This window comes from Streptomyces sp. NPDC096205 (assembly GCF_044763135.1).
Taxonomy (GTDB): domain Bacteria; phylum Actinomycetota; class Actinomycetes; order Streptomycetales; family Streptomycetaceae; genus Streptomyces.
In genome coordinates this window covers 336925-393786 of the sequence record NZ_JBIWFS010000008.1, presented here as the reverse complement: position 1 = coordinate 393786, position 56862 = coordinate 336925, and the positions used below count along the sequence as shown (strand labels likewise).

At 71.4% G+C, this 56862-nt stretch carries 52 protein-coding genes (2 of these 52 cut by a window edge); 10 read left to right on the top strand and 42 right to left on the bottom strand.

Annotation, left to right across the window (positions count from 1 at the left end; all coding sequences use genetic code 11):
• Window positions 1-816, top strand: the 3' portion of a protein-coding gene (locus ACIQ6Y_RS29150; protein ID WP_404043205.1) for an MFS transporter. The gene continues 399 nt to the left of window position 1, outside the view; only the last 816 of its 1215 coding nucleotides appear in the window; its start codon lies off the left edge, out of view; it ends in the stop codon at window positions 814-816.
• Here the strand turns inward: ACIQ6Y_RS29150 and ACIQ6Y_RS29145 are convergent.
• On the bottom strand, window positions 773-1234 hold the full coding sequence (locus ACIQ6Y_RS29145; RefSeq protein WP_404043203.1) for an acyl-CoA thioesterase: 462 nt from the start codon (window positions 1232-1234) through the stop codon (window positions 773-775). The two genes, ACIQ6Y_RS29150 and ACIQ6Y_RS29145, sit on opposite strands and share 44 nt — an antisense overlap.
• A gap of 116 nt (window positions 1235-1350) precedes the next feature.
• On the opposite strand from ACIQ6Y_RS29145, the gene ACIQ6Y_RS29140 reads away from it, so the two are divergent.
• From ACIQ6Y_RS29140 to ACIQ6Y_RS29130, 3 genes are all read left to right on the top strand, one after another.
• A complete protein-coding gene (locus tag ACIQ6Y_RS29140; RefSeq protein WP_404043201.1) occupies window positions 1351-2742 on the top strand; it encodes a uracil-xanthine permease family protein in 1392 nt (463 codons plus the stop codon).
• A 107-nt stretch (window positions 2743-2849) separates the two neighbouring features.
• Window positions 2850-3536, top strand: coding sequence for a DUF5995 family protein (locus ACIQ6Y_RS29135; protein ID WP_404043199.1), 687 nt, complete (start codon window positions 2850-2852; stop codon window positions 3534-3536).
• A gap of 90 nt (window positions 3537-3626) precedes the next feature.
• The gene (locus ACIQ6Y_RS29130) at window positions 3627-4556 is read left to right on the top strand and encodes an LLM class F420-dependent oxidoreductase (RefSeq protein ID WP_404043197.1); all 930 of its coding nucleotides are present in this window, start codon (window positions 3627-3629) and stop codon (window positions 4554-4556) included.
• A gap of 35 nt (window positions 4557-4591) precedes the next feature.
• On the opposite strand, the gene ACIQ6Y_RS29125 is transcribed toward ACIQ6Y_RS29130, so the two are convergent.
• Both ACIQ6Y_RS29125 and ACIQ6Y_RS29120 read right to left on the bottom strand, forming a co-directional pair.
• Window positions 4592-6289, bottom strand: coding sequence for a flavin monoamine oxidase family protein (locus tag ACIQ6Y_RS29125; RefSeq protein ID WP_404043195.1), 1698 nt, complete (start codon window positions 6287-6289; stop codon window positions 4592-4594).
• Between the two features lie 52 nt (window positions 6290-6341).
• Window positions 6342-7130 (bottom strand): carbon-nitrogen hydrolase family protein, encoded by a 789-nt coding sequence (locus ACIQ6Y_RS29120; protein ID WP_404043193.1) that lies wholly within the window; start codon window positions 7128-7130, stop codon window positions 6342-6344.
• A gap of 287 nt (window positions 7131-7417) precedes the next feature.
• Between ACIQ6Y_RS29120 and ACIQ6Y_RS29115 the strand changes: the two genes are divergently transcribed.
• Together ACIQ6Y_RS29115 and ACIQ6Y_RS29110 are read left to right on the top strand one after the other, a co-directional pair.
• Window positions 7418-7951 (top strand): Repetin, encoded by a 534-nt coding sequence (locus tag ACIQ6Y_RS29115; protein ID WP_404043191.1) that lies wholly within the window; start codon window positions 7418-7420, stop codon window positions 7949-7951.
• A gap of 103 nt (window positions 7952-8054) precedes the next feature.
• Window positions 8055-8516, top strand: coding sequence for a hypothetical protein (locus tag ACIQ6Y_RS29110; RefSeq protein WP_404043189.1), 462 nt, complete (start codon window positions 8055-8057; stop codon window positions 8514-8516).
• 45 nt (window positions 8517-8561) lie between these two features.
• Here ACIQ6Y_RS29110 and ACIQ6Y_RS29105 read toward each other — a convergent pair whose 3' ends face one another.
• The 7 genes from ACIQ6Y_RS29105 to rpe form a co-directional block, all read right to left on the bottom strand.
• Window positions 8562-9014, bottom strand: a complete 453-nt coding sequence (locus ACIQ6Y_RS29105; protein WP_093551890.1) for an Lrp/AsnC family transcriptional regulator — start codon at window positions 9012-9014, stop codon at window positions 8562-8564.
• Between the two features lie 10 nt (window positions 9015-9024).
• Window positions 9025-10509, bottom strand: coding sequence for an amino acid permease (locus tag ACIQ6Y_RS29100; RefSeq protein ID WP_404043187.1), 1485 nt, complete (start codon window positions 10507-10509; stop codon window positions 9025-9027).
• Between the two features lie 213 nt (window positions 10510-10722).
• Window positions 10723-11241, bottom strand: coding sequence for a GNAT family N-acetyltransferase (locus ACIQ6Y_RS29095; RefSeq protein ID WP_404043185.1), 519 nt, complete (start codon window positions 11239-11241; stop codon window positions 10723-10725).
• Window positions 11242-11321: 80 nt separating this feature from the next.
• Entirely contained in the window at window positions 11322-12764 is a 1443-nt protein-coding gene (locus ACIQ6Y_RS29090; protein ID WP_404043183.1) for a GuaB1 family IMP dehydrogenase-related protein, read from the bottom strand.
• A gap of 133 nt (window positions 12765-12897) precedes the next feature.
• Complete coding sequence (locus tag ACIQ6Y_RS29085) at window positions 12898-13191, bottom strand: barstar family protein (protein WP_404043181.1); 294 nt, start codon at window positions 13189-13191, stop codon at window positions 12898-12900.
• Window positions 13192-13350: 159 nt separating this feature from the next.
• Window positions 13351-14394 (bottom strand): sugar-binding transcriptional regulator, encoded by a 1044-nt coding sequence (locus ACIQ6Y_RS29080; protein WP_404043179.1) that lies wholly within the window; start codon window positions 14392-14394, stop codon window positions 13351-13353.
• A 78-nt stretch (window positions 14395-14472) separates the two neighbouring features.
• Window positions 14473-15156 (bottom strand): ribulose-phosphate 3-epimerase, encoded by a 684-nt coding sequence (gene rpe, locus ACIQ6Y_RS29075; RefSeq protein ID WP_404043177.1) that lies wholly within the window; start codon window positions 15154-15156, stop codon window positions 14473-14475.
• A 59-nt stretch (window positions 15157-15215) separates the two neighbouring features.
• On the opposite strand from rpe, the gene ACIQ6Y_RS29070 reads away from it, so the two are divergent.
• On the top strand, window positions 15216-17384 hold the full coding sequence (locus tag ACIQ6Y_RS29070; RefSeq protein ID WP_404043175.1) for an MMPL family transporter: 2169 nt from the start codon (window positions 15216-15218) through the stop codon (window positions 17382-17384).
• On the opposite strand, the gene ACIQ6Y_RS29065 is transcribed toward ACIQ6Y_RS29070, so the two are convergent.
• On the bottom strand, window positions 17362-18783 hold the full coding sequence (locus ACIQ6Y_RS29065) for an RsmB/NOP family class I SAM-dependent RNA methyltransferase (RefSeq protein ID WP_404043173.1): 1422 nt from the start codon (window positions 18781-18783) through the stop codon (window positions 17362-17364). The genes ACIQ6Y_RS29070 and ACIQ6Y_RS29065 overlap by 23 nt on opposite strands.
• Window positions 18784-18857: 74 nt before the next feature.
• Window positions 18858-19790 carry a methionyl-tRNA formyltransferase gene (gene fmt, locus ACIQ6Y_RS29060; RefSeq protein ID WP_404043171.1) on the bottom strand — a complete coding sequence of 311 codons (933 nt, stop codon included), beginning with the start codon at window positions 19788-19790 and terminating at the stop codon, window positions 18858-18860.
• Window positions 19791-20058: 268 nt separating this feature from the next.
• Here fmt and ACIQ6Y_RS29055 point away from each other — a divergent pair, with 268 nt between their 5' ends.
• A complete protein-coding gene (locus ACIQ6Y_RS29055; protein WP_404043169.1) occupies window positions 20059-20604 on the top strand; it encodes a hypothetical protein in 546 nt (181 codons plus the stop codon).
• Between the two features lie 245 nt (window positions 20605-20849).
• Here ACIQ6Y_RS29055 and ACIQ6Y_RS29050 read toward each other — a convergent pair whose 3' ends face one another.
• The 14 genes from ACIQ6Y_RS29050 to pyrR form a co-directional block, all read right to left on the bottom strand.
• Window positions 20850-23003 (bottom strand): primosomal protein N', encoded by a 2154-nt coding sequence (locus tag ACIQ6Y_RS29050; protein ID WP_404043167.1) that lies wholly within the window; start codon window positions 23001-23003, stop codon window positions 20850-20852.
• Window positions 23004-23264: 261 nt separating this feature from the next.
• Entirely contained in the window at window positions 23265-24473 is a 1209-nt protein-coding gene (gene metK / locus ACIQ6Y_RS29045) for a methionine adenosyltransferase (protein WP_404043165.1), read from the bottom strand.
• Between the two features lie 240 nt (window positions 24474-24713).
• Complete coding sequence (gene coaBC / locus ACIQ6Y_RS29040; RefSeq protein ID WP_404043163.1) at window positions 24714-25916, bottom strand: bifunctional phosphopantothenoylcysteine decarboxylase/phosphopantothenate--cysteine ligase CoaBC; 1203 nt, start codon at window positions 25914-25916, stop codon at window positions 24714-24716.
• Window positions 25917-26027: 111 nt separating this feature from the next.
• Window positions 26028-26300, bottom strand: a complete 273-nt coding sequence (gene rpoZ / locus ACIQ6Y_RS29035) for a DNA-directed RNA polymerase subunit omega (RefSeq protein ID WP_003988945.1) — start codon at window positions 26298-26300, stop codon at window positions 26028-26030.
• A 57-nt stretch (window positions 26301-26357) separates the two neighbouring features.
• Window positions 26358-26915, bottom strand: coding sequence for a guanylate kinase (gene gmk / locus ACIQ6Y_RS29030; RefSeq protein ID WP_404043161.1), 558 nt, complete (start codon window positions 26913-26915; stop codon window positions 26358-26360).
• A 60-nt stretch (window positions 26916-26975) separates the two neighbouring features.
• The gene (locus ACIQ6Y_RS29025) at window positions 26976-27299 is read right to left on the bottom strand and encodes an integration host factor (RefSeq protein ID WP_003977346.1); all 324 of its coding nucleotides are present in this window, start codon (window positions 27297-27299) and stop codon (window positions 26976-26978) included.
• 276 nt (window positions 27300-27575) lie between these two features.
• On the bottom strand, window positions 27576-28421 hold the full coding sequence (pyrF, locus tag ACIQ6Y_RS29020; RefSeq protein ID WP_404043384.1) for an orotidine-5'-phosphate decarboxylase: 846 nt from the start codon (window positions 28419-28421) through the stop codon (window positions 27576-27578).
• Window positions 28422-28426: 5 nt separating this feature from the next.
• On the bottom strand, window positions 28427-29533 hold the full coding sequence (locus tag ACIQ6Y_RS29015) for a quinone-dependent dihydroorotate dehydrogenase (protein WP_404043159.1): 1107 nt from the start codon (window positions 29531-29533) through the stop codon (window positions 28427-28429).
• Window positions 29534-29589: 56 nt separating this feature from the next.
• A complete protein-coding gene (gene carB, locus ACIQ6Y_RS29010; RefSeq protein ID WP_404043157.1) occupies window positions 29590-32898 on the bottom strand; it encodes a carbamoyl-phosphate synthase large subunit in 3309 nt (1102 codons plus the stop codon).
• The gene (gene carA, locus ACIQ6Y_RS29005) at window positions 32891-34030 is read right to left on the bottom strand and encodes a glutamine-hydrolyzing carbamoyl-phosphate synthase small subunit (protein WP_404043155.1); all 1140 of its coding nucleotides are present in this window, start codon (window positions 34028-34030) and stop codon (window positions 32891-32893) included. Before carA ends, carB begins: the two co-directional genes overlap by 8 nt.
• Entirely contained in the window at window positions 34027-34596 is a 570-nt protein-coding gene (locus tag ACIQ6Y_RS29000; RefSeq protein ID WP_404043153.1) for a hypothetical protein, read from the bottom strand. Before ACIQ6Y_RS29000 ends, carA begins: the two co-directional genes overlap by 4 nt.
• A complete protein-coding gene (locus ACIQ6Y_RS28995; RefSeq protein ID WP_404043151.1) occupies window positions 34593-35879 on the bottom strand; it encodes a dihydroorotase in 1287 nt (428 codons plus the stop codon). The genes ACIQ6Y_RS29000 and ACIQ6Y_RS28995 overlap by 4 nt, the downstream gene beginning before the upstream one ends.
• A gap of 3 nt (window positions 35880-35882) precedes the next feature.
• Window positions 35883-36863: an aspartate carbamoyltransferase catalytic subunit gene (locus ACIQ6Y_RS28990; protein ID WP_404043149.1), complete on the bottom strand. Its 981-nt coding sequence runs from the start codon at window positions 36861-36863 to the stop codon at window positions 35883-35885.
• 121 nt (window positions 36864-36984) lie between these two features.
• On the bottom strand, window positions 36985-37566 hold the full coding sequence (gene pyrR / locus ACIQ6Y_RS28985) for a bifunctional pyr operon transcriptional regulator/uracil phosphoribosyltransferase PyrR (RefSeq protein WP_404043147.1): 582 nt from the start codon (window positions 37564-37566) through the stop codon (window positions 36985-36987).
• Window positions 37567-37819: 253 nt separating this feature from the next.
• Between pyrR and bldD the strand changes: the two genes are divergently transcribed.
• Window positions 37820-38320, top strand: a complete 501-nt coding sequence (gene bldD / locus ACIQ6Y_RS28980; protein ID WP_071364425.1) for a transcriptional regulator BldD — start codon at window positions 37820-37822, stop codon at window positions 38318-38320.
• A gap of 219 nt (window positions 38321-38539) precedes the next feature.
• Here the strand turns inward: bldD and nusB are convergent, their stop codons facing one another.
• The 14 genes from nusB to ACIQ6Y_RS28910 form a co-directional block, all read right to left on the bottom strand.
• A complete protein-coding gene (gene nusB / locus ACIQ6Y_RS28975; protein WP_404043145.1) occupies window positions 38540-38968 on the bottom strand; it encodes a transcription antitermination factor NusB in 429 nt (142 codons plus the stop codon).
• A 2-nt stretch (window positions 38969-38970) separates the two neighbouring features.
• On the bottom strand, window positions 38971-39537 hold the full coding sequence (gene efp, locus ACIQ6Y_RS28970) for an elongation factor P (protein ID WP_404043143.1): 567 nt from the start codon (window positions 39535-39537) through the stop codon (window positions 38971-38973).
• Window positions 39538-39584: 47 nt separating this feature from the next.
• Window positions 39585-40691, bottom strand: coding sequence for an aminopeptidase P family protein (locus ACIQ6Y_RS28965; protein ID WP_404043141.1), 1107 nt, complete (start codon window positions 40689-40691; stop codon window positions 39585-39587).
• Window positions 40692-41348: 657 nt separating this feature from the next.
• Entirely contained in the window at window positions 41349-42170 is an 822-nt protein-coding gene (locus ACIQ6Y_RS28960) for a Pro-rich N-terminal domain-containing protein (protein WP_404043139.1), read from the bottom strand.
• Between the two features lie 152 nt (window positions 42171-42322).
• Window positions 42323-43405 carry a 3-dehydroquinate synthase gene (aroB, locus tag ACIQ6Y_RS28955; protein WP_404043137.1) on the bottom strand — a complete coding sequence of 361 codons (1083 nt, stop codon included), beginning with the start codon at window positions 43403-43405 and terminating at the stop codon, window positions 42323-42325.
• Window positions 43402-43917, bottom strand: coding sequence for a shikimate kinase (locus ACIQ6Y_RS28950; protein ID WP_404043135.1), 516 nt, complete (start codon window positions 43915-43917; stop codon window positions 43402-43404). The genes aroB and ACIQ6Y_RS28950 overlap by 4 nt, the downstream gene beginning before the upstream one ends.
• Window positions 43914-45098, bottom strand: coding sequence for a chorismate synthase (gene aroC / locus ACIQ6Y_RS28945; RefSeq protein ID WP_404043133.1), 1185 nt, complete (start codon window positions 45096-45098; stop codon window positions 43914-43916). The genes ACIQ6Y_RS28950 and aroC overlap by 4 nt, the downstream gene beginning before the upstream one ends.
• Window positions 45099-45273: 175 nt before the next feature.
• Complete coding sequence (locus ACIQ6Y_RS28940; RefSeq protein ID WP_404043131.1) at window positions 45274-45606, bottom strand: hypothetical protein; 333 nt, start codon at window positions 45604-45606, stop codon at window positions 45274-45276.
• Between the two features lie 141 nt (window positions 45607-45747).
• Window positions 45748-46587, bottom strand: coding sequence for a shikimate dehydrogenase (locus tag ACIQ6Y_RS28935; RefSeq protein ID WP_404043129.1), 840 nt, complete (start codon window positions 46585-46587; stop codon window positions 45748-45750).
• On the bottom strand, window positions 46568-48301 hold the full coding sequence (gene mltG / locus ACIQ6Y_RS28930; protein WP_404043127.1) for an endolytic transglycosylase MltG: 1734 nt from the start codon (window positions 48299-48301) through the stop codon (window positions 46568-46570). Before mltG ends, ACIQ6Y_RS28935 begins: the two co-directional genes overlap by 20 nt.
• A gap of 125 nt (window positions 48302-48426) precedes the next feature.
• Window positions 48427-48891 carry a Holliday junction resolvase RuvX gene (gene ruvX, locus ACIQ6Y_RS28925; protein WP_404043125.1) on the bottom strand — a complete coding sequence of 155 codons (465 nt, stop codon included), beginning with the start codon at window positions 48889-48891 and terminating at the stop codon, window positions 48427-48429.
• Window positions 48891-51563: an alanine--tRNA ligase gene (gene alaS / locus ACIQ6Y_RS28920; RefSeq protein WP_404043123.1), complete on the bottom strand. Its 2673-nt coding sequence runs from the start codon at window positions 51561-51563 to the stop codon at window positions 48891-48893. Before alaS ends, ruvX begins: the two co-directional genes overlap by 1 nt.
• Window positions 51563-51934, bottom strand: coding sequence for a hypothetical protein (locus ACIQ6Y_RS28915; RefSeq protein ID WP_404043121.1), 372 nt, complete (start codon window positions 51932-51934; stop codon window positions 51563-51565). Before ACIQ6Y_RS28915 ends, alaS begins: the two co-directional genes overlap by 1 nt.
• A gap of 9 nt (window positions 51935-51943) precedes the next feature.
• Window positions 51944-52399: a DUF948 domain-containing protein gene (locus ACIQ6Y_RS28910; protein WP_404043119.1), complete on the bottom strand. Its 456-nt coding sequence runs from the start codon at window positions 52397-52399 to the stop codon at window positions 51944-51946.
• 154 nt (window positions 52400-52553) lie between these two features.
• On the opposite strand from ACIQ6Y_RS28910, the gene ACIQ6Y_RS28905 reads away from it, so the two are divergent.
• Window positions 52554-54734, top strand: coding sequence for an ATP-binding protein (locus ACIQ6Y_RS28905; RefSeq protein ID WP_404043117.1), 2181 nt, complete (start codon window positions 52554-52556; stop codon window positions 54732-54734).
• Window positions 54735-54765: 31 nt separating this feature from the next.
• Here the strand turns inward: ACIQ6Y_RS28905 and rpsD are convergent, their stop codons facing one another.
• Together rpsD and ACIQ6Y_RS28895 are read right to left on the bottom strand one after the other, a co-directional pair.
• Window positions 54766-55380, bottom strand: a complete 615-nt coding sequence (gene rpsD / locus ACIQ6Y_RS28900; RefSeq protein WP_031161776.1) for a 30S ribosomal protein S4 — start codon at window positions 55378-55380, stop codon at window positions 54766-54768.
• Between the two features lie 294 nt (window positions 55381-55674).
• Window positions 55675-56862, bottom strand: partial view of a replication-associated recombination protein A gene (locus ACIQ6Y_RS28895; protein ID WP_404043115.1) — the 3' portion only. 168 nt of this gene lie beyond the right edge of the window; only the last 1188 of its 1356 coding nucleotides appear in the window; its start codon lies off the right edge, out of view; its stop codon occupies window positions 55675-55677.

Here is a 56862-nt window from a genome sequence, read left to right as displayed (position 1 = left end):
GGCCGCTCGATCATGTCCGGGCTGCACGGCATGTGGAGCGCGGGCGCACTGATCGGCTCGGCCGCGGGCACACTCGCCGCGCACCTGGGTGCCGACGCCCGTCTGCACCACGTACTGGCGGCCGCGGTCCTGACCGTGCTCGGCGTGGGCGCGTGCGGCTGGGTGCTGGACCTGCAGCCGGCCGAGGACGAGGAGCCGCCGCCGCGGTTCGCGCTGCCGCCGAAGTCGGCGCTGCTGATCGGCGCGGTCGGTTTCTGCGCGGTGTTCGCCGAGGGGGCAAGCCTCGACTGGTCGGCGGTCTATCTGCGCGACGAGCTGGAGACCTCGGCGGGTCTGGCGGCGGCGTGCACCACGGGCTTCACGCTCACCATGGCCGTGGCCCGGATCGCGGGCGACAAGGTGGTGGACCGTTTCGGCTCGGTGCGCACGGTCCGCGCAGGCGGTGTTCTCGCCGTGCTCGGCGGACTGCTCATCGTCGCCGCACAGCACCCGGCGATGGCGATGGCCGGGTTCGCGCTGATGGGCCTCGGCATCGCGGTGGTCGTGCCGCTGTGCTTCGCCGCCGCGGGCCGCAGCGGCCCGAACCCCAGCCAGGCCATCGCGGGTGTCGCCACCATCACCTACACCTCGGGCCTGGTCGCCCCCAGCGCGATCGGCGGGCTGGCCCAGGCGACCAGCCTGGTGGTGTCGTTCGGCCTGGTCACCCTGCTGGCCTGCGGACTCGCCGCGTTCGCGGGGGTCCTGCGGGCGGGCGACCGGGACCGGCCGAAGGTCAGCCGTCCGACGGACGCAGCAGTGCCCGACCCGCGGTCCTGAACCCCTCGCTCCACGGCGCCGGGCGCAGCGTGTCGGCGTCCAGCCGGACCAGCACCCGGCTGCCGTGGGCGTACGTCGTGACGCCGTCGGCCGAGCAGAAGCGGAAGCCGTAGGTCAGGCCGGTGTTGCCAAGTCGCTCCAGCCACAGGTGGACGGCGTACTCGCCGGGCCGCGTCACCGGAGCCTCGTAGCTGATCCGCAGCTCCTTGACGGCGTTGCAGGCGTCACCGGCGGCGGCCCAGTCGCCCTCGAAGCGGAAGCCGTGGTCCTGCCACAGCGCGGCCCAGGCCCGCTCGACCATCAGCGGATAGCGGGCGTTGTGCAGCAGGCCGAGCGCGTCCAGGTCGTCGAAGTGGACGGCGACGGGGACGAGCCGACCGTACGACAGGGCGGGGGCGGGCAGTGCTTCGGCGGTCACGGTGGGGCTCCTGTGGTCAATAGTTCAACGACCCCATCCTAAGCGGGCGCTCAGCACGCCCTTCCGGCAGGGACAATGGTCCGCGGCACCCACCCGTACGACGAAAGCGAAACCCCATGGATCTCGGCGTCCGCTGGAAACTGCACGGCGACGGACGCACCCCGGCCCCCGGCGCGGTGGTCCGGCCCGACGAGCGGCTGTCCTGGCCGCGCACGGCCGGCCTCGGCGCCCAGCACGTGGTCGCGATGTTCGGGGCCTCTTTCGTCGCGCCCATCCTGATGGGACTGGACCCCAACCTCGCGATCATGATGTCCGGCGTCGCGACGGTCGTGTTCCTGCTCGCGACCCGCGGCCGGGTGCCCAGCTACCTCGGCTGCTCGCTGTCGTTCGTGGGCGTCGCCGCGGTGATCCGCGCCCAGGGCGGCTCCAGCGCGACCGTGACCGGCGCGGTGTTCGTGGTCGGCGTGGCGCTGTTCCTGGTGGGTCTCGCGGTGCAGCGGTTCGGGGCGCGGATCATCCACGCGGCCATGCCGCCGATCGTCACCGGCGCGGTCGTGATGCTGATCGGCTTCAACCTCGCCCCGGTCACCGCCTCCACCTACTGGCCGCAGGACCAGTGGACGGCCCTGCTGGTGATGCTGTTCACCGGCCTGGCGGTCGTCTGTCTGCGCGGCTTCTGGTCCCGGATCGCGATCTTCCTCGGCCTGGTCTTCGGCTACGGCATCTCCTGGGCCTTCGACCGGGTCTTCGGCCGGATCCACTCCGCGGACGGCAGCGGCAAGGTCACCGACCACTGGCGCCTGGACTTCTCCGCCGTCTCCCAGGCCGACTGGATCGGCCTGCCCGACCTGCACGGCCCGAGCTTCCAGTGGTCGGCGATCCTGGTCGCGCTGCCTGTCGTGATCGCGCTGGTCGCCGAGAACGCCGGACACGTCAAGGCGGTCGGCGAGATGACCGGTGACAAGCTCGACGACAAGCTGGGCACGGCGATCTCCGCCGACGGCGTCGCCTCGATGCTCTCCACCGCGGTGGGCGGCCCGCCCAACACCACCTACTCCGAGAACATCGGCGTGATGGCCGCGACCCGCGTCTACTCCACCGCCGCCTACTGGGCCGCCGCCGGCTTCGCCCTCCTCTTCGGCCTCTGCCCCAAGTTCGGCGCGGTCGTCGCCGCCATCCCGGGCGGTGTGCTCGGCGGCATCACGGTCATCCTCTACGGCATGATCGGCCTGCTCGGCGCCCAGATCTGGCTCAACGCCAAGGTCGACCTGCGCAACCCGCTGAACCTCGTCCCGGCCGCCGCGGGCATCATCATCGGCGTCGGCAACGTCACCATGGAGTTCACCGACACCTTCTCGCTCAGCGGCATCGCCCTCGGCACGATCGTCGTCATCACCGGCTACCACGCCCTGCGCGCCTTCGCCCCGGCGCACCTGAAGGCGCAGGAGCCGCTTCTGGACGAGGGCACGTCGTCGTACGACGAGGACGCGCGGCCCGCCAAGCCGTAGGCGGCGCCTTCCTCCTGTGGCGCCATGGGGCAGGGGCGTTCCCCCGTTCTGGGGAAGCGTCGGGCCCGCCGCCCCTGCGGTCGGCCCGGGACTGGGACCCTGCCCCCATGGCGCAGTTGGAACAGTTCACCACCCCCGTCGACGCGGTCGTCTCCCGGATGCGCGCGCTGGACGCGGCCCTTCCCGCACGGGACGGGGTCGCGGTCTTCAACCGTGTCTACCTGGCCGTCACCGAGGCGGTGGACCGGCAGGTGGACGCGGGCCGGTTTCCCGACCCGAGAGCCGCGATCACACTGGACGTGCGGTTCGCCGAGCGGTACCTGTCCGCGGTGGACGCGGCCGCGTCCGACGGCCGCCCGCCCGCGTGCTGGCGGCCGCTGTTCCAGTTCCGCCGCCATCCCGGCGTACGTCCGCTGCAGTTCGCGCTCGCCGGCATCAACGCCCACATCGGTCACGACCTCGCCCTCGCCGTCGTGGACGCCTGTCACAGCCTCGGGTGCGAACCGGGCGAACTGGAGGACGAGTTCGACCGGGTCGGCGACCTGCTCGTGTCGCTGGAGGAGCACATCCGCGAGGATCTGATGCCGGGCCCCGACCTCCTCCAGATCGCCGACCCGCTCACCCACCTCCTCGGCTCCTGGAGCCTGGAACGCGCCCGGGACGCCACCTGGGCCGCGGCCCGCGCCCTGTGGGCCCTGCGCCGACTCCCGGACCTGGCCGGGGAGTTCACCGAGCGACTGGACGCGGCCGTGGGCTTCGCGGGGCGGATGCTGCTGACGCCTCTGCCGGACTGACCCGGCCTCGGCGAGCCGCCTCCGGGACGCTGGAACTCCCTGTGACCATGCGACGTTGATCCCATGTCAGCGATCACGAGGAGCTCACGCATGGCGACACCGCTCGGCCTCGGACTGCCCCAGATGCGCCACTTCGACCTCGGCAGGGACGTGCCCGACGTGGCCCGCACCGCGGAGCGCATCGGCTACACCAGCCTGTGGGTCTTCGAGCGCGCACTGTTCCCCGAGCCCGCCACCCAGGGGCTGTACGGCATACCGGGCCTGCCCTGGCCCGACTTCTACCGCGGCGTGGCCGAGCCGCTGACGACGCTCACCCTGGCCGCGGCCGCCACCGAGCGGGCCCGGCTGGGCACCAGCGTGCTGGTGGCGCCGCTGCACATACCCTTCCAGCTCGCCAAGGCCCTGGCCACGCTGGACGCGGCGAGCGGTGGCCGGGTGGTGGCGGGCCTGGGCACCGGCTGGTCGCTCGAGGAGTACGCGGCGGCTTCGGTGCGGCCCTTCGAGGAGCGGGGCCGGGTGCTGGACGAGCTGATCGACGTGTGCCGCGCGGTGTGGGGCCCGGACCCGGTGTCGTACGAAGGCGACATCACGAAGATCGCGTCGGCCGTGGTCGGACCCAAGCCCGCCCGGCCGATACCGATCCTGCTGCCGGGCCTCAGCCCGAAGGCGCGCCGCCGGCTGGTGGACCGCGCCGACGGCTGGCTGCCGGTGGCCATGGGCGCCGAGGTGCTGGCCGCGCAGTGGCGCGAACTGCAGGACCTCGCCGCCGAGCGGGGCCGCACCGAGCCGCTGCGCAGCGTGCTGCGGGTCAACGCCCGCTACGCCCCGAAGCCTTACGACGCCGCCGACCGGCAGCCCTTCCAGGGCAGCGCCGATCAGATCGTCGAGGATCTGGCCGCGCATGCCGAGGTCGGCCTGGAGGAGATCCTGGTCGATCTCCAGGGCTCGGTGCGCGACGCGCAGGAGCTGAAGGCCGTGGCCGCCGAGGTGTTTGAAAAGGCGCGGGCGGCCGGAGTCTGAGTCCGCCCACCCGCGCCTTGGTCTCTCCGGCCCGGTCAGTCCTCGGGCAGTTCCACCGGGGCGATCTCGTCGTAGACGTCACCGGGGCCGGGGTTGGCCGCGTCGGTGGTGCCGCCGAAGTGGTGCATGACGCCCCAGACCGCGTTCAGCGCGGTCTGGATCGCGCCCTCGGCCCAGCCGGCCGTCCAGGAGATGTCGTCGCCGGCGAGGAAGATGCCGCGCTTGTCCTCGGGCAGCCGGTCCTGCATGAAGTGCGTGAACAGGCGCCGCTGGTAGCGGTAGTGGCCCGGCAGGTTGGCCTTGAACGCGCCCATGAAGTAGGGCTCGTTCTCCCAGGAGACCGTCACCGGGTTGCCGATGATGTGCTTGCGGATGTCGACCTTCGGGTAGATCTCGCCGAGCGACTTCAGCATGACCTCCATCCGCTCGTTCGCGGACAGCGGCAGCCACTTCAGGCTGTCGTCGCACCAGGTGTAGGAGAGGCAGATGACGGCGGGCTTGTCCGGGCCGTCGTCCAGGAGGTAGGTGCCGCGGGTCATGCGGTCGGTGAGCGTCATCGACATGACGTCCCGGCCGGTCTCCTCGTCCTTGTCCAGCCAGAACGGCCTGTCGACCGGGACGAACAGCTTCGAGGACTCCATGTAGTGGGTGCGCTCGATCGCCGTCCAGTGGTCGATCGGGAAGAGCGAGTCGTCGCAGGCGATCTTGGACAGCAGCATCCAGGACTGGGCGGTGAAGATGGCCGCCTTGAAGGTGCGGATGTCGCCGTTCGCGTCCGTCACCGTGATCTGGTTGCCCGCGGTGCGGTGCAGCCGGGTCACGGCCGGCTTGGGCTGACCGCCCTCGTGCAGCGTGGCGAGCGAGGTGCCGTACGCCCAGTGGACGATCTTCTCCGGCTCGCGCTCCCACAGGCGCAGCGGCAGCTGCTGTGAGCCGCCGACGATGCCGCGGTGGTGGTCGTCGGCCTCGGTGTAGACGACGCGCAGGATCTCCAGGATGGAGTTCGGGAAGTCGGTGTCCCAGCCGCCCGTGCCGAAGCCGACCTGGCCGAAGATCTCGCGGTGCCGGAAGGACTTGAAGGCCTCCGAGTCGCAGAGGAAGCCGTAGAAGGTCTGGTTGTCGAGCTTCTCGACGAGCTTCGCCCAGATCTCGCGGATGCGCGGGACATCGCGCTCGCGCATCGCCTGGTTCATGTCGGAGAAGTCGGCGCCCTCTTCGAGGCACTTGTTCCAGGCCTCGGCGACGTCCCGGTACACCTGGGGCAGGTCGTCGACGGTCTCGGCGTAGTGCGACTCGCCCTTGAGGTCGACGACGGTCGACGGGGTGGCCTCGGCGAGCGGGTTCGGGAAGGGCGTGGTCTCCAGGCCGACCAGGTCGATGTAGTGCTGGAGGGCGGTGGAGGACGGCGGGAAGCGCATCGCGCCCATCTCGGCCGTCAGGGACTCGTCGCAGCCCTCGAAGCCGACCGTGCGCAGCCGGCCGCCGATCTGGTCGGCCTCGTACACGACGGGCTTGAGGCCCATCTTCATCAGCTCGTAGGCGGCGACGATGCCGGAGAGGCCACCGCCGATGACGGCCACCTCGGTGCCGTGCTCGGTCGCCGGTATCTGGCCCAGGCCCGCCGGGTGGGCGAGGAAGTCGTCGTACGCGTACGGGAAGTCCGGGCCGAACATGGTGATCGGCGGCTGCTGCTCGTCGGCGTGCTCGACGGCGTTGGGCACGGTGGACGTCATGGGGTACGGACTCCTTGCGACAGCTTCAGAAAGGCAGAACGGCGGGGGAGGTTCAGACGAGGGACCCGTAGAGGCCGGGGCGGCGGTCCTTCAGGTACGGGTTGTTCTCGCGGGAGGCGGCGAGGAAGGCGGGGTCGGCGTCGGCGAGGACGAGCTGCTCGGCGCGGCCGGCGCGGGTGCGGGCGACACCGTCGGGGCCGGCGAGGGTGGAGAGCCCGACGAACTCGAACTCGCCCTCGGCACCGACCCGGTTGACGTACGCGACGTACATCTGGTTCTCGAAGGCGCGCACCGGCACCACCGACTCGGCGACGAACTGGAAGGGGTGCATCTGCGCGGTGGGCACCAGCAGCAGGTCGGTGCCGGCCAGGGCGTGGGCGCGGACGTTCTCCGGGAACTCCACGTCGTAGCAGATCATCAGGCCGACGGTGAGACCGTTCAGCTCGGCCTGCACGACCGGGGTGTCGCCCGGGGTGAAGTGGTCGCGCTCGAAGCAGCCGAAGAGGTGGGTCTTGCGGTAGTTGGCCAGTCGCGTGCCGTCGGCGGAGATCAGCTGGACGGAGTTGTACACCGTGTCGCCGTCGCGCTCGGGGTAGCCGTAGGCGATCGCCAGGCCGTGCCGGGCCGCCAGGTCGGCGATCGCGTCGGCGGCCTCGCCGTCGGCGGGCTCGGCGAGCCGGGCGATGTCGTCGCCGATGGCGTACCCGGTCAGGAACATCTCCGCCGTGACGAGCAGCCCGGCCCCCGCGGCGGCGGCCCGGCCCGCGGCCTCGTCGAGGACCTTCAGGTTCTCGACGGTCGAGCCGGGGCGGCCGGAGCTCTGGAGCAGGGCGGTGCGCATACGGGTTCCTCACCGGGGACGGACGGGTGCGGGGGCCGCCTCGACGTATCGGTGCGGGGGCCATCTAGACGGTACGGGCGCGCGACCAGGCCGGACAAGGAGAAGCCGTTGCGCGCCGGTGCGCGGTTCGTTGCGTCCGCGGAGGGATGCGCGGCGATTCGTTGCGCCTGTCGTCGTACGTCTCCTCCCCCACGCGGCGGAGGACGGGTGCCGCCCACGGCGCGATGTGCCGCCGGCGCGCGCCGTGGAGAGTGGTGCCGTCCCGTTGACCTGCGAAAAGGACCGTCATGAACCGTCGTACGAAGACCGCTGTGCTCGGCGCCGCGCTGCTGCTGACCGCCACGGCCGCGGCCTCCGCCACCGCGTCGGACACGCCGCCCGTCCGGGAGGCCGCCGCGCTCACCGGCACGGCGAAGCTGTACCGGTCGGCCGGGGACGACATCACCTTCACCTTCGACGCGCATCTGGCGGCCGAGGACACGGCCGATCCGTCGAAGGCGACCGGCTCCTTCGAGTTCAGCCACTACCTGAACGGCGAGGGCGCCCGGGCGAAGGCGCGGGTCGACTGCCTGGTCACCGGCGGGAAGGTGGCCGTCGTCTCCGGCGTGATCACCGAGACCGACCTCCCCGGCGCCAAGGGCAAGCGGGTCGGTGTCACCGTCCACGACCTGGGCGAGCACGACCGGCTCGGCTACAGCTGGGCGGCGACGAAGGACCTCGGCCCGAGGAACCTGCCGAAGTGCGTCAGCTCGGCACCGTTCGAGAAGGTCGCCGAGGGCACGGGCGACTTCACGGTGGTGCCGTGGAATCCCGCGCTGTGACGAGGCGGCCCTCCCCCTTACGGCCATGAAGGTCGTCCGGGCGGAGGAGGCCGGCGGTGCGCGCCGCGCACGAGACTGACGGCAGTCGAGCCGAGGGGGCCCCATGAATGCCACGGATATCCATGACCTGCCGTACGTCGACACGCACACGTCGGTCGTCGACGCGGGGGCGGACGTCGCGTGGCGTGCGCTGGGGGACGTACTGGAGCGTTCCTTTCCGGGCCGCCGCCGGTCCGGGGCGTTGCGGCTGCTCGGCGTCGCCGACGCGACGGCGTCCGGGCCGAGGCCGCTAGCCGAGGGCTCGACCCTGGGCGGCTTCCGGGTCGCGGCCGCCGAGCCGCCCCGGGAGCTGACCCTGGCCGGCAGCCACCGCTTCTCGTCGTACGCGCTGGTCTTCCACCTGGAGGAGGTGGCAGCGGGGCGGACCCGGTTGCGGGCGGAGACCCGCGCCCGGTTCCCCGGCCCCGCGGGGGCGGTCTACCGGGCCCTGGTCATCGGCTCGGGCGCCCACGCGGTGGTCGTACGGCGCCTGATGTCGTCGGTGGGCCGACGCGCGGCCCACTAGACGGGGAACTGCGCGACAAACCCCCACCGGCCCGCGGACGACGTACTAGGTAGGCGACCCGGAGGAAAACCGCCTCAACAAAGGCGACAACACCAGCACGGACTTGGTGCGTTCCACGAACGGCTCCCCCGCGATCCGCTCCAGCACCCGCTCGAAGTGGCGCATGTCGGAGGCGAAGACCTGGGCGACCGCGTCCGCGTCCCCGGTGACGGTGGACGCGGCCACGACCTCCTGATAGCGCTCCAGGCCCCGCTGGATGGTCTCCGGCGAGGTGTTGCGCCGGCAGTAGATCTCGACGAACCCCTCGGTCTCCCAGCCGAGCGCCGCCGGGTCCACCCGCACGGTGAACCCGGTGATGGCTCCGGTGGCCCGCAGCCGGTCCACGCGCCGCTTCACGGCGGGCGCGGACAGACCGACGAGCTGCCCGATGTCCGCGTAGGAGCGGCGGGCGTCCTCGGCGAGGGCGTGCACGATGCGTTCGTCGAGATCGTTCAGCACTGCGGGTGGTTCACTTCACTTCAACTACGGACGCCTCAGGCGTCGCGAGACGGGAACGGCGGTGGCCGTAACTGAAGTAGAACACGAGACCCGCGGCCATCCAGCACCCGAAGACGACCCAGGTGACGGTGTCGAGGCTGAACATGTTGTACGCGCAGAACCCGAAGCCCAGCACCGGCAGCACCGGACCGAACGGCACCCGGAAGGTGCGCTCCAGCTCCGGCCGCTTCACGCGGAGCACGATCACCGCGATGTTGACCAGGGCGAAGGCGAACAGCGTGCCGATGCTGGTGGCGTCGACGAGCTTGCCGAGCGGGATGAACGCGGCGAGGACACCGCAGAACAGCGACACGATGACGGTGTTCAGGCGCGGGGTGCCGGTCTTGGGGTCGACCTTGCCGAGCGCCTTGGGCACCAGACCGTCGCGGGACATCGCGAACAGGATGCGGGTCTGGCCGTAGAGCACGGTGAGCACCACGCTCGCGATGGAGATGACCGCGCCGAGCGCGAGCAGCGTGCCCCAGAACGTCTGGCCGCTGACGTCGTTCATGATCGCGGCGAGGGACGCCTCGGAGCCTTCGAACTTCGTCCAGTGCCAGGCGCCGACCGCGACACCCGCGACCAGCACGTACAGCGCGGTCACGATGATCAGCGACAGCATGATCGCGCGCGGCAGGTCCTTCTTGGGGTCCTTGGCCTCCTCACCGGCGGTGGAGGCGGCGTCGAAGCCGATGTAGGAGAAGAACAGGGTGGCACCGGCGGCGCTGACACCGGCCATGCCGAGCGGCATGAAGTCGGCGTAGTTGCCGGACTTGAAGCCCATGAAGCCGACGGCACAGAACAGCACCAGCGCGACGATCTTCACACAGACCATGATCGTGTTGGCGCGGGCGGACTCGCGGGCACCGCCGAGCAGGAACACCATCGCGAGCAGCACGACGATCAGCGCGGGCAGGTTGACGATGCCGCCCTCGCCGGGCGCGGAAGACAGCGCGGTCGGGATGGTGACGCCGATCGTGCCGTCGAGCAGCTCGTTGAGGTACTCGCCCCAGCCGACGGCGACGGCGGCCACCGACACGCCGTACTCCAGCACCAGGCACCAGCCGCAGATCCAGGCGACGAGTTCGCCCATCGTTGCGTACGCGTACGAGTACGAGGACCCGGCGACCGGGATGGAGCCGGCCAGTTCCGCGTAGGACAGGGCCGAGAACAGGGCCGTCAGACCGGCGATGACGAAGGCCAGCGTGATGGCCGGGCCGGCCTCGGGGACGGCGTCGCCGAGGACGACGAAGATGCCGGTGCCGAGGGTGGCACCGATGCTGATCATGGTGAGCTGCCACAGCCCGAGGGAGCGCTTGAGCGAGCCTCCCTCACCCTGGCCACCCTCGGCGACCAGGCGTTCTACCGGCTTCCTGCGCATCAGGCGCGCTCCGAGCCCCGGGGACGCGGGGACGGTTTCACTGCGGACTTGCGGGGGTGCGCCTTGGTCGAGCACGCGCGGCTCCTTATCGCTGCCGATCAGGGGGACGGGGATGTGGCGGTACCCCGTCCCGCGGGATCCGCACACCGAGCGGAAACCCCGCCACGCCTCGTACAGCGCAGGAGCCTACGGTCCCGGGCATTGCTGCCGTAATGCAGCAACCTTGCGCACGCCCGTAAGATCGTTGCGTTCATCGCGGAGGGGTGGACATTCGTTGCGCGACGGCTGTCAAGTGTTGCGTCCGGGGTCTCTGAGCAGGTCTTTGACCAGGAACGTGCAGGGGTCGGCGCACTCGTGGATCGCGCCGTCGTGGTCCTCGTACGCGTAGCGGTCGACGGAGTCGAGCAGGGGCAGATAGCCGAGCCTCGCGTAGAGGGCGGCCGCGCGCGGGTTGTCGTCGGCGACACCCGGACCGAGGGCCGTGCGGCCGCGCTCGCGGGCGAGCCGCTCGGCCGCCCGGATCAGCGCGCTGCCGATGCCGCGCGAGCGCAGCGTCTCGGGCCACACGGCCAGCGCGTTGATCTCCGGGCAGCCGCGCCGCGCCGCCCTGACCCGCTCGTCGGCGCAGCCGCCCCAGCGCACCTCCGTGTGCCCCACGGGCCGCCCGTCCAGCCAGGCCACGAGATACGTGCTGTGCCCCGCCTCCTGGCGCGCGAACCTGCGGGCGTGGAACGAGGTGGCTCCCGGCGAGCCGATGAACCGGTCCAGCAGGGCCACGTCGGCCGGACCACAGACGTCGATCTCCATGCCCCGACGGTAGGCACGGGACCGCGAAACGGCCCCCGGTTTTTCCACCGAGGGCCGTCCGCAGGTGAGTTGAGGGCGCGTCAGCTCCAGCTGGCGTGCAGCGGCTTGCCCTCGGCGTAGCCGGCCGCGCTCTGGATGCCGACGATGGCCTTCTGGGCGAACTCCTCCAGCGAGCCGGCACCGGCGTAGGTGCAGGAGGAGCGGACGCCCGCGATGATCGAGTCGATCAGGTCCTCGACGCCCGGGCGGGCCGGGTCGAGGAACATGCGCGAGGTGGAGATGCCCTCCTCGAACAGCGCCTTACGGGCGCGGTCGTAGGCGGACTCCTCGGAGGTGCGGTTGCGCACGGCACGCGCGGAGGCCATGCCGAAGGACTCCTTGTAGGCGCGCCCCTGGGCGTCGTGCTGAAGGTCGCCCGGGGACTCGTAGGTGCCCGCGAACCAGGAGCCGACCATCACGTTGGACGCGCCGGCCGCGAGGGCCATCGCCACGTCACGCGGGTGGCGGACACCGCCGTCGGCCCATACGTGCTTGCCGTACTTCTTCGCCTCGGCGGCGCACTCCAGCACCGCGGAGAACTGCGGCCGGCCCACGCCGGTCATCATGCGGGTGGTGCACATGGCGCCGGGGCCGACACCGACCTTGATGATGTCCGCGCCCGCGTCGATCAGGTCCTTGACGCCCTCGGCGGAGACGATGTTGCCCGCGACGATCGGCACCTGCGGGTCGAGCGCCCGCACGACCTTGACCGCGCTGATCATCGACTCCTGGTGGCCGTGCGCGGTGTCGATCACGAGCGTGTCGACGCCCGCGTCGAGCAGCTGCTTGGCCTTGCCGGCCACGTCGCCGTTGATGCCGACGGCGGCCGCGATGCGCAGCCTGCCCTTGGCGTCGACGGCGGGCTTGTACAGCGTGGCGCGCAGGGCGCCCTTGCGGGTCAGGATGCCGGCGAGGCGGCCGTCACCGTCGACCGCGGGGGCGTACCGGCGGTTGTGGTGGTCCAGGGTGTTGAACGCCTCGCGCGGGTCCATGTCCGCGTCGAGCAGCAGCAGGTCCTTGGACATGACCTCTTCGAGCTGGGTGAAGCGGTCGACGCCGGACAGGTCCCGGTCGGTGACGACACCGATGGGCCGCTGGTCCTCGTCCACGACGACACCGGCGTTGTGCGCCCGCTTCGGCAGCAGGGACAGCGCGTCGGCGACGGTCTGGTGGGGGGCGAGCACGATGGGGGTGTCCAGCACCAGGTGCCGGCTCTTGACCCAGGAGACGACCTCGGTGACGACCTCGATCGGGATGTCCTGCGGGATGACGACGAGGCCGCCGCGGCGGGCCACGGTCTCGGCCATGCGGCGGCCGGCGATGGCGGTCATGTTGGCGACGACGAGCGGGATCGTGGTGCCCGTGCCGTCCGGGGAGCTGAGGTCCACACCCTGCCGCGAGCCGACCGAGCTGCGGCTCGGCACCATGAAGACGTCGTCGTACGTCAGGTCGTACGAGGGCTGGATGTCGTTGAGGAAACGCACGTGCTGCACATCCCAGTCGATCAGAGGTGGCCCCCGGACAGGACAGCCAGGGGGGCGAAGAGCACGTACTTCATTGTCCCATGGCGGCCGGAATGCCGTGCACGGTCAGTTCCTCCAGGCTACGCAGGGTGCGTTAGGAGGATCCTCCGAGGGCGAGGGCCACAGTGACCGCCGAGGCCTGCGAGAAGACCTCGACGGCGGTCTCCCACTCCTGCGGCCGCGCCTCGGCGTACGGCCGCCAGTTGCGTACGAGGATCAGCACGGCGGCGTCCCCCGGCCACACGCCCGGATCGGAGAGGCAGTCGGCCAGCGCGTCCCAGTTGCGGCCGAACCAGTCCGGCAGCCGCAGGTCATGGGCGCAGCGGTCCATCAGGCCGGCCTTGTCGGTGACGCCGTCGAGGTCGAGGGTGACGACGTACTCGGTCATCTGAGCACCGCCCGGAAGCTGTCGTGGGGATCGTTCGTGCAGAAGATCTCGGCGCCGGAACAGCCGGCCGGCCGCGCGAGCAGATACAGCAGCACCCGGGGGACGAACCGCAGCAGCAGGCCGCCGACGCTGCCAGGGCCGTCCCCGGGGTACCCGCTGTCAGGCTCCGTCCGGGTCCGCCCGGTTCAGCGCGGGCTTCGGGGTCGGGCCTGCCGTCATCAGGTAGTCCGCGGCCGAGGTGTCCGTCACCAACGAGGTGACGAGCCCGGACCGCAGCACGGCGTCGATCGCGGACGCCTTGCGCTGTCCGCCCGCGATCGCGACGACCTCGGGGATACGGCGGAGCTGGTCGGCCTTGACCGTGATGCACCGCTCCCCCAGGTCGCGCCCGACCCGGCGGCCCTGGGCGTCGAAGAGGTGCGCGGACATCTCGGCGGCGACCCCGAGCGAGGCGTAGTGCGCCCGCTCCTCGTCGCTGAGCATGTCGTGCACCGTGGAGATGCCCGGCTCCCAGGAGCCGATGGACACACAGGCGACGGTGACCTTGTCGAAGTACTCGAAGGCCCGGGCGATACCGGTCTGGTGCCGCAGCGCGGCCGCGGTGGCCTCGTCCGGCAGCAGCATCGGCGCGTAGATGGGGTGCGCGTCGCCGCCGGAGACCTGTGCGGCACGCCGCACGGCCTCCACCGAACCGCGCTCGGCGGTCCCGGCGTCGTACACGCCCGTCAGCTGCACCACGGTGCAGGGCGGCAGCCGGTCCAGCGCCGCCGCCATGTGGATGGTGGAGCGGCCCCAGGCCAGCCCCAGGACGTCCCCCTCGTTGACGAGCTCACCGAGCAGATCGGCGGCGACCTCGCCGAGGTTCTCGGGGTCGGGGGTCTCCTCGGACTCGGGCGGGGACTCGACCACGACGGCGTGCCTCAGGCCGTAGCGGGCGCGGAGCGCGTCGGAGCGCTCGGCGTCCAGTTCGGCCGGCACGCGGATCTCGATGCGTACGAGATCCCGTTCGAGGGCGGTCTCCAGGACCCGGGCCACCTTGAAGCGGCTGACGCCGAACTCCTCCGCGATCTGGATCTTGGATTTGCCCTCGAGGTAGAAGCGGCGGGCCATGGCCGCCGCCTGCACCAGCTCAGCGGGTCCCATCCGCATGGCTGACCGGCCCGCCGACATACCCGACACGGCGATCTCCTCACTGCTGTTCACACTCTGGATTCGCCGTTCATCCTTGCAGATGTGGCGCGGTCGATCCGCCCTGATGGGCGCCGTTCATGTTCCTGACGCTCAGTGGTCGCACGCCCACGACGCCTTGGCGGTCGCCGACTCCGCCTGAGCGCGCAGCGCACGGACCGCTTCGGCCGGGTCGTCGGCCCCGTAGACCGCGGAGCCCGCCACGAAGACATCGGCACCGGCCTCGGCGCACCGCTCGATCGTGGAGGCCGATACGCCGCCGTCGACCTGGAGCCAGAGCTCGAGGCCGTGCTTGCTGATCAACTCGCGGGTGCGGCGGATCTTCGGGAGCATGATGTCGAGGAACGCCTGGCCGCCGAAGCCCGGTTCGACCGTCATGATCAGCAGCATGTCGAGCTCGGGCAGCAGGTCCTCGTACGGCTCGATGGGCGTCGCCGGCTTCAGGGCCATGGAGGCGCGCGCGCCCTTCGCCCGGATCTCACGGGCGAGCCGCACCGGGGCGGCGGCCGCCTCGACGTGGAAGGTGACGGAGGAGGCACCCGCTTCCACGTACTGGGGCGCCCACCGATCGGGGGCCTCGATCATCAGGTGGCAGTCCAGCGGAGTGTCCGTCGCACGGGCCAGGGACTCCACGACCGGCACGCCGAGCGTGAGGTTCGGGACGAAATGGTTGTCCATCACATCGACGTGGAGCCAGTCGGCTCCTTGGACGGCGTCGGCCTCGGCCGCGAGGCGGGCGAAGTCGGCGGACAGGATGCTGGGGTTGATCTGCGCCATGGCCCAAGACTATGCGGTTACTTCGGCTGCGGGTCGTCCTCGTCCGGTCGGTGGTCCCCATGACGCGTGGCCGGGGTGTCGCCCACCTGGTCTGCGGGCGGCGGGCGAAGTGGGTCGTGCTGGTGTTGTGGCTGGTGGGGCTGTTCCTCACGGCGCCCTTCGCGCAGAAGCTGACCGACGCGCAGGACAATGACGCGGCGTCCTGGCTGCCGGGGTCCGCGGAGTCGACACAAGTGCTGGAGATGTCCGAGGACTTCCGGCCGGAGCAGATCCCGGCCGTCGTGATCTACGCCCGGGACAGCGGGCTGACCGTCCGGGACCGTGCCGAGATCCAGCAGGACGTACGGCAGCTGAAGCAGCTCACCGACCACGGGATCATCGGCGACCGCACGCGCGGCCCGGTGTACGACCGCCCGGCCGATCCGCGGGCCGCCCAGATCTATGTGCCGATCACCATGGACGAGAAGGGCTGGGAGCGGATCGCGCCGGCGGTCGACTCCATCCGCGACGACGTGGGGAAGAGCCGGGACGGCCTGGCCGTGCACATCACCGGCCCCGGCGGCACCTCCGCGGACTTCTCCGAGGCCTTCGAGGGCATCGACTCCACCCTGCTGCTGTCGGCGATGACGGTCGTGATCGTGATGCTGCTGATCACCTACCGCAGCCCGACCCTGCTGCTCGTGCCGCTGCTCGGGGTGATCGCCGCCCTGTTCACCGCGCAGGCGCTGATCTACTTCCTGGCCCAGCACGCGGGCCTGACCGTGAACGGCCAGAGCGCGGGCATCCTCACCGTCCTCGTGTTCGGCGCGGGCACGGACTACGCCCTGCTGCTGGTCGCCCGCTACCGCGAGGAGCTGCGCGCCCACGAGGACCGGCACGAGGCGATGGCCCTCGCCCTGCACCGGGCGGGCCCGGCGGTGATCGCCTCGGGCGCCACCGTCGTCCTGAGCATGCTGGTGCTGCTGGCGGCCGAGATGAACTCCACCAGGGGCCTGGGCCCGGTGGCCGCCATCGGCGTGGCCGTCGCGCTGCTGGCGATGCTGACGCTGTTCCCGGCCCTGCTGGTGATCTTCGGCCGGTGGATCTTCTGGCCGGTGATCCCGCACCTGGGCGCGCCGAACCCGCACGAGCGGGGCGTCTGGGCGCGCATGGGCCGCCGTATCGCCGCACGCCCGCGCATGGTCTGGGGCGTCACCGCGGTGATCCTCGCGGTCTGCTCCCTGGGCCTGATCCAGCTGCGCGCGGAGGGCATCTCCAACGCGGACGCGTTCACCGGGAAACCCGACTCGATCACCGGCCAGGAGGTCTCGGCGCGGTACTTCCCGGCCGGCAGCGGAGATCCGCTCGTGATCATCTCGAACCAGGCGCAGGCCCGGCAGGTGGGCCGGGCCGTCGCCGGGACCGAGGGCGTGGTGCCGGCCTCACTGGGGCTGCCGCCGGGCACCAGGCCGGTGGTCGACGGGAAGGTGCTGTTCGAGGCGACGATGACCGCCCCGGCCGACAGCGAGGCCGCGAAACAGACCGTGGAGCGGGTGCGGGACGCCGTGCACGCGGTGCCGGACGCCGATGCTCAGGTGGGCGGCGGTACGGCGGCCCTGCTGGACATGGACGAGGCCACCACGCACGACAACCTGCTGATCATCCCGCTGGTGCTGGTCGTGGTCCTGCTCATCCTGTGCGCCCTGCTGCGAGCCCTGATCGCCCCGCTGCTGCTGATCGGCACGGTGATCCTGTCGTTCGCGGCGGCCCTCGGCATCAGCGCGCTCGCCTTCCGGCACCTCTTCGACTACGCGGGCGAGTCGACGGACTTCCCGCTGTTCGTCTTCGTGTTCCTGGTCGCGCTGGGCATCGACTACAACATCTTCCTGACGACCCGCATCCGCGAGGAGGCGGCCCGCCAGGGCACCCGCCCCGGCGTGGTCACCGGCCTCGCCGCCACCGGCGCGGTCATCACCTCGGCCGGCCTGGTGCTCGCGGGCACCTTCGCGGCCCTGGGCACCCTGCCGATGGTCGCCTTCGCGGAGATCGGCTTCGCGGTGGCGCTCGGCGTACTCCTGGACACCTTCATCGTCCGCTCGGTGCTGGTGACGGCCCTGTTCCTGGATGCAGGAGACAAGGTGTGGTGGCCACGCATGGGTGCCCTAGGGGCGCGGGGAACTGCGCGAGCGACCACGACGGACGCGAGGACACAAGACGACGGAACCCCTACGGCGCGGTCTTCCGAATAATCGCCAGATACATCGCATCGGTCCCATGCACATGCGGCCACAACTGCACATCGGGCCCGTCCCCCAGCTCCGGCACCCCAGGCAGCAACGGCCGCGCATCGATCAACTCGGCACCAGGGAACTGCTTCAGCACATCGGAGACCACAGCTCGCGTCTCGGCGAGATGCGGCGAGCAGGTCGCATAACCGACAACGCCCCCCACCCGCACCGACTCCAACGCGGTACGCAGCAGCCCCCGCTGCAACGGCCCGAACCCGTCCAGGTCCTCGGGCCGACGCCGCCACCGCGCCTCGGGCCGCCGCCGCAGCGCACCGAGCCCGGTGCAGGGCACGTCCATGAGCACCCGGTCGAAGGTGCCCGCCCGCCACGGCGGCCGGGTGCCGTCGGCGGCGATCACCTGGTACGGCCCGGGGTTGCCGGCGAGGGCCTTGGCGACCAGGCCGGCCCGATGCGGCTGCTTCTCGCTCGCGAGCAGCGCGGCCCCGCGCTCGGCCGCGAGGGCGCCGAGCAGCGCGGCCTTGCCGCCGGGCCCGGCACAGCCGTCGAGCCACTTCTCGTCGGGGCCGTCCAGCGGCGCGTTCGCCAGCGCGAGCGCCACGAGCTGGCTGCCCTCGTCCTGGACGCCCGCCCGGCCCTCGCGCACCGCGCCGATCGCGCCCGGCTCGCCGCCCTCGGTGAGCCGCACGGCGTACGGCGACCAGCGGCCGGGCTCCGCCGCCTCCTCGCCGAGCAGCTCCTCGGTCGTGGCCCGGCCGGGCCGGGCGACCAGGGTCACCTCGGGCCGCTCGTTGTCGGCGGCCAGCAGCTCCTCGATGCCCGCGCGCCCGCCGCCGAGCGAGTCCCACAGCGCGGAGACGACCCAGCGCGGGTGGGAGTGCACGACGGCCAGATGGTCCTCGGGGTCCTCGTCGTACGGCGGGGCGACCTTGGCGAGCCAGCCGTCCAGGTCGTTCTGCGCGATCTTGCGCAGCACCGCGTTGACGAACTTGGCGCGTCCGTCGCCGAGCACGACCCGGGCCAGCTCCACGGTGGCGGACACGGCCGCGTGGCTGGGGATGCGCGTGCCGAGCAATTGGTGCGCGCCGAGGCTCAGCACGTCGAGCACGGGCGGGTCGACCTCGCGGAGCGGCCGGTCGACGCACTGCGCGATGATCGCGTCGTACGTGCCCTGCCGGCGCAGCGTCCCGTACACCAGCTCGGTGGCCAGCGCCGCGTCCCGCCCGTCGAAGTCGCCGTTCTCACGGGCCTTCCGCAGCAGCGGCGGCAGCACCAGGTTGGCGTACGCGTCCCGTTCGTCCACGGCGCGCAGCGCGTCGAAGGCGAGGATGCGGACAGGGTCCTTCTTGGGCCGCCGGTAGGGCTTGCCGGACGTGCGGGGCCGACGGGAGGTGTCGCTCACGAAAAGGTGCTCCGGATTTCTGAAGTACGGTGTGCGACCAGCGTACGTCGGCCACGAACCGCCCGTGCGGGGCCTCAGGCCCCTACGGTCTCGCCCTCGGCGATGCGCACCCCGCGCGCCCAGTCGGCGGCCTTCATCGGCTTCTTGCCCTGGGCCTGCACCCACAGCAGCTCCACACCGTACGAGCCGGTGCCGACGTGGACGCTGTTCTTGCCGACGGCGAGCTGCCCGGGCGTGAGGTCGGTGCGGTCGGGCGCCAAGGCGGTCTGGATGAGCTTCAGGCGCTCGCCGCGGAAGGTCGTCCAGGCGCCGGGCGCGGGAGTGCAGCCGCGTACGACCCGGTCGACGCGCAGCGCGGGCGCGGCCCAGTCGACGCGCGCGTCCTCGACGGTGATCTTCGGTGCGAGGGAGATGCCGTCGGCGGGCTGCGGTACGGCCTTCAGGCTGCCGTCCTCGATGCCGTCCATGGTCGCGGCGAGCAGTCCGGCACCCGCGAAGGCGAGCCGGGTGAGCAGATCGCCGCTGGTGTCGGTGGGGCGGATCGACTCGGTGACGGTGCCGTAGACGGGCCCGGAGTCCAGCCCCTCCTCGATCTGGAAGGTGGACGCGCCGGTGATCTCGTCGCCCGCCATGAGGGCGTGCTGCACGGGCGCGGCGCCGCGCCAGGCGGGCAGCAGGGAGAAGTGCAGGTTGACCCAGCCGTGCGCCGGGATGTCGAGGGCGACGCGCGGCAGCAGGGCGCCGTAGGCGACGACGGGGCAGCAGTCGGGCGCGATCGCGCGCAGCCGCTCCAGGAACTCCGGGTCGCGCGGCTTCACCGGCTTCAGCACCTCGATGCCGGCCTCCTCCGCCCGCTCGGCGACGGGGCTCGCGATCAGCCGGCGTCCCCGCCCGGCCGGCGCGTCCGGGCGCGTGACGACGGCGGCCACCTCGTGCCGCCCGGAGGCGAGCAGGGCGTCCAGGGCGGGAACAGCGACCTCGGGGGTACCGGCGAAGACGAGCTTCATGGGTGGGTTCGGGCCTCTCGGGCGGGGGTTGACGCGGGCAGCGCACCCGTCGGACGCGGGCAGCGCACCCGTCGGACACGGGCAGCGCACCAGTCTATGGCGCCGGGCTCCCCGCGCACGCGGGCCTGTGGGGGCGTATGCATATGCCCTTGCGCCCCCACCCCGTGACCAGCGGAGCGCAGGCGCGTTGGTCAAGAAAGAGTTGACCACTACGGGCCGCTTCGCGGCCCGATCCTTTCTCCTCAACGCCGGTTCGAGAGGCTTGTTCATGGCCGACCACGCAACCCACGACGCCCAGGCTCGGGCCAGCCTGCACTTGCTGGTGCGGGACATCGAGCGGGTCCGCCGGCAGGTGGACGCACTGCGCACCCTCACCGCCCAGTTGGGCAACGTCTACCGCCCGCGCCGCTCCGGCCCGTCCACGGGCTTCGTCGTCTACGGACGCGCCCCCGCCCCCACGGTCCGCCTCGCCCAGGAACTGCGGGACAGTGTCGAGACCCTGGTCACCGCCGCGGTCGACTTCGACCGCTCGCTCGGCTTCTCCTGGGACGCGGTGGGCTCCGCACTCGGCGTCACCAAGCAGGCGGTGCACCGCCGTTACGGCTCCCGCCGCGCCGCCACCCAGGCCGCCGCCGAGGCCGAGCGCACGCAGGAGCCGTCGGGCACCCGCACGGTCAACGTCACCAGCCTCCCCACGCCGACGGTCCCCACGGTCCCCGCGGCCCGCTCCATGCCGACCCAGCCGACCGCGGGCAGCCCGTCGCTGCGCGACGACTCCCGGCCTTCCGCCGTCCCCGGCCCGCGCAACGGCTGAACCTCCTTCCGCGACTGCCCTCCTGGTGAACACCCGCCGGGAGGGCAGCGGCACGCTCGGCGGGCGTACCTCGTGAACGCGCCTTGGTGAGCGCACCTGAGGGCGCGGGGAACTGCGCGACAAGCCACGACGAACCGGCAGCCGCACCATCCCCGACCACCCGAGCTCTTAGGCCCATCGACGCACCTTGCCCCCCGGAACCGCTCGGCCACGAAGGCCCCGGCCCCCGGCGGGCAGCCGAAACCTCACCCGATGTCCGGCGGGTCGATGCGCACCCGCACCGGCTCCCCACTGCCCGCCCCCCGGGCCATCCGTGCCGCCTGCGCGGCCTTCAGCGCGGCCGCCAGCGCCGCGCCGCTGCCGGGCGGGACACGGACCAGCGCGCGGTCCCACTGCTCGCCGGGTGGCGGTGCGCCGGGCCGTCGGGGGCGTCCGGGCGGGGTGACGGCGAGCGGCACCGGTCCCAGCACCTCGGCGTCGCCGGGCAGGCCGGCGGTGGCGAGGAAGTCGGCGACCGCCTCGGGGACGCCGGAGACCGCGGCCATCCGGGAGACCGGCGGGAAGCCCAGTTCGGCCCGCTCCGCGAGTTCACGCACCGCGTGCCCGACGGGGTCCCACCGCACCAGTGCCTGTACGGGCCGCAGGGTGGGGTCGGCGACCACGACGACCGTGCCGTCGGCCGACCGGTCCCGCACCAGGGACGCCGCCGCGATCCACCGCCGCAGCGCGTCCTCCCCGGCGCGCAGGTCGGGCCGCCCGAGCATCGCCCAGCCGTCCAGCAGCAGGGCCGCGGCATAGCCGCCCTCGGCGACCGGCTCGGCGCCCGGCGTGCTCACCACCAGCGCGGGCGTCCCCGGCACGGTGTCCAGCACATGCTCGCGCCCCGAGGTGCGCACCGGCACCTTGGGGAAGGCGCGCCCCAGCTCCTCGGCGGTGCGCCGGGCGCCGACGACCTGCGCCCGCAGCCGGAAGGACCCGCACTCCGGGCAGTGCCAGGAGCTCTCCTCGCGGCCGCACCAGCCGCACACCAGCGCCCCGCCGTCCCGTGCCTCCAGCGGCCCGGCGCAGTGCCGGCACCGGGCGGGCGTACGGCACTGCGCGCAGGCCATCCGCGGTACGTAGCCGCGCCGTGGCACCTGCACCAGCACGGGTCCGTGCCGCAGCCCGTCGCGGACGGCCTGCCAGGCGAGGCTGGGCAGCCGGGCGGCCCGCGCGGCCTCGTCCCGGGCCAGGTCCTGGTCCCCGACGGTCCGTACCAGCGGCGTGAGCGCCCGGACCCGCTCGCGCGTGGCGACGAGCGGCTTGGCCCAGCCGCTCTCCACGAGCTGCGCGGCCTCCACCGTGCAGCTCAGGCTGCCGAGCAGGAAGCCGCACCTGTCCTGCGCGGCGCGCAGCAGCAGCACCTCGCGCGCATGGGGCTGCGGGGCGTGCAGTTCGCTGTGGCTGTCGTCGCCGTCGTCCCAGATGGCCACCAGACCGAGGTCCTGGACGGGCGCGAACATGGCGGCCCGCGTGCCCACGACGGCCCGCACGGAGCCGCGCCGCACGGCGAGCCACTCCCGGTACCGCTTCTCCGGCCCCGCGTCCGCGGTGAGCAGCGCGTGCCGCCCCGCACCGAGCAACTCGGTCAGCGCGGCGTCGACCCGCGCGGCGGCCCGCCCGTCCGGTACGACGACCAGCGCGCCGCGCCCGGAGGCGAGCGTCGCGGCGACGGCCCGGGCGAGCTCCTCGCCCCACTGAGGCCCGGGCAGGGCGTTCCACACGGCCCGTGGAGATCCTCCGGAGGCCAGTGCCTCCAGGAAGGCGCCCCCACGCTCGTACCGCGTCCACGGCCCCGGCTGCGGCCGTGGAGGCGGCGGCAGCGGCGCGGGCGAGGGCCGCTGCTCGGCCCGGGCACTGCGCGGCGGTACGGCGAGCTGCAGCACATCGGCGAGACTGCCCGCGTACCGGTCGGCGACGGCCCGGGCGAGCCCGAGCAGCTCCTCACTCAGCACGGGCTCCGGCGACACGACCTGGGCCAGCGCGGCCAACGGCCCGGAGTAGTCGGACTCGGCCCGCCGCTCGACGAGGAACCCGTCGATCAGCCCGCCGCCCTCACGCCGCCCGTCGCGCACCCGATGCCGCCCGGCCCCGAACCGCACCCGTACCCGCACCCCGGGCTGCGCGTCGGCGTCCAGCTCCTCGGGCACGGCGTAGTCGAAGTACCGGTCGAGGTGCAGCACGCCCTTGTCGACCAGCACGCGGGCGACCGGCAGTTCCTTGGCCAGTGCGGCCCCCCGCCAGGTGCGCGGCTTCGCGCGCGGCGCCTTGGCGTTGCGCACGCTCTCCCGGATCAGCGCAAGCTGCTCGGGCGGCGCCCCCTCGGCCCCGCCGCTCACCGACCCGTTCTCCCCGCTCACGCTTGCATTCTTACCAAACGCCACTGACAGCGGCGCCACGACGGGAGAGGGAAAGGTGCCTCCCGAGATCAGGTCGGCAGCGGGTCGCAGGAACTCAGAATCACCGCACGCGCGAAGCGCACTCCACCGAAGGAACCGCGGCCTGCGCACCGGGAGGCGCCCTCAGCGTAGAGATCGTCCAGGTGGCGCGCCAGCCCGTTTACGCGACGAGGCCCGGCGCCCCCGAAGGGATGCCGGGCTTCGGTGCAGCCGTGGCCGGCCTTACAGGCCGGCCGCCTTGCGCAGGGCGTCCACGCGGTCCGTGCGCTCCCAGGTGAAGTCGGGGAGCTCGCGGCCGAAGTGGCCGTACGCGGCGGTCTGGGCGTAGATCGGGCGCAGCAGGTCGAGGTCGCGGATGATCGCGGCCGGACGCAGGTCGAAGACCTCGTCGATGGCCTTCTCGATCTTCTCGGTCTCGACCTTGTGGGTGCCGAAGGTCTCGACGAACAGACCGACCGGCTCGGCCTTGCCGATCGCGTACGCGACCTGGACCTCGCAGCGGGAGGCCAGGCCGGCCGCCACCACGTTCTTCGCGACCCAGCGCATGGCGTAGGCGGCGGAGCGGTCGACCTTGGACGGGTCCTTGCCGGAGAAGGCGCCGCCGCCGTGGCGGGCCATGCCGCCGTAGGTGTCGATGATGATCTTGCGGCCGGTGAGGCCGGCGTCGCCCATCGGGCCGCCGATCTCGAAGCGCCCGGTCGGGTTGACCAGCAGGCGGTAGCCCTCGGTGTCGAGCTTGATGCCCTCGTCGAGCAGCGCCTTCAGCTCCGGCTCCACGACGAACTCGCGGATGTCGGGAGCGAGGAGGGACTCCAGGTCGATGTCCGACGCGTGCTGCGAGGAGACGACGACCGTGTCGAGGCGGACGGCCTTGTCGCCGTCGTACTCGATGGTGACCTGCGTCTTGCCGTCGGGGCGCAGGTAGGGGATGGTGCCGTTCTTGCGGACGTCGGACAGCCGCTTGGACAGGCGGTGCGCCAGGAAGATCGGCAGCGGCATCAGGGTGGGCGTCTCGTCGGACGCGTAGCCGAACATCAGGCCCTGGTCGCCGGCGCCCTGGCGGTCCAGCTCGTCGTCGTCGCCCTCGACACGGTTCTCGTACGCGGTGTCGACACCCTGCGCGATGTCCGGGGACTGCGAACCGATCGACACCGACACACCGCAGGAGGCGCCGTCGAAGCCCTTCTTCGAGGAGTCGTAGCCGATCTCCAGGATCTTCTCCCGGACCAGCTGCGGGATCGGCGCGTAGGCCTTGGTCGTGACCTCGCCGGCCACGTGCACGAGGCCGGTGGTGATGAGGGTCTCGACGGCGACACGGGACGTGGGGTCCTCGCGCAGCAGCGCGTCGAGAATGGTGTCGCTGATCTGGTCAGCGATCTTGTCGGGGTGACCCTCGGTCACGGACTCCGAGGTGAACAGGCGACGGGACACAACGCTCCCTGGGTTTGCAGCGGCTGCTGGCTGATCATGGGCGGACGGGCTGGGGGCTGCGCCCGGCGTCGTCCGAGAACAGTTTATCGGTCGCGCTCGGCCACCGGCTCACGTGTCTCGCCTCTCGGGAGCGCTGTGACCTGCGGCACGGGCATTCTGCCCAATCCCGAGCGGCATTGGCCAGGGGCGCCACGCGCCAAAGTTGCGTGGCCGACGGGCGCCCTGAAGCGTATGAGGCGCTCAGCGAAGGCGTTCGGCCACAAGATCCCACACGGTTTCGGCCAACGCCTCCTTCGGCCCGTGCGGTACGGCGGTCTCGGAGCCGTCGGCGCCGAGGACCACGGCCTCGTTCTCCTCCGACCCGAAGGTCTTGCGCTCCCCCACCTCGTTGACGACGAGCAGGTCGCAGCCCTTGCGCTCCAGCTTGGCGCGGCCGTTGGCGAGGACGTCGTCGGTCTCGGCGGCGAAGCCGACGACCACCTGTCCGGGCAGGGCGCGCTCGGCGGAGATCTCGGCGAGGACGTCGGGGTTGCGCACCAGCACGATCGGCTCGGGCTCCTGGCCGTCCTTCTTCTTGATCTTCCCGGAGGCGTAGGCCGCGGGCCGGAAGTCGGCGACGGCCGCGGCCATCACCACCGCGTCGGCGTCGGCGGCCGCCTTCAGCACGGCCTCGCGCAGCTGCACGGCGGTGCCGACCTGGACGACGTCCACACCCGCCGGGTCGGAAAGGGCGGTGTTGGCGGCGATCAGGGTGACGCGGGCGCCGCGGGCGGCGGCGGCGCGGGCGAGGGCGTAGCCCTGCTTGCCGGAGGAGCGGTTGCCGAGGAAGCGCACCGGGTCCAGGGGCTCGCGGGTGCCGCCGGCGCTGACGACGACATGGCGCCCGGCGAGGTCCGGTTCGGTGACCCCGCGGGCCAGGACCCGGCGGCAGACCTCGAAGATCTCGGCCGGGTCGGGCAGCCGGCCCTTGCCGGTGTCGACGCCGGTGAGGCGGCCGACGGCCGGTTCGACGACGACGGCGCCGCGGCGGCGCAGCGTGGCCACGTTCTCCTGGGTGGCCGGGTGCTCCCACATCTCGGTGTGCATGGCGGGCGCGAAGACCACCGGACAGCGGGCGGTGAGCAGGGTGTTCGTCAGCAGGTCGTCGGCGAGGCCGTGGGCGGCCTTGGCGAGCATGTCGGCGGTCGCGGGGGCGACGACGACCAGGTCGGCGTGCTGCCCGATGCGGACGTGCGGCACCTCGTGGACGGCGTCCCAGACCTCGGTGGAGACGGGGTTGCCCGACAGGGCCGACCAGGTGGCCTCACCCACGAAGTGCAGGGCAGAGGCGGTGGGCACGACCCGGACGTCATGGCCGGACTCGGTGAGCCTTCTGAGCAGCTCGCACGCCTTGTAGGCGGCGATGCCACCGCTGACCCCCAGAACGACCTTCGGCTTGTCCACCGTCACTCCCCGGACTCGGAAACGCACAACCCCGTACCACCCCATGACACACCACAGGCCCGGCGGACACACCGCCGGGCCTGTGGAAAAGTCAGCTGCAAGCTGCTGATATTACTGCGCCGGGCCCTCGACGGCCTCGGACGTCAGCAGACCCGCGTTGATCTCGCGCAGGGCGATCGAGAGCGGCTTCTCGTGGACGTGGGTGTCGACGAGGGGACCGACGTACTCGAGGAGGCCCTCGCCGAGCTGCGAGTAGTACGCATTGATCTGGCGGGCCCGCTTGGCCGCGTAGATCACGAGGCTGTACTTCGAGTCGGTGGCCTCGAGGAGCTCGTCGATCGGCGGGTTGATGATGCCCTCGGGCGCGGAGATGGAAGAGGACACGCTCTACCTTCCGATGGATGGGAAAGATGCAGATTCAGCGAGGGTGACCGGAAACGATCACACAACATCCATCAAGGCTAGCAGCTCACGCGCCACATCCTCGACGGAGGTGTTGACCAGGGTCTCGTGGAACTCCGGCTCGGCCGCCAGTTCGACCTTCGCCGCGTCCAGTCGCCGCTCGATGACCTCGGGCGGCTCGGTGCCCCGGCCGGTGAGCCTGCGCACCAGCTCCTCCCAGGAGGGCGGAGCCAGGAACACCAGCTGGGCCTCGGGCATCGACTCGCGGACCTGCCGGGCACCCTGGAGGTCGATCTCCAGGAGGACGGGCTCGCCCGACTCCAGGCGCTCCAGCACCGCGGCGCGCGGGGTGCCGTAGCGGTTGCCGGCGAACTCGGCCCACTCCAGCAGCTCGCCGTTGGCGATCAGCTTGTCCATCTCCTCGTCGGTGACGAAGAAGTAGTGGACACCATGCTGCTCGCCCGGGCGGGGCTTGCGGGTCGTCGCCGACACCGAGAGCCAGACCTCGGGGTGTTCCTTGCGCATATGAGCGACGACCGTGCTCTTGCCGACCCCGGAGGGGCCGGAGAGCACGGTCAGCCGCGGACGTTCACTCATGCAGCGATTATTCCAGCAATCGCGGGGTGCCCGGGACGTCGGTCCCGAGAGCCCCGAACGTCAGGAACCGGTGCTGCCGAACTCGCGCTCCAGGGAGGCGATCTGGTTGGACCCGAGACCACGCACGCGGCGGCTCTCGGAGATGCCGAGTCGCTCCATGATCTGCTTGGCGCGGACCTTGCCCACGCCCGGCAGGGACTCGAGCAGGGCGGAGACCTTCATCTTGCCGATGACGTCGTTCTCCTGGCCCTGCTTGATGACCTCGTGAAGGGAGGCGCCGGAGTGCTTGAGTCGATTCTTGACCTCGGCCCGCTCCCGGCGAGCCGCGGCGGCCTTTTCGAGCGCGGCTGCGCGCTGTTCGGGGGTAAGGGGCGGAAGAGCCACGCCTACGTCACCTCGGATGTCGAACTGTCGGATACGGACCGGTGAGGAACCTAGTCGCCCCACACCTGGGGAGCCACGAGCAACACGCTTGCCCGCTCTCTCGTCGGAGACTAGCGGTCAAGTCCGCCAGAGTCAGCGAGAACAGAGGAAAAGTCCTGGTCAGCCTCTGTCAGGACAGGATATTTCAGACATACTGCCCCGGATTTGAGAATGTATCCAGGCTCAAGTCCGTCCCGGACCGCTCATCCGACCCCTCGAACGCGCGTCCAGGCGCACTCAGCCGGCCGCGACCGCCGACCGGATCTCCTCCGCGAACCGGTCCGCGGCCGCCCGCAGCGCGCTGACGTCGGGACCCTGCCGCAGCACCCCCCGACTGACGTTCGGCACTACATTGCGCACGGCCGCCCCGAACACCCGCGGAAGGTCCGCCGGAGTCGCCCCCTGGGCCCCGATGCCCGGCGCGAGGAGCGGACCGTTGATGTCCAGGTCGTACGACGACAGGTCGCCCAGCGTGGCGCCGACCACCGCGCCGAAGGAGCCCAGCGGCTCCTCCCCCGCGTTCTCGGCGGCCAGGTGCCGCAGCATGGTCGCGCCGATGTTCCTCCCGTCGGCGCGCACCGCGTGCTGGACCTCGCCGCCCTCCGGGTTGGAGGTCAGCGCGAGCACGAACAGACCCGCGCCGGCCTCCCGGGCCATCGCGACGGCCGGGCTCAGCGAGCCGTAGCCGAGGTACGGCGACACCGTCAGCGCGTCCGAGAACAGCGGCGAGTCCTTGCGCAGGAAGGCCTCGGCGTAGGCGGCCATGGTCGAGCCGATGTCGCCGCGCTTGGCGTCCATCACGACCAGGGCACCGGCCGCGCGGGCCTCCTCGACGGACTTCTCCAGGACGGCGACCCCGCGCGAGCCGAAGCGCTCGAAGAACGCGCTCTGCGGCTTGAGCACGGCGACCCGGTCGGCCGTGGCCTCCACGACGGTACGGCTGAACCGCTCCAGGCCCGCCACATCGTCGTTCAGGCCCCACTCCGACAGGAGGGAGGCGTGCGGGTCGATGCCCACACACAGCGGGCCGCGCTCGTCCATGGCGCGGCGCAGTCGGGCACCGAAGGGCTCGAGGGGGCTCATGCCGGTCATCGGGGCTTCCTCACGTCGGCGCCGACGGCGTCGGCGAGGGTGGCGTAGGGGCTCTGGCGCAGACGGGCGGCGAGGCCCTTGTGGATGGCGCGACTGTAGAAGGGGCCCTCGTAGATGAAGGCGCTGTAGCCCTGGACCAGCGTGGCGCCGGCCAGGATGCGCTGCCAGGCGTCCTCGGCGTTCTCGATGCCGCCGACGCCGACCAGGGTGAGCCGGTCGCCCACGCGCGCGTAGAGGCGGCGCAGCACCTCCAGGGAGCGGGCCTTCAGGGGCGCGCCGGACAGGCCGCCGGTCTCCTTGACCAGAGAGGGTTCGGATTTCAAACCGAGGCCCTCGCGGGCGATGGTGGTGTTCGTGGCGATGATCCCGTCCAGGCCCAGCTCGACCGCGAGGTCGGCGACGGCGTCGATGTCCTCGTCGGCGAGGTCCGGCGCGATCTTGACCAGCAGCGGCACCCGGCGCGTGGTGACCATCCGATCGGCGGCCTCGCGTACGGCGCTCAGCAGCGGGCGCAGCGCCTCGGTGGCCTGGAGGTTGCGCAGGCCGGGCGTGTTGGGCGAGGAGACGTTCACGACCAGGTAGTCGGCGTACGGCGCGAGGCGCTCGGCCGACTTCACGTAGTCCAGGACCGCCTCGTCCTCGGGGACGACCTTGGTCTTGCCGATGTTGACGCCCACGACCGTCCTGAAGACCGGGTTGCGGGAGGCCAGGCGGGCGGCGACGGCCAGCGAGCCGTCGTTGTTGAAGCCCATGCGGTTGATCAGCGCCCGGTCGGCGACCAGGCGGAACAGCCGCTTCTTGGGGTTGCCCGGCTGCGGCTCGCCGGTGACCGTGCCGATCTCGACGTGGTCGAAGCCCAGCATCGACATCCCGTCGATCGCCACCGCGTTCTTGTCGAACCCGGCCGCGAGTCCGAAGGGGCCGTGCATGCGCAGCCCGAAGGCCTCCGTGCGCAGCTCCTTGTGACGGGGCGCGAGGACGGCCGCGACGAACGTGCGCAGCACCGGGATGCGGGCGGCGAGGCGGATCCAGCGGAAGGCCAGGTAGTGGGCCTTCTCGGGGTCCATGCGCTTGAAGAGGAGGTTGAACAGAAGCTTGTACATGGTGTCGGTCCTCATGAAGAGGGGGACACCGTTTCCGGTGTCCCCCTCTTCGGCTGCTAGTCGCGGGCCGCGGTCAGGTGTTCGGCGTGTTCCTGGAGCGATCGGACGCCCACGTCCCCGTGGTTGAGGGCGTCGATGCCCTGGACGGCCGCGGCGAGCGCCTGGACCGTCGTCAGGCACGGCACCGACCGTGCCACGGCCGCCGTACGGATCTCGTAGCCGTCGAGGCGGCCGCCGGTGCCGTACGGCGTGTTGACGATGAGGTCGACCTCGCCGTCGTGGATGAGCTGGACGATGGTCTTCTCGCCGTTCGGGCCGGTGCCCTCGGACTGCTTGCGCACGACCGTGGCGTTGATGCCGTTGCGCTTGAGGACCTCGGCGGTGCCGGAGGTGGCGAGCAGCTCGAAGCCGTGGGCGACCAGCTCGCGCGCCGGGAAGATCATCGAGCGCTTGTCGCGGTTGGCGACCGAGATGAACGCGCGGCCCTTGGTGGGCAGCGGGCCGTAGGCGCCGGCCTGCGACTTGGCGTACGCCGTGCCGAAGACCGAGTCGATGCCCATGACCTCGCCGGTGGAGCGCATCTCCGGGCCGAGGACGGTGTCCACACCGCGGCCGTGGATGTCGCGGAAGCGCGACCACGGCATCACGGCCTCCTTGACCGAGATCGGCGCGTCCAGCGGCAGCTCGCCGCCGTCGCCGTTGGCCGGGAGCAGGCCCTCGGCACGCAGCTCGGCGATGGTCGCGCCCAGCGAGATACGGGCGGCGGCCTTCGCCAGCGGCACCGCGGTCGCCTTGGAGGTGAAGGGGACCGTGCGCGACGCGCGCGGGTTGGCCTCCAGGACGTAGAGAATGTCGCCGGCCATCGCGAACTGGATGTTGATCAGGCCGCGCACCCCGACACCCTTGGCGATGGCCTCGGTGGAGGCGCGCAGGCGCTTGATGTCGAAGCCGCCGAGGGTGATCGGGGGCAGGGCGCACGCCGAGTCGCCGGAGTGGATGCCGGCCTCCTCGATGTGCTCCATGACGCCGCCGAGGTAGAGCTCCTGGCCGTCGTAGAGCGCGTCGACGTCGATCTCGATCGCGTCGTCCAGGAACCGGTCGACGAGGACCGGCCGGGAGGGGCTGATCTCGGTCGACTCGGCGATGTAGCTGGCCAGGCGCGTCTCGTCGTAGACGATCTCCATGCCACGGCCGCCGAGGACGTACGACGGGCGCACCAGGACCGGGTAGCCGATCTCGTCGGCGATGGCCTTGGCCTCGGCGAAGGTGGTGGCGGTGCCGTGCTTGGGGGCCGGCAGGCCCGCCTCGGCGAGCACGCGGCCGAAGGCGCCGCGGTCCTCGGCGGCGTGGATGGCCTCCGGGGAGGTGCCGACGATCGGCACGCCGTTGTCCTTCAGCGCCTGCGACAGGCCCAGCGGGGTCTGGCCGCCGAGCTGCACGACGACGCCCGCGATCGGGCCGGCCTGCGCCTCCGCGTGGACGATCTCCAGCACGTCTTCCAGCGTCAGCGGCTCGAAGTACAGGCGGTCGGAGGTGTCGTAGTCGGTGGAGACGGTCTCCGGGTTGCAGTTGACCATCACGGTCTCGTAGCCCGCCTCGCTCAGCGCGAAGGAGGCGTGGACGCAGGAGTAGTCGAACTCGATGCCCTGGCCGATGCGGTTCGGGCCGGAGCCCAAGATGATGACGGCCGGCTTCTCGCGCTGCGCGACCTCGGTCTCCTCGTCGTAGGAGGAGTAGAAGTACGGCGTCTTCGCGGCGAACTCGGCGGCGCAGGTGTCGACCGTCTTGTAGACCGGGCGGACACCGAGGGCGTGCCGGACCTCGCGGACGACGTCCTCGCGCAGGCCGCGGATCTCGGCGATCTGCTGGTCGGAGAAGCCGTGCCGCTTGGCCTCGGCGAGCAGCTCGCGGGTCAGCTCGGGCGCCTCGGCCAGCTCGTCCGCGATCTCCTTGATGAGGAAGAGCTGGTCGACGAACCAGGGGTCGATCTTCGTGTACTCGAAGATCTCCTCCGGGGTGGCGCCCGCGCGGATGGCCTGCATGACGGTGTTGATGCGGCCGTCGGTGGGGCGGACGGACTCGCGCAGCAGCGTGTCCTTGTCGCCCGCCTCGCCGACGAAGGTGAACTGGCTGCCCTTCTTCTCCAGCGAGCGCAGCGCCTTCTGGAAGGCCTCGGTGAAGTTGCGGCCGATGGCCATGGCCTCGCCGACCGACTTCATGGTGGTGGTCAGCGTGGAGTCGGCCTGCGGGAACTTCTCGAACGCGAAGCGCGGGGCCTTGACGACCACGTAGTCGAGCGTGGGCTCGAAGGAGGCCGGGGTCTCCTGCGTGATGTCGTTCGGGATTTCGTCGAGGGTGTAGCCGACGGCGAGCTTTGCGGCGATCTTGGCGATCGGGAAGCCGGTCGCCTTGGAGGCGAGGGCGCTCGACCGGGAGACACGCGGGTTCATCTCGATGACGATCACGCGACCGTCCTCGGGGTTCACCGCGAACTGGATGTTGCAGCCGCCGGTGTCGACGCCGACCTCGCGGATGATCGCGATGCCGACGTCGCGCAGCACCTGGTACTCGCGGTCGGTGAGGGTCATCGCCGGGGCGACGGTGATCGAGTCACCGGTGTGCACGCCCATCGGGTCGAAGTTCTCGATGGAGCAGACGACCACGACGTTGTCGTGCTTGTCGCGCATCAGCTCCAGCTCGTACTCCTTCCAGCCGAGGATGGACTCCTCCAGGAGCACCTCGGTGGTCGGGGAGAGCGTGAGGCCCTGGCCTGCGATGCGGCGCAGCTCCTCCTCGTCGTGCGCGAAGCCGGAGCCGGCGCCGCCCATGGTGAAGGAGGGGCGCACGACGACCGGGTAGCCGCCGAGCGTCTCGACGCCCGCGAGGACGTCGTCCATGGAGTGGCAGATGACCGAGCGGGCGGACTCGCCGTGCCCGATCTTCTTGCGGACCTCCTCGACGACGTCCTTGAAGAGGTCGCGGTCCTCGCCCTTGTTGATGGCCTCGACGTTGGCGCCGATCAGCTCGACGCCGTACTTCTCCAGCACACCCTGCTCGTGCATGGAGATCGCGGTGTTCAGGGCCGTCTGGCCGCCCAGGGTGGGCAGCAGGGCGTCGGGGCGCTCCTTGGCGATGATCTTCTCGACGAACTCGGGGGTGATCGGCTCGACGTAGGTGGCGTCGGCGATCTCCGGGTCGGTCATGATCGTCGCCGGGTTGGAGTTCACGAGGATGACCCGAAGGCCCTCGGACTTCAGGACCCGGCATGCCTGGGTGCCGGAGTAGTCGAACTCGGCGGCCTGGCCGATGACGATCGGGCCGGAGCCGATGACCAGGACGGACTGGATATCGGTGCGCTTAGGCACGCTGGCCCTCCATGAGCTTCACGAAGCGGTCGAACAGGTACGCGGCGTCGTGGGGACCCGCGGCCGCCTCGGGGTGGTACTGGACGCTGAAGGCCGGCTTGTCGAGGAGCTGGAGACCCTCCACCACGTTGTCGTTGAGGCAGACGTGGGAGACCTCGACGCGGCCGAAGGGGGTGTCGGTCGCCTTCTCGAGCGGGGCGTCGACGGCGAAGCCGTGGTTGTGCGCGGTGATCTCGACCTTGCCGGTCGTACGGTCCTGCACCGGCTGGTTGATGCCGCGGTGGCCGTACTTCAGCTTGTAGGTGCCGAAGCCGAGCGCGCGGCCGAGGATCTGGTTGCCGAAGCAGATGCCGAACAGCGGGGTGCCCCGCTCCAGGACGGCTCGCATCACGGAGACCGGGTGGTCGGCGGTGGCCGGGTCGCCGGGTCCGTTGGAGAAGAACACGCCGTCGGGGTTCACCGCGTACACGTCCTCGGCGGTCGCCGTGGCGGGCAGCACGTGCACCTCGATGCCGCGCTCGGCCATGCGGTGCGGGGTCATGCCCTTGATGCCGAGGTCGACGGCGGCGACGGTGAACTTCTTCTCGCCGATCGCGGGGACGACGTACGCCTCCTTGGTGGCGACCTCCGCCGACAGGTCCGCGCCCTCCATCTCGGGGGCCTGGCGGACCTCGGCGAGCATGGTGCCCTCGTCCGGCAGGGCGTTGCCGGAGAAGATGCCGACGCGCATGGCGCCGCGCTCGCGCAGGTGGCGGGTGAGGGCGCGGGTGTCGACGCCGGAGATGCCGACGACTCCCTGCTGGCGCAGCTCCTCGTCCAGCGAGCGCCGGGAGCGCCAGTTGGAGGGCACGCGCGCGGGGTCGCGCACCACGTAGCCGGCGACCCAGATGCGCTGGGACTCGGGGTCCTCGTCGTTGACGCCGGTGTTGCCGACGTGCGGGGCCGTCATCACGACGACCTGGCGGTGGTACGAGGGGTCGGTGAGGGTCTCCTGGTAGCCGGTCATACCGGTGGAGAACACGGCCTCGCCGAAGGTCACCCCCACGGCCCCGTAGGCGCGGCCGCGGAAGGTCCGGCCGTCCTCCAGGACGAGTACGGCGGGAACCTTCGTTCCCCTTGTGGAGGTCGTCATCGTTCGGCGCCTTCCGTGCTGTTGGATTCGATCATGGAGTTGAGGGTGGCGACCCACTCGTTGTGCTCGGCCGCGTGGTCGGAGCGGAACCCGGAGTCGAGCAGCTTGCCGCCGTGCGCCCAGGTCACCACGAGCAGTCCGCCCTCGGTGAGGACCTTGCCGGCGATGCCCTTGTCGAGCCGGGCCTCGCGCAGCGCCTCACGGGGGACGAAGAAGTCCGTCGCTCCCGGTCGTACGACGTCCAGTCCCGCGTCGGTCAGCGTGAGCTCGGCCCTGCTGCGGGTGCCCAGGCCGTGCGCCACGATGCGGTCGAGCCACTGACCCGCGGTGGTGGAGCCGTGGTAGCGGCCGCTCAGCTTCAGTTTCACCGGGCCGGTCGACTCCGGCGCGCTGGGCAGCTCCGGCAGGTCGCTCTGGAGCGTGCCGCGCCACTTCCAGCCCTCGCGCATCAGCCAGTAGACGAGCGCGACGAAGAGCGCGAGCCCGATCACCCAGCCGAGCCGGGCGGCCCAGTCGGTGACCTCGGCCGATTTCTTCTCGGCGGCCAGCAGGATTACAGGTGTCACGTGAGCTTCCCGTCGACGAGGGTGGCCTTGCCCCGCAGCCACGTGTGCGTGACACGGCCCGGCAGCTCACGCCCCTCGTACGGAGTGTTGCGGCTGCGGGAGGCGAAGCCCGCGGGGTCCACCTGGCCACGGTATTCCGTGTCGACGAGCGTGAGGTTGGCGGGCTCACCAGCCGAGACGGGACGTCCGTGGCCCTTCGCCTGCCCGATCCGGGCAGGCTTGAAGGACATCCGGTCGGCGACCCCGGCCCAGTCCAGCAGGCCCGTCTTCACCATCGTCTCCTGGACCACTGACAACGCGGTCTCCAGGCCGACCATGCCCATCGCGGCGGCGGCCCACTCGCAGTCCTTGTCCTCGTGCGGGTGCGGGGCGTGGTCGGTGGCGACGATGTCGATCGTGCCGTCGGCGAGCGCCTCGCGCAGCGCCATCACGTCACGCTCGGTGCGCAGCGGCGGGTTGACCTTGTAGACGGGGTTGTAGCTGCGCACCAGCTCGTCGGTGAGGAGCAGATGGTGCGGGGTGACCTCGGCGGTGACGTCGATGCCGCGGGACTTGGCCCAGCGGACGATCTCGACGGAGCCGGCGGTCGACAGGTGGCAGATGTGCACGCGCGAGCCGACGTGCTCGGCGAGGAGCACATCGCGGGCGATGATCGACTCCTCGGCGACGGCCGGCCAGCCGCCCAGGCCCAGCTCGGCGGAGACGATGCCCTCGTTCATCTGGGCGCCCTCGGTCAGCCGCGGCTCCTGCGCGTGCTGGGCGACGACGCCGCCGAAGGCCTTCACGTACTCCAGCGCGCGGCGCATGATCACGGCGTCGTCGACGCACTTGCCGTCGTCGGAGAAGACGGTGACCCCGGCGGCCGACTCGTGCATGGCGCCCAGCTCGGCGAGCTTCCTGCCCTCCAGGCCGACGGTGACGGCGCCGATCGGCTGCACGTCGCAGTAGCCGTGCTCCTGGCCGAGCCGGTAGACCTGCTCGACGACACCGGCGGTGTCGGCCACGGGGAAGGTGTTGGCCATCGCGAACACGGCGGTGTAGCCGCCGGAGGCGGCCGCGCGGGTGCCGGTCAGGACGGTCTCGGAGTCCTCGCGGCCCGGCTCGCGCAGATGGGTGTGCAGGTCGACCAGGCCCGGCAGCAGCACCTGGCCGGCCGCCTCGACGACCACGGCGTCCTCGGCGGACAGGCCCTGGCCGACCTCGGCGATGATCTCGCCGTCGATCAGGACGTCCTGCGCCTCGCCGCCGAGCACCTTCGCACCACGGATAAGGATCTTGCTCATGTCTTACTTCTCCTCGGTGGTGCGGGCGTGGGTGACGGCGGGCTCGTTTCCGCCGAGCAGCAGATACAGGACGGCCATCCGGATGGACACGCCGTTGGCGACCTGCTCGACGACGGTGCAGCGGTCGGAGTCGGCGACCTCGGCGGTGATCTCCATGCCGCGGACCATCGGGCCGGGGTGCATCACGATGGCGTGCTCGGGCAGCCGCGCCATGCGGTCGCCGTCCAGGCCGTAGCGGCGCGAGTACTCGCGCTCGGTGGGGAAGAAGGCGGCGTTCATCCGCTCGCGCTGCACGCGCAGCATCATCACCGCGTCGGACTTGGGAAGCGTCCTGTCCAGGTCGTACGACACCTCGCACGGCCAGGTCTCGACGCCGACCGGCACCAGGGTGGGCGGGGCGACCAGGGTGACCTCGGCGCCGAGGGTGTGCAGCAGGTCCACGTTGGAGCGGGCGACCCGGCTGTGCAGGACGTCGCCGACGATCGTGATGCGCCTGCCCGACAGGTCCTGGCCGAGGCCGGCGTCCCGGCCGACGAGGCGGCGGCGCATGGTGAAGGCGTCGAGCAGCGCCTGGGTGGGGTGCTGGTGGGTGCCGTCACCGGCGTTGATGACGTGGGCGTCGATCCAGCCCGAGGTGGCCAGGCGGTACGGCGCTCCGGAGGCGCCGTGCCGGATGACGACGGCGTCGACACCCATGGCCTCCAGCGTCTGGGCGGTGTCCTTCAGGGACTCGCCCTTGGAGACGCTCGAACCCTTGGCGGTGAAGTTGATGACGTCCGCCGACAGCCGCTTCTCGGCGGCCTCGAAGGAGATACGCGTGCGGGTGGAGTCCTCGAAGAAGAGGTTCACGACGGTGCGGCCGCGCAGGGTCGGCAGCTTCTTGATCGGCCGGTCGGCGACCCGGGCCATCTCCTCGGCGGTGTCGAGGATCAGGACGGCGTCGTCGCGGGTGAGGTCGGCGGCCGAGATGAGATGACGCTGCATCTGTCAGGCTCCGTAAGGCAGTGATCGGGATCCGGGGGTCCTGGGGGATGCCCCCAGAGGGCGCAGCAGGGCAGAGCGGCGCAGCTGCGGGCACGCCGAAGCGGGCCCTGCGCCTGACTGGCTACTGGGCGGCCGGCTTCACACCGAGCAGCACGGTGTCGCGACCGTCCTCCTCGGCGAGCTGGACCTTGACCGTCTCCCGCAGCGACGTGGGGAGGTTCTTGCCGACGTAGTCGGCGCGGATGGGCAGTTCGCGGTGGCCGCGGTCGACGAGGACCGCGAGCTGCACCGCGCGGGGGCGCCCGATGTCGTTCAGGGCGTCGAGTGCGGCGCGGATGGTGCGGCCGGAGAAGAGCACGTCGTCGACGAGGACGACGAGCTTGCCGTCGATGCCGTCGCCGGGGATCTCCGTGCGGGCCAGCGCGCGCGGCGGGTGCATGCGCAGGTCGTCGCGGTACATGGTGATGTCCAGCGAGCCGACGGGGACCTTGCGCTCGGTGATCTGCTCCAGCTTGACCGCGAGCCGCTGGGCGAGGAAGACGCCGCGGGTCGGGATGCCGAGGAGCACCACGTCGTCGGCGCCCTTGGCGCGTTCGACGATCTCGTGGGCGATGCGGGTCAGTACCCGCGCGATGTCAGGGCCTTCGAGAACGGGCCGTGCATCGGACGCTTGCGCATCCTGGTTCTTGTCGTTCTTGTCCATACGAAACGGACCTCCTTCTCCGCCTCACGGGACGGACCTTAAAGGACGTCGAGATTGCGCCATCCACCGTAGCAGGCCCCGGGGGCACCTCGCGTCACCCCCTTGGCCCAATGGGCCCCCACGACCATGGAAGAGCCGGTGCGGACCATTCGGCTTGACGCAGCAGAGTAACGCTGCGTAACCTCACAGTGAGTTACCAGCCGCGCGGCACGGAAACCAAGCCGGCCGCGTCGACCCAGTGCCGGGGAGCTATATGTCCAGCGAATACGCCAAACAGCTCGGGGCCAAGCTCCGGGCCATCCGCACCCAGCAGGGCCTTTCCCTCCACGGTGTGGAGGAGAAGTCCCAGGGGCGCTGGAAGGCCGTCGTGGTCGGTTCGTACGAGCGCGGCGACCGTGCCGTGACCGTGCAGCGCCTCGCCGAGTTGGCGGATTTCTACGGCGTGCCGGTGCAGGAGCTGCTTCCGGGCACGACCCCGGGCGGCGCCGCCGAGCCCCCGCCGAAGCTGGTCCTGGACCTGGAGCGGCTGGCCACGGTGCCGGCCGAGAAGGCGGGCCCCCTGCAGCGCTACGCGGCGACGATCCAGTCCCAGCGCGGTGACTACAACGGCAAGGTGCTGTCGATCCGCCAGGACGACCTGCGCACCCTCGCCGTCATCTACGACCAGTCCCCGTCGGTCCTCACCGAGCAGCTGATCAGCTGGGGTGTCCTGGACGCGGACGCGCGGCGCGCGGTCTCCCACGAGGAGAGCTGAGCGCTCCGCCACTTGAGCAGAAACGTACCGCCGGGGTGGTGGGACCGTACGGGTCCCACCACCCCGGCGGTGTTTTGTGTGCGCTGGTGACGCTGCGGGGGACGGCATACCAGCTGCGAGGAACGGCATACCAAAGGGGCGCGGGGAACTGCGCGACCAGCCACGGACTACCCGCGGCCGCCGGCGTTCCCCAGCGCCCCTTGGCTGATGCGCCGCTGCCTACCCTCGGCGGAGCTGCGGCTTGAGCTCCTTCAGACGGCCGAGGAGGCCGTTGACGAACGAGGGCGACTCGTCCGTGGAGAACTCCTTGGCCAGCTGCACCATCTCGTCGAGCACCACGGCGTCCGGCGTCTCGTCGACCCAGATCAGCTCGTACGCACCCAGGCGCAGGATGTTGCGGTCGACGACCGGCATCCGGTCGAGCGTCCAGCCGACCGAGTACTGGGCGATCAGCTCGTCGATGCGGGTCGCGTGCTCGGCGTACCCCTCGACCAGCTGCATCGTGTACTCGCTCACCGGCGGCTGCCGGGTGTCGGCCCGGGAGAGCCGGATCCAGTCCGCGAGGACCGTCAGGACGTCGGCGCCGCGCTGGTCGCCCTCGAAGAGGATCTGGAAGGCGCGCTTGCGGGCCGTGTTGCGGGCAGCCACGGTTAGCTGTTCACCCGGCCGAGGTAGTCGCTGGTGCGGGTGTCGACCTTGATCTTCTCACCGGTGGTGATGAAGAGCGGGACCTGGATCTGGTGGCCGGTCTCCAGGGTGGCGGGCTTGGTGCCACCGGTGGAGCGGTCGCCCTGGACGCCCGGCTCGGTCTCCTGGATCGTCAGCTCGACGGCGGCCGGCAGCTCGACGAAGAGCACCTCGCCCTCGTGCTGGGCGACCGTGGCCTCGAAGCCCTCGATCAGGAAGTTCGCGGCGTCGCCGACGGCCTTGCGGTCGACCATGAGCTGGTCGTAGGTGTCCATGTCCATGAAGACGAAGTACTCGCCGTCCATGTACGAGAACTGCATGGTGCGCTTGTCGACAGTGGCCGTCTCGACCTTGACGCCGGCGTTGAAGGTCTTGTCGACGACCTTGCCGGAGAGCACGTTCTTGAGCTTGGTGCGCACGAAGGCCGGGCCCTTGCCGGGCTTGACGTGCTGGAACTCGACGACGGACCAGAGCTGGCCGCCTTCGAGCTTGAGCACCATGCCGTTCTTGAGGTCGTTCGTGGAAGCCACGGTTGCGGAATCTCCTGGACTGACGTGGACGACCCCGGGGCAAGCGCCTACAGCGCGAGCAGCTCCTTGGTCGTGATGGTGAGTAGCTCGGGTCCGCCGTCCGCCTCAGGGCGTACGACGAGCGTGTCATCGATCCGGACGCCGCCCCGGCCCGGGAGGTGGACCCCCGGTTCGACGGTGACCGGCACGCAAGCGTCCAGTTTACCCATGGCCGCGGGGGTCAGCTGAGGGTCCTCGTCGATTTCGAGTCCCACGCCGTGACCGGTGAGCGGTGGGAGGCCTTCCGCATAGCCCGCCGAGTCCAGTACGTGGCGTGCCGCGCGGTCCACGTCACGGTACGCGGCGCCCGGGACCAGGCTCTCCCGTCCGGCGCGCTGGGCGGCGAAGACGAGGTCGTACAGCTCGATCTGCCAGTCCGCCGGGGTGGTGCCGATGACGAAGGTGCGGCCGATCTCGCAGCGGTAGCCGCGGTAGGTGGCGCCCAGGCAGACCGAGAGGAAGTCGCCCTCCTCGACGCGGCGGTCGGTGGGGCGGTGGGCCCGGCGGCCGGCATGGGGGCCGGTGGCCACGGAGGTGGGGAACGCGGGGCCGTCGGCGCCGTGGTCGACCAGGCGGCGTTCGAGTTCGAGCGCGAGGTGGCGTTCGGTGCGGCCGACGAGGATGGACTCCAGCAACTCGCCGAGCGCCTGGTCGGCGATCTCGGCGCCGATGCGGAGGCAGGAGATCTCCTCCTCGTCCTTGACGACCCTCAGCTGCTCGACGGCTCCGCCGAGGTCGGCCAGGCGGAGGTCGGGCGCCACGGAGCGGAGGGCCCGGTGCCGGGCCACGGTGAGGTGGTGCTCCTCCACGGCCAGGGAGTCGGCGCCCTGGCTCTGCGCGAGGTCGGCCGCGGCCACCGCGGCGTCGCCGGTGAGGACGGGCAGCGTGTGCACGCGCAGCGCCTCGTCGGGGCGGCCGTCGGAGGGGCGGTCGTCCGGGGGGCCGGTGCAGACGAGGAGGTCCTCGTGCTTTCCGAGGAGGAGTACGGCACCCTGCGGGGCCGCGCCCGCGAGGTACCGCACATTGGCGGGCCGGGAGATCAGCGCCGCCGCGCTGCCGGCCGCGTTGCAGCGCTCTCTTAGCCGCGTTCGGCGTGATGCGTGCACCTCTGACATGAACCGAGCGTACGAGGGGTGGCCGAATGTCGCCGGTCGGGACAGCCATACGGGGTCGGGCGGGGGTCGCCGCTTCTGCCGGTGGGCGGGCTGGGCGCCGGGGGGGTGCCGGCTCTGGCGGTGGGTGGGTTCGGCACCGGTGGGGCGCTGCCTGAGCCGGTGGGCGGGCGCGGGGCCGATTTGGGTCTGCTGCTGCCGGTGGGCGGGTTCCATGCCGGTGGCGTGGGCTGCTGCCGGTGGGAGGCCTCCGGGCCGTGCGGGGTCGCCGCTACCGCCGGTGGACGGCCTCGGCGCCGGTGGGGCGGTGCCTGCGCCGGTGGGTGGTTCGGGGGCGTGGGGGCGCGGCGAGCCCGGCGCGGGTCTGGCCCCTAGGGCATCTACGCGTCGAACTTGGGTGGTAACCAGCTAAGCGCCGGGCTGCGCCGCACCCCCACGCCCCACTCCCGCCGGTGGGCGCCCGCACCGCCGACGGGGTTCCGGCTCCGGCGTATGCGACCACCCACGGCGGGACAGCCGCCGACGGCGAGCAACCACAGAAGGAGAGCCGAGCCTCTTGGCCGGCTGTCACGGGCGGTGCGTGGGTGGGAGAAGGCCGCGCAGCGGCGAGACGGCGGGAAAGACGGCAGCGGCGGGACGCCGGAGTCCGTCAGGTGGGGGTCACCACTTGGGTGGGCTGGCGATCGAGCGGGCGAGGACCTCGTCGAGGACGCGGGCCGTGCCGGGGACGTCGAGTTGGGAGTTGTCGATGATGGGGAGGCCGGAGCCGTACCAGCCGGCCATACGGCCGTGGATGCGGGCGACCTCCTCGTCGGAGAGGCGGCGATTGCCCGAGCGTTCGGCGTTGCGCTCCAGGACGATCTCGAGTCCGGGAAGAAGGACCACCGGCAGCAGGCCGGGACCCACGTGGCGCTTCCAGCCGCCGAGGCCGACCACGGGCCGGTCGGGAAAGACAGCGTCGTCGAGGATGCAGGAGATGCCGTTGGCGAGGAAGTTGCGGGCGGAGAAACCGCAGGTGCGGCGGGCGAGGCGGTACTGGGCCTCGGAGTGGTCGTTCCAGCCGGACCGGGGGTCGGCGAAGCCGGAGCGGACCCATTCGCGGACGTCGTCGAGGCTGATGTGGGCCGTGGGCACCCGGCGGTGGTCGGCCCAGTACTTGGCGACGGACGTCTTGCCCGCGCCCGCGGGGCCGATGAGCAGCACAGCCATGGTGGTGGTCAGGGGGTCCGGCGCCGCGTTGGCGGGAGGCAGCGGACTCGGCACGGGCACCGGGCCGCCGGGCGGCAGCGCGACATGGCCGGTGGTGTCCACCGGGGCGGGCGGCATCTGCCCGGGGGGCGGCGCGCTGAAGCCGGGGGCCGGGGGCGGTGGGGGAACCGGGTGGTGACGGCCCTGCTGGTGTGCGGCCGACGCCCAGTCGGCGGCCGGTCCGTGCCCCGGCTGGTGGGGCGGCGGCAGCGGAGACCCCACTGCGTGCTGCATCCGGTGCCACTCCGTCTCGTACAGGCAATTGGCGGTTGCGGCGGGGCAGGCCCGCTCCCTACCGAACGGTACCGCCCCCGGCCGTCCTTTGGTGAACGGCCGGGGGCGGTCACAAGTGCCCGGATGCGCAGGCGAATCGGGCGGACTCCCGCTTACTGGCCCACTTCGCCGTACGCGGCGAGCAGCACCGCGGGGTCCGGGCCCTCCAGCACGGTGGGCTTGGCCAGACCGTCCAGCACGATGAAGCGCAGCAGGTCGCCGCGGGACTTCTTGTCGACCTTCATCGTCTCCAGCAGCTTGGGCCACTGGTCGTAGCGGTAGTGCAGCGGCAGCCCGACCGACTCCAGAATCGTGCGGTGTCGGTCCGCCGTCGCATCGTCCAGACGGCCCGCCACACGGCCGAGTTCGGCGGCGAAGTGCATGCCGACCGCGACCGCGGCGCCGTGGCGCCACTTGTAGCGCTCGTTCTTCTCGATGGCGTGGGCGAGGGTGTGTCCGTAGTTGAGGATCTCCCGCAGGCCCGCCTCCTTCAGGTCGGAGGACACCACATCCGCCTTGACCTGGATGGAGCGCTGGATGAGTTCCGCCGTGTGGGGGCCCGCCGGGGTGCGTGCGCCCTCGGGGTCGGCCTCGATCAGGTCGAGGATCACCGGGTCGGCGATGAAGCCGGCCTTGATGATCTCCGCCAGTCCGGAGACGTAGTCGTTGACCGGGAGGGAGTCCAGCGCCGCCAGGTCGCACAGGACGCCGGCCGGCGGGTGGAAGGCGCCGACCAGGTTCTTGCCCTCGGCCGTGTTGATGCCGGTCTTGCCGCCGACGGCCGCGTCCACCATCGCCAGGACGGTGGTGGGGATGGCGATCCAGCGCACGCCGCGCAGCCAGGTCGCGGCCACGAAGCCCGCCAGGTCCGTGGTGGCGCCGCCGCCCACACCGACCACCACGTCCGTGCGGGTGAAGCCGGACTGGCCCAGCGCCTTCCAGCAGTAGGCGGCGACCTCGGCGGTCTTGGCCTCCTCCGCGTTCGGCACCTGGATCGCGACGGCCTCGTAGCCCTGGCCGGCCAGGTCGGCGCGCAGCGCCTCGCCGGTCTCGGCCAGCGCCTCGGGGTGGACGACCGCGACCCGCTTGGCCTTGTCGCCGATCAACCCGCCCAGCTCACCCAGGAGCTGACGGCCCACCAGGACGTCGTAGGGGTCGGCGCCGCCGACGTGGATCCGTGTCACCGACTCGCTCATGCTTCCTTCAACTCCAAAGCGTCCAGGGCTGCTTGGGTGACCTCTTCCGGCGTACGGCCGTCCGTGGACACCACCGCCGTGGCGACCTCCTCGTACAGGTGCCGTCGCGCCTCCATCAGCTCGCGCCACTGCTTGCGGGGGTTGACCGCGAGCAGCGGGCGGGCCACGTTCAGGCCGGTGCGCCGGACCGCCTCCTCGACGTCCATCGAGAGGTAGACGACCGGATGGCCGGCCAGCAGTGCGCGGGTGTCCGCGTCGAGGATCGCACCGCCGCCGAGCGCGAGGACGCCCTCGTGCTCGGCGAGCGCACGGGCCACGGCCTGCTTCTCCAGGGCGCGGAAGGCGGGCTCGCCCTCCTCGACGAAGATGTCGGAGATGGCGCGGCCGTCGGCGGTGACGATGTCGTCGTCGGTGTCCCGGTAGCCGACGCCGAGCCGGTCGGCCAGGAGCTGCCCGACGGTGGACTTGCCCACGCCCATCGGGCCGATCAGGACGACCACCGGACCGGTCATCGGATGTGCAGGTTGTCGAGGTACGAGGTGACGTTGCGGCGGGTCTCGGCCACGCTGTCGCCGCCGAACTTCTCCGCGACCGCGTCGGCCAGGACCAGGGCGACCATCGCCTCGGCGACGATGCCCGCGGCCGGGACGGCGGAGACGTCGGAGCGCTGGTGGTGGGCCTGGGCCGGCTCGCCGGTGGTGACGTCCACCGTCCGCAGGGCGCGCGGCACGGTCGCGATCGGCTTCATCGCGGCCCGCACGCGCAGCAGCTCGCCCGTGGACAGGCCGCCCTCGGTGCCGCCCGCGCGGCCGGAGACGCGCCGGATGCCCTCGGGCGTGTTGACGATCTCGTCGTGCGCCTTGGAGCCGGGGACCCGCGCCATCTCGAAGCCGTCGCCGATCTCGACGCCCTTGATGGCCTGGATGCCCATGAGGGCTCCGGCCAGGCGGGCGTCCAGCTTGCGGTCCCAGTGCACGTGCGAGCCGAGGCCGACCGGGACGCCGTACGCCAGCACTTCGACGACACCGCCCAGGGTGTCGCCGTCCTTGTGGGCCTGGTCGACCTCGGCCACCATCGCCTTGGAGGTGTCGGCGTCCAGGCAGCGCAGCGGGTCGGCGTCCAGCTTCTCGACGTCGGCCGGGGTCGGGTAGACACCCTGCGGGGCCTTCACGGAGCACAGCTCGACGACGTGGGAGACGATCTCGATGCCGGCCGTCTCCTTGAGGTAGGAGCGGGCGACCGCGCCCAGCGCGACCCGGGCCGCGGTCTCACGGGCGGAGGCGCGCTCCAGGATCGGGCGGGCCTCCTCGAAGCCGTACTTCTGCATGCCCGCGAGGTCGGCGTGGCCGGGACGGGGCCGGGTGAGCGGCGCGTTGCGGGCCAGCTGGGCGAGCTCGTCCGGGTCGACCGGGTCGGCCGCCATGACCTTCTCCCACTTGGGCCACTCGGTGTTGCCCACCATGACCGCGACCGGGGAGCCGAGGGTGAGACCGTGCCGGACGCCACCGAGGAAGGTGACCTCGTCCCGCTCGAACTTCATCCGGGCACCGCGTCCATAACCGAGCCGGCGCCGGGCCAGGTGGTCCGCCACCATCTCCGTGGTGATCGGCACGCCGGCGGGAAGGCCCTCCAGCGTCGCCACGAGTGCGGGACCGTGGGACTCCCCCGCGGTCAGCCAGCGCAACCTGCTCAACGGTGCTCCTCAGTGCTCGCGCCCCGGTACTGCCCGGCGTACGCATGTGCGCGCGTACGGCGACGGCGGGACCCGGTGCGCGGCCTGGGGCCCGCCGTCTCCGATCCTCCCATGTCCACGGCCGGGAACCGGCCGCCGGTCCATCTGGCGGACGGTTCGTGGACGGGCCGGAAGCTCAGACCGTGCCGTCCTGGCGGGTCTGCTGAGGCGCGTAGGAGCCGAGGAAGTCGGCGCCGCTGCTCTGTGGCTGCTGCGCCTGCACCTGGGGCTGCGGGGCGTACTGGCCCAGGTAGTCGGCGCCGCTGCGCTGCGCGGGCACGGCCACCGGCACGCCCGAGCGCAGGGCGCGGCGGTGGTCGATCCTGCGCTTCAGCTTGAAGCCCCAGGAGATGACGAGGGCCAGGATCGCCAGCGCCAGCACGGTGATCTGCACCCAATCGGGCATGAACTTGAGCAGCGCCTCGAATATCTCGCTCTTCCCGGACGCCAACGGCACAGCAAAGGACATACGGCGTTTCCCCTCCCGGTCCCGCCCCCTGCGGAACCCCGCGGATCTTAACGGCCCATGGGGTCCGCCCGGCAAATTCCGGGTCGACGACGATTCCTTCTGGAATTGAGGGTTCCGCTACGCGGGTATTCGCATACGGAACTATTCCCGGGCAAGACTCCGCTCGCCCGCCGCCCGCATCGCCGCCAGCGGTGCGGGCGAGCGGCCCGTCATCTGCTCGACCTGGAGCACCGCCTGGTGGACGAGCAGGTCGAGACCGCTCACCACGGCACCGCCGTACGCCGACCAGCGGGCCGCGAGCTGAGTGGGCCACGGGTCGTAGAGGACGTCGAAGAGGGCCGCCGGGCGTTCGGGGATCAGCGGGGCCAGCGCGTCGGTGGCGCCGGCCGGGGTGGTCGCGATGACCAGCGGGGCACGCAGGGCCTGCTCGGCGTCCGCCCAGTCGGCGATGCGGACCTCCACCTCCAGCCGCTCGGCCCACTGGCGCATCTCGGCGGCGCGGGCCTCGCTGCGGACGTAGACGGAGATCTCGCCGGTGCAGACGCGGGCCAGCGCGGCCAGCGCGGAGGACGCGGTGGCGCCCGCGCCGAGGATCGCGGCGGCGTCGACCTTGTCGATGCCGTGCTCGCGCAGCGCGGCCACCATCCCGGGGATGTCGGTGTTGTCGCCGACGCGACGGCCGTCCTCGGTGAACACCACGGTGTTGACCGCCTCGACCGAGCGAGCCGTCTCGCTGACCTCGTCGAGCAACGGGATGACCGCCCGCTTCAGCGGCATGGTCAGCGACAGCCCGGCCCACTCGGGACCGAGCTGCGCGAAGAACCCCGGCAGCGCCGCCTCGTCCACCTCGAACCGGTCGTACGACCAGTGGGCGAGCCCCAGCTCCTCGTACGCGGCGCGGTGCAGCACCGGTGAGAGGGAGTGGGCGATGGGCGAGCCGAGCACGGCGGCCCGGCGGGCGTCAGTTTCCGGTGTTGGCATTGAATTTGTCCAGGAGCCTTTGGTGTTCCGCGTACGTCTTGGCGAACTCGGTGTTGTGCATACCGTCGGTCGCCACGAAGTAGAGCCAGCCGTCGTCGGTGGGATTCAGCGTCGCCCGCATGGCCTCTTCACCGGGATTGCCGATGGGACCCGGCGGCAGACCCCGGTACTTGTACGTGTTGTACGGGTCCGGGTTGCTGTTGATCTCGTCTTCCCCGATGTGAATGTCGCTCTGGTTCATCAGGTAGTTGTACGTCGAGTCGAACTGCAGTTTCTGATTCGTCTCGGTGTTGGTGGGCTTGAGACGGTTGTAGATGACCTCCGCCATCTTGCGGTAGTCGTCCTCCGTCTTGCCCTCGGCCTGGACGAGGCTGGCGACCGTGAGGACGTCCAGCGGGTCCTTCAGATTCAGCGCCTCGGCCTTCGCCGCGAGGTCGTACTCCTCGTACTTCGCGGTGGCGCGGCCGACCATCTCCTTGAGGACGCTCTCCGGCTTCATGCCCTTGGCCGCGGGATAGGTGCCGGGATAGAGGAAGCCCTCGAGCGGGTCCTTGATGTCCTTGTTGTCGTTCGCCCAGTCCGGCATGCCGAGACTGTCGTATTTCGTCTCGGAGACCTTTTTCGTGGTGCCCGCGGGCAGCCCGAGTTTCTCGTCGATCGTTTTGTAGACGCGGAGGTTGCGCTGCCCCGGCGCGACCATCACATTGTTCTGGCTCTTCGGGTCGAGCATCATCTCGACGGCACTCGCGGCGGACATCTGCTTCCTGAGCAGATAGGCGCCGGCCTGGATGGTGTCGCCGTCGGGGTTCTGCGACTGGGCGGAGACGAACGCGTCGACGCTCTTGACGACGCCGGCCTCCTTCAGCCGCCGGCCGATCTCGTAGCCGAGCGCGCCCTTGGGGATCTGCACGGTGACCATCTGGCTCGTGCCGTCCCCCGCGTAGTCCGGGGCCGCGCCGAAACGATCCTGGTAAAACTGGTACCCGAAGTAGCCGACACCGGCCAGACCGCCGCCGAAGACCAGCGCGACCACCAGGCAGGCGCAGCCGTTGCGGCTCTTCTTGCTCTTGCCGCCCTTGCCGCCGCGGCCCCTGCGCTCACCGCGTCCGCGCCGGTCCCCCGGCTCGTCCCCGTAGTCGTCGTCGCCGTCGTCGTCGTTCCCGCTCGCGAAGAAGTCGCTCTCGCCCTGGTCGGGGCCCGGGTCCCAGTCGGTGCGCGGCTCGGGCTCGGGGCGTCGGCGGGCGGGCGGCTCGGGCGGCGGGTAGGCGTCCGGCGTCTGGTAGAAGTCCGGCTGCTGGTCGCCGTAGGCCGCGGCCTGCTGCCCGTAGGGGTCGGCCGGGTCGCCCGGATAGGGCAGGTGCGGCTGGGCGCCCGTGGCCCAGGAACCGTCGCCGTACGACTGCTGCCCGCCGTTGGTGTCGTACGACTGACCGCCGCCGTTGGTGTCGTACGACTGGCCCCCACCATTGGTGTCGTAGGACTGACCCCCGTACTGCTGCGGGTACTGCTGCTGCGTCTGGCCGTAGGCCTGTTGGCCGGTGCCCCACTCGTCGTACGGCTGCTGCGGCTGCTGCGGGTAGTGCTGCTGCTGGCCGCCGTAGGCAGACTGGTGGCCCGGTTGGGCGGCCTGCTGCCCTTCCCATCCGCCGTCCCCGTACAACGGGTCCTGCGGATGCCACGGTTCGGAGCCTGGGCCCCGGCCATACTCAGTCATCGATCCCCTAGAGCCGCGAGGCGGCGGTTCGCCGGGGCTCGGGGGGCCCGGGTTCCGTTCCGCCTCTTGTTGTGCGGTGGCTGTTCGAACGCCGTCGCATCGCGCGGAACGTTACCGTATCGCGATCAGATGACCACTTCGACGCCCTCGCCCGGAGCTTTACCTGACACCCGTTCGGATTCGAGTGCCTGCTGGAGGATGATCACAGCGGCTGCCTGATCGATGACGGAACGGCCCTTCTTGGACTTCACGCCCGAGGCGCGCAGGCCCTGACTGGCCGTCACGGTCGTCATCCGCTCGTCGACGAGCCTCACCGGAACCGGCGCGATCATGCGGGCCAGTTCCTGGGTGAAGCCGCGGACCTTGACGGCGGCGGGGCCCTCGCCCCCCTTGAGGGAGCGAGGGAGTCCGACGACGACCTCGATCGGCTCGTACTCCTCGACGAGCTGCTTCAGCCGGCGCTGGGCGGCGGGGATGTCCCGGCCGGGGACGGTCTCCACCGGCGTGGCGAGGATCCCGTCGGGGTCGCACGAGGCGACCCCGATGCGGGCGTCCCCGACATCGATGGCGAGACGTCGTCCTCTGCGCATTACTTGGCCGTCTCCGCGACGAGGCGCTCGACGGCGTCGACGGCCTCGCCGACGGCGGCCGGGTTCTGGCCGCCGCCCTGGGCGACGTCCGGCTTGCCGCCACCGCCGCCGCCGAGGGTCTTGGCAGCGGCACGGACCAGGTCACCGGCCTTGAGGCCGCGCTCGCGGGCGGGCTCGTTGGTGGCGATGACCGTCAGCGGCTTGCCGTTGTTCACGGTGAACAGGGCCACGACCGCGGCCCGTCCGCCCTGGATGCGGCCGCGCACGTCGAGGACGAGCTTGCGCAGGTCGTCCGGCGTCGTGCCGTCCGGAACCTGACCGGTGACGACGGCGACGCCGTTGATGTCCTTGGCGGACTCGACGAGACCGGCGGCGGCCTGCAGCACCTTCTCGGCGCGGAACTTCTCGATCTCCTTCTCGGCGTCCTTCAGCTTGCCGAGCATGGCGGAGACCTTCTCCGGAAGCTCCTCCGGGCGGCCCTTGATCAGCTCCTGGAGCTGGGCGACGACCGTGTGCTCACGGGCGAGGAAGTTGTAGGCGTCCACACCGACGAGGGCCTCGATACGGCGCACACCGGAGCCGATGGAGGACTCGCCGAGCAGCTTCACCAGGCCGAGCTGGGCGGTGTTGTGCACATGGGTGCCGCCGCACAGCTCCTTGGAGAAGTCGCCGATGGTGACCACGCGGACGCGCTCGCCGTACTTCTCGCCGAACTCGGCGATGGCGCCCTGCTTCTTGGCCTCGTCGATGCCCATGACCTCGGCGTGCACGTCCAGGTCGCGGGCGAGGACCTCGTTGATCTTCTGCTCGACGTCGGTCATCACGGCCGTGGGAACGGCGGACGGGGAGCCGAAGTCGAAGCGGAAGCGGCCGGGCTGGTTCTCCGAACCGGCCTGGGCGGCCGTCGGACCGAGGGCGTCGCGCAGCGCCTGGTGGGTGAGGTGGGTGGCCGAGTGGGCGCGGGCGATGGCCTTGCGGCGGCGGTTGTCGATCGAGGCGTGGGCCTTGGCGCCGACGGTGACCTCGCCGACCTGGACGACACCCTTGTGGACGTACACACCCGGGACCGGCTTCTGGCAGTCGCGGACCTCGATGACGGCGCCCGAGTCGACCTTGATCCGGCCGGTGTCGCCGATCTGGCCGCCGCCCTCGGCGTAGAACGGGGTGCGGTCCAGGACGACCTCGACCTCGTCGCCCTCGGTGGCGGCCGGGGAGGACACGCCGTCGACGAGGATGCCGACGATGGTGGTCTCGCCCTCGGTGTCGCCGTAGCCGATGAAGTCGGTCTCGCCGGCGGTGTCGGCGATCTCGCGGTAGGCGCCCATGTCGGCGTGGCCGGTCTTCTTGGCCTGGGCGTCGGCCTTGGCGCGCTCCCGCTGCTCCTTCATCAGGCGGCGGAAGCCGTCCTCGTCCACGGAGAGGCCCTGCTCGGCGGCCATCTCCAGGGTGAGGTCGATCGGGAAGCCCCAGGTGTCGTGGAGCAGGAACGCCTTGTCGCCGGGCAGCACGGCGGAGCCGGCGGCCTTGGTCTCCGTCACGGCGGTGTCGAGGATGTTGGTGCCGGCCTTCAGCGTCTTGAGGAAGGCGTTCTCCTCGGCGAGGGCGACCTTCTCGATGCGCTCGCGGTCGGTGATCAGCTCCGGGTACTGCTGGCCCATCATGCGGATCACGACGTCGATCAGGTCCTGGACGACCGGACCGGTGGCGCCCAGCAGGCGCATGTTGCGGATGGCGCGGCGCATGATGCGGCGCAGGACATAGCCGCGGCCCTCGTTGCCCGGCGTGACACCGTCGCCGATGAGCATGGTGGCGGTGCGCATGTGGTCGGTGACCACGCGCAGGGACACGTCCGAGGCGTGGGCGTCGCCGTAGCGGACGCCGGTCAGCTCGGTGGCCTTCTCGATCACGGCCATCGAGGTGTCGATCTCGTACATGTTCTGCACGCCCTGCAGAATCATGGCGAGGCGCTCCAGGCCGAGGCCCGTGTCGATGTTCTTGCTGGGCAGGTCGCCGAGGATGTCGAACTTGTCCTTGCCGGTGCCCTCGCCCCGCTCGTACTGCATGAAGACGAGGTTCCAGATCTCCACGTACCGCTCGTCGTTGACGGCGGGGCCGCCCTCGACGCCGAACTCGGGGCCGCGGTCGTAGTTGATCTCGGAGCAGGGGCCGCACGGGCCGGGTACGCCCATGGACCAGAAGTTGTCCTTCATGCCCAGGCGCTGGATGCGCTCCTTGGGCACACCGACGACCTCGTGCCAGATCTGCTCGGCCTCGTCGTCGTCCTGGTAGACGGTGATCCAGAGCTTCTCCGGCTCCAGGCCGTAACCGCCCTTGTCCTGGGGGCTGGTGAGCAGCTCCCAGGCGAGCTTGATGGCGCCTTCCTTGAAGTAGTCGCCGAAGGAGAAGTTGCCGCACATCTGGAAGAAGGTGCCGTGCCGCGTGGTCTTGCCGACCTCTTCGATGTCGGGCGTGCGCACGCACTTCTGCACGCTGGTGGCGCGCGGGAAGGGCGGCTTGACCTCACCCAGGAAGTAGGGCTTGAACGGCACCATGCCGGCGGGGACGAGGAGCAGAGTCGGGTCGTCCGCGATGAGCGACGCCGAAGGGACGACGGTGTGCCCGCGCTCCTCGAAGAAGCTCAGCCAGCGGCGGCGGATCTCAGCCGACTCCATCAGTGGTCCCCATTCCGGTCGTTCTCGTTGTTCCGGTACACCGTGGATTCGATGTACTTCGGGTACTTGGGCTTGTGGTCGTTCTCGATGGCGGCGTAGCGCCGGGGTGCGGGAAACTCCGGGGCGCTCGGATCCTCGTGGATGCCGAGCACCTCTTCGAGTTCGGCCTCCCGCTGGGCCATGTTGTCGCGGACGTCGAGGGCGAAGCCGACCGCACGGTCCTTCAGGCGGTGTCCGGCCTCGATCGCCTTGTTCGTCGCGGTGACGGCGAGATGCTCGGGCGTCAGCTGCTTCAGCTTGCGGTTGACCTTGGTGGTGGCCCACACACCGGCGGCGACGCCCGTGCTGAACCAGAAGGTACGGCGGAACATCGGTAGCTCTCAGCCCCTCTTCCTGCTGGAGTCTCGCCTGTCCCGCCGGGAGGCCGGAATCGTGCGGCCCACGACGACGGTCCGTCGGGGCGCCTTGGCGGGCGCGTCGCCCTTGCGGCCGCCGAGGGCCCGGCGCACGCCGTAGCCGAAGGCGGCGACCTTGACCAGGGGGCCGCCGAAGGTGGAGGCGACGGTCGTCGACAGCGCGGACGCGTTCGACGTGACCTCCTGGACGTCGGAGGCGATCGCGTCGACCCGGTCGATCTGGGTCTGCGCGGAGCGCACCGTCGCGGAGGCGTCGGCCAGCAGCGGGACGGCCTGTTCGGTCACATCCGCGACCAGCTTGGTGGTCGCCCTGAGCGTCTGGGCCAGCCTCGCGAGAGCCACCGCGAGGAAGGAGACCAGGATCGCCCAGAAGACGGCCACCAGGATCCCGGCCACCTCTCCACCGGACACCTTGCGCACCCGCTCCCTGAAACATGCCTGAACATCGAATAGGTCCTGGACCGAGCCTATCGCGCCGGGGGTACCGCACCGTACCCGATTAGGGCCCTGCCGAGGCCGCGATCGCCGGACGCGATTGTACGGAGTGATTACGCTTCAGTACGCTCCGTGTCCCATGCGAGTGGAACAGCGCGACGACGACCCTGTACGGGGCAACCTCCCGGCGGAGCTGGACGCGTTCGTCGGCCGCACGGCCGAACTGTCCGGGCTTGCCGCCGCGCTCGACACCGCGCGGCTGGTGACGGTGACGGGCGGCGGCGGGGTCGGCAAGTCCCGGCTCGCGGCGCACGCGGCCGCGCGGCGGCGGCCCCCGCACGGGGTGTGGCGGGTGGAGCTGGCCGCGCTGCGCGATCCGGAGTTCGTCGAGTACGCCGTCGTGGAGGCGCTCCGGCTGACGGACCACACCACGCGGCTGCCGCGCGAGACCCTCCTCGATCAGCTCGCCGAGCGTGAACTGCTGCTGCTCCTGGACGGGTTCGAGCATCTGCTTGAGCCGTGCACGGCCCTGGTGGGCGAGCTGCTGCGGCGGCTGCCCGGCCTCAGTGTGCTGGCGGTGGGGCGCCGGCCGCTCGGGGTGGCCGGGGAGCGGCTGTTCCCGCTGGCGCCGCTCGGCCCGGACGACGCCGTGGACCTCCTGGTCGAACGCGCCTCGGCGCACGGGGTCGCGCTGCGGCCCGACGAGCGGGTGCGCGAGCTGTGCCGCCGCCTGGACGGCATCCCACTCGCGGTCGAACTGGCCGCGGGCCGGCTGCGGGCACTGTCCCCGGCGCAGTTGCTCGACCGGCTCGACGACCGGTTCCGGCTGCTGACCGGCGGCGGGCCGGACGGACTGCCCCGCCATCAGACGCTGCGCACCGCGATCGGCTGGAGCCATGAGCTGTGCACGCTGGAGGAACGGCTGCTGTGGTCGCGTCTTTCGGTGTTCGCCGGGCAGTTCGACCTGGAGGCCGTGGAGTACGTGTGCAGCGGCGACGGACTGCACGCCGACGACGTCCTCGACGTGCTCACCGCGCTGCTCGCCCAGTCGGTGGTGGCCCGCGAGGAGACCCCGGCGGGGGTGCGCTACCGGATGCTCGACACCGTGCGCGAGTACGGCGCCGAGTGGCTGGAGGCCATGGGCGACGCCGAGCGGCTGCGGCGCAGGCACCGGGACTGGTATCTGGGCCTGGCGACCTGGTGCGAGCTGGACTGGTTCTCGCGGCGGCAGGGCGAGGTCGCCGCCCGCGTCGAGGCGGAGCTGCCGAATCTGCGGCTCGCCCTGGAGTTCAGCCTGTCCGACCCGGACGAGGCGCATCTGGGCCAGTACCTGGCGGGGGCGCTGTGGTTCTGCTGGGTGGGCTGCGGGCGCCTGTCGGAGGGCCGGCGCTGGCTGGAGCGCAGCGTCGAGCTGCCGCCGGCCGAGGAGACCACGCACGAGCAGTCCCGGCTGAAGGCCCTGTGGGTGCTCGGCTATGTGTGTGTGCTCCAGGGCGACTCGGTCGCCGCGCTGACGGCGCTGCACGAGTGCCGGGAGGAGGCCGAGCGCCTCGGCAACGCGACCGCGGCGGCGTACGCCGAGCACCGCACAGGCTGTCTCGCGCTGGTCACGGACGACATGCCGCGCGCAGAAACGCTGCTGCGATCGGCGCTGGAGCGCTACCGGGAGATCGGCGAGCTCAACAGCAATGTGCTGATGGGGCAGGTGGAGCTGGCCATGGCCCGCGCCTTCCAGGGCGACCTGCCGGACGCGGTGCGGCTGAGCGAGGACGTGCGCCGGGTGTGCGAGGACCACGGGGAGCGCTGGGCCCGCTCCTACGCCCTGTTCGTGCTGGCGTACGCGGCCTGGGGTGACGGCGACCTGGCGCGCGCCCGGGTCCTGCTGACGGACTGCCTGGCCGGCGCGGACGGGTTCAACGATCTGCTGGGCACGGTGCTCGTGGTGGAACTGCTCGCCCTGGTGACCCTGGCGGAGGGCGACGCGGCCGAGGCGGCCGTGCTGCAGGGCGCGGCGGCCGGGATGTGGCCGTCGGTGGGGCTGCCGCTGTTCGGCTCGGCCTATTACAACCAGCCGCACGAGCTGTGCGAGGCCGGGGCCCGTGAGGCGCTGGGCGACGAGCGGTACGAGGAGTGCGTACGGCTCGGCGGACGGCTGGAGCGGCGGGCGGCGGTGGCCCGGGCGCTGGGCGGGGCCCCGTCCCGGACCGCGGACGGGTCGCCGCCGACCTCCCGGGGGCCGGTGCCCTCGCCGCGAGGTGCCGCGGACACGCGGAAGCCCGCCGCCTCCCCCACCCGCGGGGGCGGGGAGACGACGGGCTGAGGTACCGCTGGTGGTACGACGCCTGCTGGGATCAGCGGGCGTAGTACTCGACGACGAGCTGCTCGTCGCAGATCACCGGGATCTCCTTGCGGTTCGGCTCACGGTCCAGGCGGAACGCCAGGGCCTTGAGGTTCACCTGGAGGTAGCGCGGGGTCTCACCCTCGGGGGCGAAGCCACCCTCACGGGCGATCGTGAAGAGGGTCTTCTCCTTGGAGCGGTCGCGGACCTGCACGACGTCGTCCGGACGGACACGGAAGGACGGCTTGTCGACCTTCTGACCGTTGACCTGGATGTGGCCGTGCACGACCATCTGGCGGGCCTGGTAGATCGTGCGGGCGATGCCCGAACGCAGGACCAGGGCGTCGAGACGACGCTCGAGCTCGACGATCAGGGCCTCACCGGTCTTGCCCTGGACCTTGGACGCACGCTCGTAGGCGCGGACCAGCTGGCGCTCGGAGATGTCGTACTGAGCGCGCAGACGCTGCTTCTCGAGCAGACGGACCTTGTAGTCCGAGTTCTGCTTGCGGCCACGGCCGTGCTCACCCGGCGGGTAGGGACGGGCCTCGAAGTACTTGACGGCCTTCGGGGTCAGCGCGATGCCGAGGGCACGCGACTTCTTGACCTTGGGGCGGGACTGGTTCGCCACTGTTTCTCATTTCCTTGATTCGGCTTGTCAGAGTTGTGGGAGGTCGCATCCGCAGCCGGGGAAACCCTCCGGGTCCGTTGCCGGGCCTGGTGGGCAGCCGCTCCCCTGGTCTGGGCACATACGTGCAGCACGCGAGTGGCCCACCGACCTGTCCCGGGCTCCGGGGTGGTGGTGGGCTGCCCGCGACACCGTTCGACGGTGCGCGACGCTCCTGGAACCCCCGCTGGGGGTTCCGGCTGGATGTCCCGCTCTGACTGCGCGGGACTCAGCACTCCGAGCGAGTTTACAGGGTGGTCAGGGCCGCTTGCGACCGAGGTGGTTCCTGGTCCACTCCACGGCGTCCGCGTAGCGCGCCTCCGCGCCGTGCCGGGTCGGGGTGTAGTACTCGCGGTCCTTCAGGGCGTCCGGCGCGTACTGCTGCTCGGCGATGCCCTCCGCGAGGTCGTGCGGATACACATACCCCTGCGCGTGCCCCAGCTTGGCCGCGCCCTTGTAGTGCCCGTCGCGCAGATGCGGTGGGACCGGCCCGGCCATTCCCTTGCGTACGTCGTCCAGGGCGGCGCCGATCGCGGTGGTCGCGGAGTTGGACTTCGGGGCGAGGGCGAGGGCGATGGTGGCGTGGCTGAGGGTGAGGGCGGCCTCGGGGAAGCCGATCATGGCGACGGCCTGGGCGGCGGCGACCGCGATCGGCAGGGCGTTCGGGTCGGCGAGGCCGATGTCCTCGCTGGCGGAGATCATCAGCCGGCGCGCGATGAACCGGGGGTCCTCGCCCGCCTCGATCATCCGGGCCAGATAGTGCAGGGCGGCGTCCACGTCGGAGCCGCGGATCGACTTGATCAGGGCGCTGGCCACGTCGTAGTGCTGGTCGCCGTCGCGGTCGTACTTCACGGCCGCGCGGTCGACGGTCTCCTCCAGCGTGGTGAGGGAGATCTCCTGCTCGCCCTTGTCGAGGGCCGCTCCGGCGGCGGCCTCCAGGGCGGTCAGAGCGCGGCGGGCGTCGCCGCCGGCGATCCGCAGCAGGTGGGCCTCGGACTCCTCGGGCAGACCGACGGCGCTCTTGAGGCCGCGCTCGTCGGTGAGGGCGCGCCTGAGGAGACCCCTGACGTCATCGTCCGTCAGCGGCTCCAGGGTGAGCAGCAGGGAGCGGGACAGCAGGGGCGAGATCACCGAGAAGTACGGGTTCTCGGTGGTGGCCGCGATCAGGGTGACCCAGCGGTTCTCGACGGCCGGGAGGAGGGAGTCCTGCTGGGCCTTGCTGAAGCGGTGGATCTCGTCGAGGAAGAGGACGGTCTCCTTGCCGTAGCCGCCGGTGGCGCGGCGGGCGCCGTCGATGACCGCGCGGACCTCCTTGACGCCGGCGGTGATGGCGGACAGCTCCACGAAGCGCTTGTTGGTGGCCTTGGAGACGACGTAGGCGAGGGTCGTCTTGCCGGTGCCTGGCGGGCCCCAGAGGATCACCGAGGAGGGCCCGGCCGGTCCCCC

Excerpts from the sequence above, each read along its gene's own strand:
- ACIQ6Y_RS28940 (WP_404043131.1), bottom strand. The coding sequence starts at position 45,606 with ATGTCCTTTGCTGTGCCGTTGGCGTCCGGGAAGAGCGAGATATTCGAG.
- aroB (WP_404043137.1), bottom strand. The coding sequence starts at position 43,405 with ATGAGCGAGTCGGTGACACGGATCCACGTCGGCGGCGCCGACCCCTAC.
- bldD (WP_071364425.1), top strand. The coding sequence starts at position 37,820 with ATGTCCAGCGAATACGCCAAACAGCTCGGGGCCAAGCTCCGGGCCATC.
- ACIQ6Y_RS29055 (WP_404043169.1), top strand. The coding sequence starts at position 20,059 with ATGGCCGACCACGCAACCCACGACGCCCAGGCTCGGGCCAGCCTGCAC.
- ACIQ6Y_RS28990 (WP_404043149.1), bottom strand. The coding sequence starts at position 36,863 with ATGCAGCGTCATCTCATCTCGGCCGCCGACCTCACCCGCGACGACGCC.
- fmt (WP_404043171.1), bottom strand. The coding sequence starts at position 19,790 with ATGAAGCTCGTCTTCGCCGGTACCCCCGAGGTCGCTGTTCCCGCCCTG.
- ACIQ6Y_RS29095 (WP_404043185.1), bottom strand. The coding sequence starts at position 11,241 with ATGGAGATCGACGTCTGTGGTCCGGCCGACGTGGCCCTGCTGGACCGG.
- pyrR (WP_404043147.1), bottom strand. The coding sequence starts at position 37,566 with ATGGACAAGAACGACAAGAACCAGGATGCGCAAGCGTCCGATGCACGG.
- ACIQ6Y_RS28960 (WP_404043139.1), bottom strand. The coding sequence starts at position 42,170 with ATGCAGCACGCAGTGGGGTCTCCGCTGCCGCCGCCCCACCAGCCGGGG.
- ACIQ6Y_RS28905 (WP_404043117.1), top strand. The coding sequence starts at position 52,554 with ATGCGAGTGGAACAGCGCGACGACGACCCTGTACGGGGCAACCTCCCG.
- gmk (WP_404043161.1), bottom strand. The coding sequence starts at position 26,915 with ATGAGTGAACGTCCGCGGCTGACCGTGCTCTCCGGCCCCTCCGGGGTC.
- ACIQ6Y_RS29070 (WP_404043175.1), top strand. The coding sequence starts at position 15,216 with ATGACGCGTGGCCGGGGTGTCGCCCACCTGGTCTGCGGGCGGCGGGCG.
- ruvX (WP_404043125.1), bottom strand. The coding sequence starts at position 48,891 with ATGCGCAGAGGACGACGTCTCGCCATCGATGTCGGGGACGCCCGCATC.
- alaS (WP_404043123.1), bottom strand. The coding sequence starts at position 51,563 with ATGGAGTCGGCTGAGATCCGCCGCCGCTGGCTGAGCTTCTTCGAGGAG.
- rpe (WP_404043177.1), bottom strand. The coding sequence starts at position 15,156 with ATGGCGCAGATCAACCCCAGCATCCTGTCCGCCGACTTCGCCCGCCTC.
- pyrF (WP_404043384.1), bottom strand. The coding sequence starts at position 28,421 with ATGAGCCCCCTCGAGCCCTTCGGTGCCCGACTGCGCCGCGCCATGGAC.
- ACIQ6Y_RS28965 (WP_404043141.1), bottom strand. The coding sequence starts at position 40,691 with ATGTCAGAGGTGCACGCATCACGCCGAACGCGGCTAAGAGAGCGCTGC.
- ACIQ6Y_RS29130 (WP_404043197.1), top strand. The coding sequence starts at position 3,627 with ATGGCGACACCGCTCGGCCTCGGACTGCCCCAGATGCGCCACTTCGAC.
- ACIQ6Y_RS28935 (WP_404043129.1), bottom strand. The coding sequence starts at position 46,587 with ATGCCAACACCGGAAACTGACGCCCGCCGGGCCGCCGTGCTCGGCTCG.
- ACIQ6Y_RS29085 (WP_404043181.1), bottom strand. The coding sequence starts at position 13,191 with ATGACCGAGTACGTCGTCACCCTCGACCTCGACGGCGTCACCGACAAG.
- ACIQ6Y_RS28950 (WP_404043135.1), bottom strand. The coding sequence starts at position 43,917 with ATGACCGGTCCGGTGGTCGTCCTGATCGGCCCGATGGGCGTGGGCAAG.
- ACIQ6Y_RS29140 (WP_404043201.1), top strand. The coding sequence starts at position 1,351 with ATGGATCTCGGCGTCCGCTGGAAACTGCACGGCGACGGACGCACCCCG.
- ACIQ6Y_RS29110 (WP_404043189.1), top strand. The coding sequence starts at position 8,055 with ATGAATGCCACGGATATCCATGACCTGCCGTACGTCGACACGCACACG.
- ACIQ6Y_RS28995 (WP_404043151.1), bottom strand. The coding sequence starts at position 35,879 with ATGAGCAAGATCCTTATCCGTGGTGCGAAGGTGCTCGGCGGCGAGGCG.
- ACIQ6Y_RS28915 (WP_404043121.1), bottom strand. The coding sequence starts at position 51,934 with ATGTTCCGCCGTACCTTCTGGTTCAGCACGGGCGTCGCCGCCGGTGTG.
- mltG (WP_404043127.1), bottom strand. The coding sequence starts at position 48,301 with ATGACTGAGTATGGCCGGGGCCCAGGCTCCGAACCGTGGCATCCGCAG.
- carA (WP_404043155.1), bottom strand. The coding sequence starts at position 34,030 with ATGACGACCTCCACAAGGGGAACGAAGGTTCCCGCCGTACTCGTCCTG.
- ACIQ6Y_RS29015 (WP_404043159.1), bottom strand. The coding sequence starts at position 29,533 with ATGTACAAGCTTCTGTTCAACCTCCTCTTCAAGCGCATGGACCCCGAG.
- ACIQ6Y_RS29115 (WP_404043191.1), top strand. The coding sequence starts at position 7,418 with ATGAACCGTCGTACGAAGACCGCTGTGCTCGGCGCCGCGCTGCTGCTG.
- ACIQ6Y_RS29120 (WP_404043193.1), bottom strand. The coding sequence starts at position 7,130 with ATGCGCACCGCCCTGCTCCAGAGCTCCGGCCGCCCCGGCTCGACCGTC.
- ACIQ6Y_RS29125 (WP_404043195.1), bottom strand. The coding sequence starts at position 6,289 with ATGACGTCCACCGTGCCCAACGCCGTCGAGCACGCCGACGAGCAGCAG.
- ACIQ6Y_RS29135 (WP_404043199.1), top strand. The coding sequence starts at position 2,850 with ATGGCGCAGTTGGAACAGTTCACCACCCCCGTCGACGCGGTCGTCTCC.